The sequence below is a fragment of the Paenisporosarcina sp. HGH0030 genome (genome assembly GCF_000411295.1).
In the GTDB taxonomy this organism is placed as follows: Bacteria; Bacillota; Bacilli; order Bacillales_A; family Planococcaceae; genus Paenisporosarcina.
This window is the reverse complement of record NZ_KE150421.1, coordinates 1,654,864-1,712,534: the sequence shown is the minus strand read 5'-3', so window position 1 is coordinate 1,712,534 and position 57,671 is coordinate 1,654,864. Positions and strand designations below refer to the sequence as shown.

Annotated in this window: 49 protein-coding genes (2 of these 49 only partly in view); 31 read left to right on the top strand and 18 right to left on the bottom strand. The window is 39.3% G+C overall.

From position 1 onward, the window contains the following. Together HMPREF1210_RS08305 and HMPREF1210_RS17345 are read left to right on the top strand one after the other, a co-directional pair. Positions 1-134: the 3' end of a HAMP domain-containing sensor histidine kinase gene (locus tag HMPREF1210_RS08305; RefSeq protein ID WP_016428206.1), read on the top strand. It extends 1,114 nt beyond the left edge of the window; the window shows 134 of its 1,248 coding nt (coding positions 1,115-1,248); the start codon falls outside the window, past its left edge; it ends in the stop codon at positions 132-134. Between the two features lie 386 nt (positions 135-520). Further along, positions 521-2,104 carry an S-layer homology domain-containing protein gene (locus tag HMPREF1210_RS17345; protein WP_016428205.1) on the top strand — a complete coding sequence of 528 codons (1,584 nt, stop codon included), beginning with the start codon at positions 521-523 and terminating at the stop codon, positions 2,102-2,104. Between the two features lie 81 nt (positions 2,105-2,185). Here HMPREF1210_RS17345 and HMPREF1210_RS08295 read toward each other — a convergent pair whose 3' ends face one another. After that, entirely contained in the window at positions 2,186-2,866 is a 681-nt protein-coding gene (locus HMPREF1210_RS08295; protein ID WP_016428204.1) for a hypothetical protein, read from the bottom strand. 55 nt (positions 2,867-2,921) lie between these two features. Between HMPREF1210_RS08295 and HMPREF1210_RS17650 the strand changes: the two genes are divergently transcribed. Then, complete coding sequence (locus tag HMPREF1210_RS17650) at positions 2,922-3,608, top strand: competence protein ComK (RefSeq protein ID WP_081637798.1); 687 nt, start codon at positions 2,922-2,924, stop codon at positions 3,606-3,608. A gap of 225 nt (positions 3,609-3,833) precedes the next feature. On the opposite strand, the gene HMPREF1210_RS08285 is transcribed toward HMPREF1210_RS17650, so the two are convergent. Further along, complete coding sequence (locus HMPREF1210_RS08285; RefSeq protein WP_016428203.1) at positions 3,834-4,313, bottom strand: sigma-70 family RNA polymerase sigma factor; 480 nt, start codon at positions 4,311-4,313, stop codon at positions 3,834-3,836. Between the two features lie 439 nt (positions 4,314-4,752). Here HMPREF1210_RS08285 and HMPREF1210_RS17335 point away from each other — a divergent pair, with 439 nt between their 5' ends. Together HMPREF1210_RS17335 and HMPREF1210_RS08275 are read left to right on the top strand one after the other, a co-directional pair. Next, positions 4,753-5,727 carry a YecA family protein gene (locus HMPREF1210_RS17335; protein WP_016428202.1) on the top strand — a complete coding sequence of 325 codons (975 nt, stop codon included), beginning with the start codon at positions 4,753-4,755 and terminating at the stop codon, positions 5,725-5,727. A 901-nt stretch (positions 5,728-6,628) separates the two neighbouring features. Further along, the gene (locus HMPREF1210_RS08275; protein ID WP_147640340.1) at positions 6,629-13,435 is read left to right on the top strand and encodes a pullulanase; all 6,807 of its coding nucleotides are present in this window, start codon (positions 6,629-6,631) and stop codon (positions 13,433-13,435) included. A gap of 172 nt (positions 13,436-13,607) precedes the next feature. Here the strand turns inward: HMPREF1210_RS08275 and HMPREF1210_RS08270 are convergent, their stop codons facing one another. Then, positions 13,608-14,216, bottom strand: coding sequence for a hypothetical protein (locus HMPREF1210_RS08270; protein WP_016428200.1), 609 nt, complete (start codon positions 14,214-14,216; stop codon positions 13,608-13,610). Between the two features lie 299 nt (positions 14,217-14,515). On the opposite strand from HMPREF1210_RS08270, the gene HMPREF1210_RS08265 reads away from it, so the two are divergent. The 5 genes from HMPREF1210_RS08265 to HMPREF1210_RS18205 all read left to right on the top strand — a co-directional run bounded on the left by HMPREF1210_RS08265 (position 14,516) and on the right by HMPREF1210_RS18205 (position 19,951). After that, positions 14,516-15,184 (top strand): hypothetical protein, encoded by a 669-nt coding sequence (locus HMPREF1210_RS08265; RefSeq protein WP_016428199.1) that lies wholly within the window; start codon positions 14,516-14,518, stop codon positions 15,182-15,184. Between the two features lie 161 nt (positions 15,185-15,345). Next, on the top strand, positions 15,346-16,674 hold the full coding sequence (locus HMPREF1210_RS08260) for a triacylglycerol lipase (RefSeq protein WP_016428198.1): 1,329 nt from the start codon (positions 15,346-15,348) through the stop codon (positions 16,672-16,674). Between the two features lie 141 nt (positions 16,675-16,815). Further along, on the top strand, positions 16,816-17,460 hold the full coding sequence (locus HMPREF1210_RS08255) for a LytTR family transcriptional regulator DNA-binding domain-containing protein (protein ID WP_016428197.1): 645 nt from the start codon (positions 16,816-16,818) through the stop codon (positions 17,458-17,460). Positions 17,461-17,586: 126 nt separating this feature from the next. Next, a complete protein-coding gene (locus HMPREF1210_RS08250) occupies positions 17,587-19,104 on the top strand; it encodes an acetyl-CoA hydrolase/transferase family protein (protein ID WP_016428196.1) in 1,518 nt (505 codons plus the stop codon). Between the two features lie 208 nt (positions 19,105-19,312). Further along, positions 19,313-19,951 (top strand): hypothetical protein, encoded by a 639-nt coding sequence (locus HMPREF1210_RS18205; RefSeq protein WP_016428195.1) that lies wholly within the window; start codon positions 19,313-19,315, stop codon positions 19,949-19,951. A 218-nt stretch (positions 19,952-20,169) separates the two neighbouring features. Here the strand turns inward: HMPREF1210_RS18205 and HMPREF1210_RS08240 are convergent, their stop codons facing one another. From HMPREF1210_RS08240 to HMPREF1210_RS08230, 3 genes are all read right to left on the bottom strand, one after another. Next, positions 20,170-20,880: a hypothetical protein gene (locus HMPREF1210_RS08240; RefSeq protein WP_016428194.1), complete on the bottom strand. Its 711-nt coding sequence runs from the start codon at positions 20,878-20,880 to the stop codon at positions 20,170-20,172. Between the two features lie 69 nt (positions 20,881-20,949). Beyond that, complete coding sequence (locus HMPREF1210_RS08235) at positions 20,950-21,717, bottom strand: hypothetical protein (protein WP_147640295.1); 768 nt, start codon at positions 21,715-21,717, stop codon at positions 20,950-20,952. A gap of 66 nt (positions 21,718-21,783) precedes the next feature. Next, positions 21,784-22,218 (bottom strand): hypothetical protein, encoded by a 435-nt coding sequence (locus HMPREF1210_RS08230; protein ID WP_016428192.1) that lies wholly within the window; start codon positions 22,216-22,218, stop codon positions 21,784-21,786. A gap of 719 nt (positions 22,219-22,937) precedes the next feature. Between HMPREF1210_RS08230 and HMPREF1210_RS08225 the strand changes: the two genes are divergently transcribed. The 3 genes from HMPREF1210_RS08225 to HMPREF1210_RS08215 all read left to right on the top strand — a co-directional run bounded on the left by HMPREF1210_RS08225 (position 22,938) and on the right by HMPREF1210_RS08215 (position 25,071). Continuing rightward, positions 22,938-23,465 carry a GNAT family N-acetyltransferase gene (locus HMPREF1210_RS08225; RefSeq protein WP_016428191.1) on the top strand — a complete coding sequence of 176 codons (528 nt, stop codon included), beginning with the start codon at positions 22,938-22,940 and terminating at the stop codon, positions 23,463-23,465. 44 nt (positions 23,466-23,509) lie between these two features. Further along, complete coding sequence (locus HMPREF1210_RS08220) at positions 23,510-24,013, top strand: hypothetical protein (protein ID WP_016428190.1); 504 nt, start codon at positions 23,510-23,512, stop codon at positions 24,011-24,013. A 395-nt stretch (positions 24,014-24,408) separates the two neighbouring features. Then, positions 24,409-25,071 carry a reverse transcriptase-like protein gene (locus HMPREF1210_RS08215; protein ID WP_016428189.1) on the top strand — a complete coding sequence of 221 codons (663 nt, stop codon included), beginning with the start codon at positions 24,409-24,411 and terminating at the stop codon, positions 25,069-25,071. A 66-nt stretch (positions 25,072-25,137) separates the two neighbouring features. Here the strand turns inward: HMPREF1210_RS08215 and HMPREF1210_RS17325 are convergent, their stop codons facing one another. Next, a complete protein-coding gene (locus tag HMPREF1210_RS17325) occupies positions 25,138-26,496 on the bottom strand; it encodes a S1C family serine protease (protein ID WP_016428188.1) in 1,359 nt (452 codons plus the stop codon). 344 nt (positions 26,497-26,840) lie between these two features. On the opposite strand from HMPREF1210_RS17325, the gene HMPREF1210_RS17320 reads away from it, so the two are divergent. Further along, the gene (locus HMPREF1210_RS17320) at positions 26,841-28,760 is read left to right on the top strand and encodes a S8 family serine peptidase (RefSeq protein ID WP_051123198.1); all 1,920 of its coding nucleotides are present in this window, start codon (positions 26,841-26,843) and stop codon (positions 28,758-28,760) included. Between the two features lie 786 nt (positions 28,761-29,546). On the opposite strand, the gene HMPREF1210_RS18495 is transcribed toward HMPREF1210_RS17320, so the two are convergent. Continuing rightward, a complete protein-coding gene (locus HMPREF1210_RS18495; protein ID WP_016428185.1) occupies positions 29,547-29,672 on the bottom strand; it encodes a hypothetical protein in 126 nt (41 codons plus the stop codon). Between the two features lie 231 nt (positions 29,673-29,903). After that, on the bottom strand, positions 29,904-30,404 hold the full coding sequence (locus HMPREF1210_RS08195) for a hypothetical protein (protein WP_016428184.1): 501 nt from the start codon (positions 30,402-30,404) through the stop codon (positions 29,904-29,906). 274 nt (positions 30,405-30,678) lie between these two features. Between HMPREF1210_RS08195 and HMPREF1210_RS08190 the strand changes: the two genes are divergently transcribed. Both HMPREF1210_RS08190 and HMPREF1210_RS08185 read left to right on the top strand, forming a co-directional pair. Next, positions 30,679-32,241: a fatty acid--CoA ligase gene (locus tag HMPREF1210_RS08190; protein WP_016428183.1), complete on the top strand. Its 1,563-nt coding sequence runs from the start codon at positions 30,679-30,681 to the stop codon at positions 32,239-32,241. A 47-nt stretch (positions 32,242-32,288) separates the two neighbouring features. Further along, positions 32,289-32,933, top strand: coding sequence for a hypothetical protein (locus tag HMPREF1210_RS08185; protein ID WP_016428182.1), 645 nt, complete (start codon positions 32,289-32,291; stop codon positions 32,931-32,933). Between the two features lie 145 nt (positions 32,934-33,078). Here the strand turns inward: HMPREF1210_RS08185 and HMPREF1210_RS08180 are convergent, their stop codons facing one another. Continuing rightward, positions 33,079-33,297, bottom strand: a complete 219-nt coding sequence (locus HMPREF1210_RS08180; RefSeq protein ID WP_016428181.1) for a hypothetical protein — start codon at positions 33,295-33,297, stop codon at positions 33,079-33,081. Between the two features lie 182 nt (positions 33,298-33,479). Here HMPREF1210_RS08180 and HMPREF1210_RS08175 point away from each other — a divergent pair, with 182 nt between their 5' ends. The 3 genes from HMPREF1210_RS08175 (at position 33,480) to HMPREF1210_RS08165 (ending at position 36,117) form a co-directional block, all read left to right on the top strand. Then, positions 33,480-33,959: a metal-dependent hydrolase gene (locus HMPREF1210_RS08175; RefSeq protein WP_016428180.1), complete on the top strand. Its 480-nt coding sequence runs from the start codon at positions 33,480-33,482 to the stop codon at positions 33,957-33,959. Positions 33,960-34,290: 331 nt separating this feature from the next. Beyond that, positions 34,291-35,361, top strand: a complete 1,071-nt coding sequence (locus HMPREF1210_RS17315; RefSeq protein WP_016428179.1) for an S-layer homology domain-containing protein — start codon at positions 34,291-34,293, stop codon at positions 35,359-35,361. Positions 35,362-35,586: 225 nt separating this feature from the next. Further along, the gene (locus tag HMPREF1210_RS08165; RefSeq protein ID WP_016428178.1) at positions 35,587-36,117 is read left to right on the top strand and encodes a divergent PAP2 family protein; all 531 of its coding nucleotides are present in this window, start codon (positions 35,587-35,589) and stop codon (positions 36,115-36,117) included. A 67-nt stretch (positions 36,118-36,184) separates the two neighbouring features. Here HMPREF1210_RS08165 and HMPREF1210_RS08160 read toward each other — a convergent pair whose 3' ends face one another. Both HMPREF1210_RS08160 and HMPREF1210_RS08155 read right to left on the bottom strand, forming a co-directional pair. Beyond that, positions 36,185-37,420 (bottom strand): polysaccharide deacetylase family protein, encoded by a 1,236-nt coding sequence (locus HMPREF1210_RS08160; RefSeq protein WP_147640294.1) that lies wholly within the window; start codon positions 37,418-37,420, stop codon positions 36,185-36,187. Between the two features lie 572 nt (positions 37,421-37,992). Beyond that, positions 37,993-38,178: an H-type small acid-soluble spore protein gene (locus HMPREF1210_RS08155; RefSeq protein ID WP_016428176.1), complete on the bottom strand. Its 186-nt coding sequence runs from the start codon at positions 38,176-38,178 to the stop codon at positions 37,993-37,995. A 163-nt stretch (positions 38,179-38,341) separates the two neighbouring features. Here HMPREF1210_RS08155 and HMPREF1210_RS08150 point away from each other — a divergent pair, with 163 nt between their 5' ends. The 5 genes from HMPREF1210_RS08150 to HMPREF1210_RS08130 all read left to right on the top strand — a co-directional run bounded on the left by HMPREF1210_RS08150 (position 38,342) and on the right by HMPREF1210_RS08130 (position 44,763). Next, positions 38,342-39,289, top strand: a complete 948-nt coding sequence (locus HMPREF1210_RS08150) for a bile acid:sodium symporter family protein (protein WP_036659456.1) — start codon at positions 38,342-38,344, stop codon at positions 39,287-39,289. 754 nt (positions 39,290-40,043) lie between these two features. Next, positions 40,044-40,829 carry a metallophosphoesterase gene (locus tag HMPREF1210_RS08145; protein ID WP_016428174.1) on the top strand — a complete coding sequence of 262 codons (786 nt, stop codon included), beginning with the start codon at positions 40,044-40,046 and terminating at the stop codon, positions 40,827-40,829. Next, complete coding sequence (locus HMPREF1210_RS08140) at positions 40,793-42,637, top strand: bifunctional diguanylate cyclase/phosphodiesterase (RefSeq protein ID WP_016428173.1); 1,845 nt, start codon at positions 40,793-40,795, stop codon at positions 42,635-42,637. Before HMPREF1210_RS08145 ends, HMPREF1210_RS08140 begins: the two co-directional genes overlap by 37 nt. Positions 42,638-43,003: 366 nt before the next feature. After that, positions 43,004-43,804 (top strand): alpha/beta fold hydrolase, encoded by an 801-nt coding sequence (locus tag HMPREF1210_RS08135; protein WP_016428172.1) that lies wholly within the window; start codon positions 43,004-43,006, stop codon positions 43,802-43,804. A gap of 14 nt (positions 43,805-43,818) precedes the next feature. Continuing rightward, positions 43,819-44,763, top strand: coding sequence for a GGDEF domain-containing protein (locus HMPREF1210_RS08130; RefSeq protein WP_016428171.1), 945 nt, complete (start codon positions 43,819-43,821; stop codon positions 44,761-44,763). A gap of 74 nt (positions 44,764-44,837) precedes the next feature. On the opposite strand, the gene HMPREF1210_RS08125 is transcribed toward HMPREF1210_RS08130, so the two are convergent. Beyond that, the gene (locus HMPREF1210_RS08125; RefSeq protein ID WP_016428170.1) at positions 44,838-45,026 is read right to left on the bottom strand and encodes a hypothetical protein; all 189 of its coding nucleotides are present in this window, start codon (positions 45,024-45,026) and stop codon (positions 44,838-44,840) included. 329 nt (positions 45,027-45,355) lie between these two features. Then, entirely contained in the window at positions 45,356-46,042 is a 687-nt protein-coding gene (locus tag HMPREF1210_RS08120; protein ID WP_016428169.1) for a hypothetical protein, read from the bottom strand. Positions 46,043-46,333: 291 nt separating this feature from the next. Here HMPREF1210_RS08120 and HMPREF1210_RS08115 point away from each other — a divergent pair, with 291 nt between their 5' ends. From HMPREF1210_RS08115 to HMPREF1210_RS08090, 7 genes are all read left to right on the top strand, one after another. Next, positions 46,334-46,540: an alpha/beta-type small acid-soluble spore protein gene (locus HMPREF1210_RS08115; RefSeq protein ID WP_016428168.1), complete on the top strand. Its 207-nt coding sequence runs from the start codon at positions 46,334-46,336 to the stop codon at positions 46,538-46,540. 217 nt (positions 46,541-46,757) lie between these two features. Further along, the gene (locus HMPREF1210_RS08110) at positions 46,758-47,207 is read left to right on the top strand and encodes a VanZ family protein (protein WP_016428167.1); all 450 of its coding nucleotides are present in this window, start codon (positions 46,758-46,760) and stop codon (positions 47,205-47,207) included. A gap of 230 nt (positions 47,208-47,437) precedes the next feature. Continuing rightward, entirely contained in the window at positions 47,438-47,596 is a 159-nt protein-coding gene (locus HMPREF1210_RS17640) for an aspartyl-phosphate phosphatase Spo0E family protein (RefSeq protein ID WP_016428166.1), read from the top strand. A gap of 168 nt (positions 47,597-47,764) precedes the next feature. Beyond that, positions 47,765-49,456: an alpha-glucosidase gene (locus HMPREF1210_RS08105; RefSeq protein WP_016428165.1), complete on the top strand. Its 1,692-nt coding sequence runs from the start codon at positions 47,765-47,767 to the stop codon at positions 49,454-49,456. 103 nt (positions 49,457-49,559) lie between these two features. After that, positions 49,560-50,462, top strand: coding sequence for an ROK family protein (locus tag HMPREF1210_RS08100; protein ID WP_016428164.1), 903 nt, complete (start codon positions 49,560-49,562; stop codon positions 50,460-50,462). 18 nt (positions 50,463-50,480) lie between these two features. Then, the gene (locus HMPREF1210_RS08095) at positions 50,481-51,566 is read left to right on the top strand and encodes an ABC transporter ATP-binding protein (RefSeq protein ID WP_016428163.1); all 1,086 of its coding nucleotides are present in this window, start codon (positions 50,481-50,483) and stop codon (positions 51,564-51,566) included. Between the two features lie 615 nt (positions 51,567-52,181). After that, a complete protein-coding gene (locus tag HMPREF1210_RS08090) occupies positions 52,182-53,849 on the top strand; it encodes an alpha-glucosidase (RefSeq protein WP_016428162.1) in 1,668 nt (555 codons plus the stop codon). A gap of 246 nt (positions 53,850-54,095) precedes the next feature. On the opposite strand, the gene HMPREF1210_RS08085 is transcribed toward HMPREF1210_RS08090, so the two are convergent. From HMPREF1210_RS08085 to HMPREF1210_RS08070, 4 genes are all read right to left on the bottom strand, one after another. Then, positions 54,096-54,314: a hypothetical protein gene (locus HMPREF1210_RS08085; protein ID WP_016428161.1), complete on the bottom strand. Its 219-nt coding sequence runs from the start codon at positions 54,312-54,314 to the stop codon at positions 54,096-54,098. 396 nt (positions 54,315-54,710) lie between these two features. Further along, positions 54,711-55,373 (bottom strand): HAD family phosphatase, encoded by a 663-nt coding sequence (locus tag HMPREF1210_RS08080; RefSeq protein WP_016428160.1) that lies wholly within the window; start codon positions 55,371-55,373, stop codon positions 54,711-54,713. Positions 55,374-55,685: 312 nt separating this feature from the next. Further along, complete coding sequence (locus tag HMPREF1210_RS08075) at positions 55,686-57,311, bottom strand: thiamine pyrophosphate-binding protein (protein WP_016428159.1); 1,626 nt, start codon at positions 57,309-57,311, stop codon at positions 55,686-55,688. Beyond that, a protein-coding gene (locus HMPREF1210_RS08070) for an EAL domain-containing protein (protein WP_016428158.1) crosses the window boundary here: on the bottom strand, positions 57,308-57,671 show its final stretch. The gene runs 1,889 nt beyond the window's last position; 364 of the gene's 2,253 nt are visible here — the last part of the coding sequence; its start codon lies off the right edge, out of view; its stop codon occupies positions 57,308-57,310. The genes HMPREF1210_RS08075 and HMPREF1210_RS08070 overlap by 4 nt, the downstream gene beginning before the upstream one ends.

Genomic DNA, 57,671 nt, shown 5'->3' with positions numbered 1-57,671 from the left:
GCTTTAACATTGTTGAAAAATACAAAGGAACGATCCGGTTCCAGAGTGCAGTGAATCAAGGTACAACTGTGACTGTACGGTTTCCTATGTCTTTCTCAGGTGGATTAATTAAAAAGCAGGAAGCGTGGGTATAATCACCTAGTGCTTCCTGTTTTTGTTTTTAATTCAACCAAAGCAGATTCCTTCGTTAAATCAAATCCAGATTTTCTCGAATGGTCACAGTAAATGTTGCAGAGCAGATATCTTCGTCATTCAATCTCCTCCAAATTGTATAATCCAAATCAGTTTATAGGGGAAATTATGAAATTAAATAAAAAAAAGGGTGTGAATCATTAATGAAAGGTTCCTTGATGGCAGGACTCAAGTGGCTTTGAAGTATGGCACACGTGGTACTTTGGCATGACCTTATATATAGCAACTGTTGTGTCGGTTTATATTACCAAAATAGGCCAATGGAAACGAGTAAATGTCTTGTACTCCCTTTATAATGAATTGAGTTTAATAAGAGAGGGAGTTTTCATTGAAAAAGTTATTACTTGTCTTGATGGCAATGTCATTAAGTCTTTCGATATTTATTTATCCATCCAAATCAGCCAAAGCAGCAGGATTTCCGGATGTTTCTAGTTTCAAGAAAGAAATTGAATATCTGACTCAACTAAAAGTAATCAATGGTTACAAAGATGGCACATTCCGTCCATCCGTGAAACTTACACGAGCACAAGCGGTTGTGATGATCATGCGTTCAATTGGCATGCCGGAGAATGTATGGAACTTAAAAGATCCAGGATTCCATGATGTCATGCAATCTAGTTTCGGTTATAAAGAAATTGCTGTGGCGGTGAGTGCGGGGATTATTAATGGTAAAAGTACAAAATATTTTGATCCGAATGGTAATATTACGAGAGCCGAGATGGCTAAAGTGTTAGGCAATGCGTATGAGCTGGAAGGGGAGTTTCAGCCTGGATTCAAAGATGTCTCTGTTGATTCATGGGCACATCCATTCATAGGATCATTAGCAGCCAACAATATCACCGTTGGCTATGAAGATGGAACGTTCCGTCCATCACAACCGATTGACCGTGCACAATTTTCTGCTTTCCTGGCAAGAACGATGAAACCGAATTTCCGTCCGTCCACAGGAAAACCAGCACATTCCATCGTTGATTTGACCGTGGAATCAACAATCGTAGATATGGTGAAAAATCCGGACAAGCCGGTCGTTTATTATATCGACGCGAAGTCAAAATCACTTATAATGCTAAACTTGGAAACAGAAGTCAAAAAGGTTGTTGAACTGATACATCCTGCAGAAAAGCTCGTTATTAAAAATGGCAAAATTTTTGTTACGCAGCTAATCCAAGCAAGAAGTCCGTATAACTTCATCGAGACGCAAAAAGGACTCATCAATGTGTACGATGCTGATGATCTTTCATTGCTGAAAGAAGTAAACGTAAACATTGATCCTTTTGACATAGCTGTAGATGATGAGGAAACGCTGATTATTTCATCTGGCTCCGACCAAGGCATACGTTCAGAGATTCATACGTATAACTGGCAAACGTCAGAACATCTTTCATCTGCGAATATTTTCCCGCAACAATTGATTGAACTGTCACCGACCCAAAACAAAATCTATACGGTTGCTAGTTCGCATTATACCGGGAAAATGGAAACGTTTAGTTTAGTAGAAGGAAAAATCAAGAAGGAAACTATGGTGCCTCGATTCTTTGACACCATGAACTTAAGGGGCTTTGTCCAAATGACCCCTGACGGCAAGGTGATTTACAATGGTAATGGTACAGCTTACGCATCAAGCAGCGTGCCTTCCGAAGATCTGGCACCACTCGGCAAACTGGCCACACCTTTTACTACAATGACGTTTGATGAAGCAGGAAAGGACATGTATCTTGCGGATCGCTCGGCAGTGATTTCCATTTATAAATACGGTACATTCGACCCCACTTCTTCATTGCGCGCCTATGGCAAGGTTGATCGTCTAGTTTATGTAGAGGAAACAGAAGAACTATATGCATTCACTAAATTTAAGCTCGAAAACTCTAAAACAGAATCTATTTTATTGGAACGGTTTAAACTTGAAGAATAATCGATAAAAGGTGCCCTATCCCTCTGACTGAAGTCATGGGGAGAAGGGCACTTTTTCTAATAACAATACTATACATGTCACTTAATGGGTATAGGCAAGCCCGCAAGAACAACGATTTGTGCCAAACAATAGGTGATAAGAAGATGGGAACTCTTGGTTCACACGCTGAACTTCCATTGCAAATTCTTCGCTGTCCTTTGGTACTTGCGAAAGCATATTTGCTTTTTCTTGCGTATCAATATGCGCTCCAGGTGGTACGAATCGATTTGGTGGAATCCTTACACCATTGGTTACAATCGCATCGTAAGATAGGAAGGCTCCTTCTTCGACGATGGCATTATAAACCATGGCCCTGAATCCAACAAATACGTTATTTCCAATGAAACAAGGCCCGTGGACAAGTGATCCATGTGCAATTGTCACTTCATTACCAATGAAAATCGAATAGCTGCGATTTCCCACCAAATAATGTTTATTTAATAAACCATGTAAAATGACGCCGTCCTGAATATTGACATTAGACCCAATATGAAAAGGTGTTCCATCATCCGCACGGATACTAACATTTGGAGCAATATAGACGTTATCTTGAATGACAACATCACCGATCACACTGGAAAAAGGGCTAATAAATGCGGTTTCATCAATATGTGGGTAACGCGGAACCGGATGAAATGAAGTGATGGGACTGGCACTGATAAATGGTTTGAAGCAATTGGAAGACTCATTTGAAAAAGGTTGGAAACCGTTGTTCTTACTCAATTTATCACCGCTTTCACAGTTTGCTTTTTCGTTATTTTATGTGAAATAAAATGAAATAGAATTAATTTTCGCATGGGTAGTACTTTTCAGTGGGAAATGCAAAGGTACCTATCTAAGAAAAGGGAACCTCACAGAATATAAAATAATCCAATTAAAATTAATAATTCAGTTAATTTACACTATACAATTATCTGATAATTTAGTAGAATTTAACTATAGGAGACGCAAAGGAGAATTTATTCTGAGAAACTGTGATTCTAATTTAATCGACAATCAAGCCTTATTGCTTGAGCCTGTATTTACAGGGAAGTATAAATCAAAAATCGTGACAACCCACGGGACATATTATTCTAAAATGACTGTTCATGAATTACTGAATAATGCATGCATTCGATATGCTTCTACAATGGAAGGCCGGATGCAGGCGACGAGGATTTTTATGAAATATCCCAATAAAACGCCAATCCTCATCGAACCGACGGAAATCGGCGCATTTCCGACGATGTCCTATCAACGTCAAGATTGTGTCTGGCTGTTCAATCACCCCTTCGTCGTAGAAGAGTTTGAAAAGGGGAAATGTCTGGTGACGTTTCCAAATGGGATGCCCATTACCGTCCATGTTTCCAAACACATCCTTTTGAAACAACAGCAAAGACTCCACTTCACCTTAGATACTTATCGCTTTATCCACCGACAAAAGAAACCTTACATACGAAGAGATTCACCACCCACCGACGAATAATCACATAATTTACTCATAAATACATCCAACATGCATAGCGTGGTTTACCGATTGCCAATTTGCTGAAAAATAAAAGTTGTCTCCTATTCCTTTTATGATGAAGCAAACTTGTGCTAAAACCATTTGCATGTCCATTTAAAGATTGAGGCTCTACTCAAATCTCTTGCATCCACATTGTTGGATAACAGGTTTATAATAGAACCTCGTTGAATGTTGAAAGCAGGTTTATGTTGTCATCAGTTGTTTTAGTTTAGCCAAAGTACGCTCTCTTCTTTTTTTGACTCCAGCTTTCGTAATCCCCAAATGCTTGGCCACTTCGTCCTGTGAACTCCCGATCATGTATAACAAATGAATAAGCTGTTGCTCATGGGGCTGCAACCGAGACATGGCCTCACTCAATTGCTCCCAATTTTCCGATCCCAAAACGGGTTGGTTCAATAAAAGCTCCAGCGTTTGATCTTCTGCTGGCATAAGCAATTCTTCGGTCGTCGCTTTTTTCAATTCATCCAGTAAACTTCCATAAATACTTCGATAGGCAAAAGGTGCAAAGTCTCCTTTAGTCTTGTCATAGCGTTTCCACGCCTGCCAAAGCCCAATCCGCCCGGCTTGTATGAACGCATCATGATTTTTATAAATACGGAGCTTGCGTAAACATGCATGAATCATTGGTTCAAACTGATTTAACACTTTATTAAAATTGTCCATTTTTGAGCTGCCTTGCCAATGTGCACATTAGGGTTATTCCTAGGTAGCCTCATTGTAGGGCTTCCATAAAATCCGTTCCAATCAGTGTTTTGAACGTTTGTCTCATACAAATTTACTCTTTACACTAGAGTGAAAATCTTAATTGATGTAACAGAAGTGCAGGAAGAAACACATTGGTCGAAAATCACGAGTTATTTTTTTGATCCAGTAAATTGAAAGATTTCGGCTTTACGTGACAAAATACGAAAAGAGAAGATGTTACACCTCTCGAAGAATTAAACTCAGTCAATAGTATTGTTAAACGAAATAAGATGAGGAGTTTTTAATTAACGAGACAACAATAAAATTCTGTATTATCCATGCTTCTACCTCAATTGTATCTAAACAAACACATATGTTACCCTTACTAGTAGAATGAGTAAGAAAAGGGTGACCTAATATGGTAGGAAGAAATGATGCCTGTCCTTGTGGAAGCGGGCTAAAATATAAGAAATGTTGTGGCAAGACGAATATCGTCAATCTATCAGATGTGGTAGATGGTGAACTCGAACGCATTATGGAAGGTTTTGCGAACGAGGGGCTCGGTCCGCGTACTTATGGTGAGATGGACGTGCGTGTACGGAAATGGATGTCTGAGCTTCGTTCGATTTTTGAACCGGAATTAATCGAAGCCATCGCTATGGATAGTTACTATTATCTGGAGCATTCGGAATTATGGACGAGCTTTGTGGAGAAGCAAATCACGAAGCAGCGCAGACAACAAGTAATCGATGTGTTGACGGATTGGAAACATCCTTTCTTGCTCCTCGGCGAAGTGACGGGTGTACAAGGAGACCGATTGGTTGTGCGGGACTCGTTAAGTAAAGAGGACTTTACATTGCCAGGAGGAGGATTGAATTCCGTCATTGGTGAGTGGTTATTTGGCATTGTCTTGCTGGATCCACGAGAAGGTGAGCGTGGTCTAATCGGAACCAGTGGTATTGTGTTCATTCCGAAAAGCCGATCTTCTTTAGTTGAACAACTGGTAGGAAAAATGAAAGCGAAAGACGTAGACTATCTAGATTTATACACGTCATTCGATCACGTCGAATCTCTGTTTTCCTTCACGCCTTTCCAAAGTAGAATCATGCATATGGCTGCACAATATATGGATCAGCACAGTCACGACAAAGAAATGGTCGAAAAACTGCTGAGTGCCTTTTTGTTGGAACATGGCGTCAAAGCAAAGAAACCGGAAGCTGTGGCTGCTGGTGCTATTCAAGTGGCATATGACTTCGGGCTGGTGGGTCCTGTTTATTCAACGATGAAAGATCTCGCTACTTATTTTGATGTTTCATCCGCAACGGTCGCAAAATACAGAGACCAAATAGGCGATTTCCTTGTGGAGGCAGCTTCGACAAACAATAAGGATTGAACATCTCTCTAGTACATTCTACTTGACGAACCGTGGGGAGAAGAACTTTAAATTGTCCATGTAGGTTATTTAGTCATATCTCCTAATCCAAAGGACATAACTTTATATTGATAAAACGATTCTATTTAACCACATAATATTTCCTGAATTTATTCTATGATATTTACAATGTATACGGAATTAGGGGATGATGCGCGTGGTAATGTTTTGGCGCAGGTGTTGTTTGTTTTATCAGAAAGCGTTGTTAAATGGGGCTGTCTGTCCTAACCTTAGGAACGAGATTATCAATAAGATTGAAATGCACAGTAATAAGTTAAATAAAGCGAGAAAGCTATTGGATTGATGGCTAGTAGTAGGCTCAAACAGTGAGTTCCAGAACGTATTTCGTGGAAACTGAAGAAGTGTTTGCATTCACCAAATTTTAGCTCGATGAATCGATAATTGAAACTACTATTTCGGAACGATTTAAATTTAATGAATAAACGATAAAAAGGTGTCCTTTTTCTCAGTGACTGAAGTCAAGGAGGAGAAGGACATCTTTTTCTTAAATGGGGTATTGTCATTGCCAGCCACTTTATTTAGCTCTCTAATCTCAAGTCATTATTCTGAATCTTCTAACTTTAAGTTGCCGTTTACCTAGTTTTAAAGTAAAATTTTACATGTATTGCAAACGCTTGCATATATTGATCAATGCATAAATTCAGCTAGAATCTCCTTCTTTCAAATGTGATTTGTAAGTGCTTTTGATTTATTTGTGCAAACGATTTCGCAACAAGTGGTGGGTTCAAATCTAACCAAGAAAGGGAGGCGGACTGGCATTAATCTATCAATCTATTACACCGAAAGAATAAGGAGGAAATGCTGAGTGAGAATTGCAATAGATGTTAAACGCAAACTAAATATGTTTATCGTTTCAGTACTGGTTTTGAGCTTATGGCTACCATTTATACCAGCTCAACAGGCACATGCCACGAGTTCAACAGAGACAGGTGTAAATGAATTAACGGACTCTTCGAATCGTCATGTACGATTCACTTATATTCGCGAAGATCAAAACTATGGTACCTGGAATATTTGGGCATGGAATACAGGCATTAAAAATGATCAAATCAATTTCGAATCGTATGAAGGAGGGGTGGCATCAGTTAATATTGCGGTTGCTCCTGAAATGAAGCAATTTGGATTTGTTCTTCGTAGTACTGATAACTGGGATACTGCTCAAAAAGAGTTTGGGGATCGTTTTATTCAAGTGAATAAGAACGACTCACTGACAAAGGCTTATATTACTAGCGGTGTCGAGCAAATTCGCATCGTTCCGGATGGTTCGGCTCCAGTCATTGATAAAGGGGACGCAACTTTCTATTACCGGGACAAAGCCCTTTTCGCTAGTGACGACATGGACACGATTGAAAAAGTAGAGTTAAAGTTTAATGGCCAAACGAATGAAATGACATATGAACCTGAAAATGAGAGATTTGTATTCTCATACGACAACATTCCAAATGGTAAAACCTCATACTCATTCCTTGTAACAAAAGGTGGTATTACAACAGAAGTAACTGATCCTTACAATACAACAGACGGAGTTTCAACAATTGACTTCAAGAAAGCTGACTTGACGGTTTCAGGATCAGTAGAACCTGTAGCGATTGATTATAATCAAAATGCTGTCTTAACTGTTGATATTCAAGGTCTAACAGACGATGTGAAAATCAGCAAAATCTCCGCAGATGCTTCTTCTTTAGGTGGATCAGCTAACCTTGAGATTGATCCATCTTTAAAAGAGATTGCGATTGCAGTAGACGACGACACAACTGTTGGCATCAAAACGATTCCTTTAACAGTCGTTGATTCTTATGGAAACACGTATGAAGGAACAGCGGAAGTTGAAGTGAAAACGAGACAATCGACAGGAACGTCTGATTTTGATTGGGACGAGTCTGTGATTTACTTTATGTTAACAGATCGATTCTTTGATGGTGATGAATCGAACAATGACCCTTACGATTTGAACTATGATACTTCTAAACGTGGAACGTACCAAGGTGGGGATTTAAAAGGGATTACGTCTAAATTGGATTATCTTGATGATCTCGGTGTGAATACGATTTGGATTAGTCCAATTGTAGAAAACATCAAATATGATGTCCGTTCTGTCGAAACAAATGGGTCATCTGTTGATCCATATTACGGCTATCATGGCTACTGGGCAAGTGACTTTGGGAAATTGAATCCGCACTTTGGAACGATGGAAGACTTCCACGAACTGATTGATGCAGCGCATGCCCGTGATATGAAAATCATGGTGGATGTCGTAGTGAATCATACCGGCTATGGCTTGAAAGAAATTGATGGAGCTATGGCAAACAAGCCTGCAGGTTTCCCGACAGACGAAGAGCGTGCGAATTTTAGTGATATCGTCCGTCAAGGAGCTGACGTTGGAACGGATGAGGTTGTTGGTGAATTGGCTGGACTTCCTGACATTAAGACGGAAGACCCTGCAGTTCGTCAACAAATCATTGATTGGCAAACGAGTTGGATTGAGCAAGCAACTACAGCAAATGGAAACACAATTGACTACTTCCGTGTAGATACCGTCAAGCATGTGGAAGATGCTACTTGGATGAAGTTTAAAAATGCTTTAACGGACAAAAAGCCTGAGTTTAAGATGATTGGTGAAGCTTGGGGTGCAAACGTTAATAATAACCTCGGCTACCTGAACACAGGCACGATGGATTCATTACTTGATTTTGAGTTTAAAAATACAGCGCGAAACTTTGTAAATGGTCAATTGAAAGCAGCAAATGAATCGCTTGTTGATCGCAACGGAAAAATCGACAATGCCGCAACATTAGGCCAGTTTTTAAGTAGCCACGATGAAGACGGATTCCTTCATTCACTAGGTGGCGATGAAGGCAAGTTGAAAGTTGCGGCATCTTTGCAGGCAACAGCGAAAGGGCAGCCAGTCATTTATTACGGGGAAGAGCTTGGATTAAGTGGAGCCAACAACTACCCGCAATATGATAACCGCTATAACTTTGTGTGGGATCAAGTGGAAAACAATGATGTATTGGAACACTACACAAAGATTCTTAACTTCAGAAGTGAGCATTCAAAAGTGTTTGCGAAAGGCGAAAGAACATTTGTAGGCGGATCCGATAAAGATAAGTTTCTATTATTCTCTCGTGACTATCAAGATCAATCAGTATACGTGGGATTGAACGTCGCTGAAGAAGCGAAAGATGTGACGTTAACAGTTGATTCGGCGGATGCTGTAGTGACTGATTATTATTCAGGCGAAGTTTACGAAGCAAACGAAGCAGGAGAAATTAACTTATCACTTCCATCAAAAGCTGACGGCGGTACGGTTTTATTAACAGTTGAAGATGGAAATATTATAGGTGCGGTTGCTACGGGTGACGGTAACCCTGAAGTAGAACCAATTCCTGATAACACGATTCGAATTCATTACAACCGACAAGACAATGTGTACGAAAACTATGGTGCATGGCTGTGGAATGATGTCGCTTCACCTTCGGCTAACTGGCCAGTGGGTGCAACGATGTTTGAAAAAACGGATAGCTATGGTGCTTACATTGACGTACCACTGGCTAACGGTGCGAAAAATATCGGCTTCCTTGTAATGGATATAACAAAAGGCGACGCCGGCAAAGATGGCGGAGACAAAGGCTTTACGATTTCTCAACCTGAGATGAACGAAATATGGATTAAGCAAGGTTCAGATAAAGTGTACACGTACGAACCGGTTAATTTGCCTGCAAATACGGTCCGCATTCATTACACGCGTGAAAATGCTGACTACGAAAACCTTGGTATTTGGAACTGGGGCGATACAGCAGCTCCTTCTGACGGTTGGCCAACTGGTGCAGTTGATTTAGACGGGACAGATCGTTATGGTGCATATGCGGATATCGAGCTGAAAGAAGGCGCGAAGGATATAGGCTTCCTCATCGTCAATCAACAGACGCAAGAAAAAGATGCAGGAGATAAATCATTCAATTTATTGGATAAGTATAATCACTTATGGATTAAACAAGGTGATAATAACGTCTACATTTCCCCTTATGGAGAAGTGGCATCGGGCATTGTATCGGGTGAAGTGATCTCTGAAGATACGATTTTATTAGGATTCACGATGACAGACGGATTAACATCAGAAAAACTGAAAGATGATTTGGCCATTAAAGATGTTGATGGAGCAGATGTTTCGATTGAAAGCATTGAAATTACTGGAGCAACAACAGTTGAAGTAACAGCAACACTGAACTTAGATAAACTTCCATTGTCGATTACGTATTCAGGCAGAACCGTTTCAGCATCTACAGGCTGGAGAATGCTTGATAAGCTGTATGCTTATGATGGAAATGATCTAGGTGCAACGTACAAAAATGGAAGTGCCACATTGAAATTATGGGCGCCTAAAGCAAGTAAAGTAGTGGCGAACTTCTTCGATAAAGAAGATGCGACAGCTCCAATTGACACTGTAGAGTTAACGCTCGGCGAACAAGGTGTCTGGTCGAAAGACATCAACCCAAGTGATCTGGGTGTATCTGATCTTAATGGCTACTATTATCAATACGAAGTAACAAATGATGGCGTAATGAAAACAGTATTGGACCCTTATGCCAAATCCATGGCAGCCTTTACGGTGAATACAGAAGGTGATGCTGGACCAGACGGTGATACGGTCGGGAAAGCAGCGATTGTCGACTTAAGCGGCACGAACCCTAAAGGTTTCGGTCATGCTTCAATTGATGGGTATGAAAAACGCGAAGATGCCGTGATTTACGAAGTTCACGTACGTGACTTTACGTCAGATCCTTCGATTGAAAAGGATTTAAAATCAAGGTGGGGCTCGTATAAAGGATTTATCGACAAGCTTGATTACATTAAATCTCTAGGTGTTACACATGTTCAATTACTTCCTGTCATGGCTTGGTATTATGGTGATGAAACGAAGATGGGCGAACGCGAGCTTGACTACTCAGCGGGTGGCAATGAATACAACTGGGGTTATGACCCTCACAGTTACTTCTCACCAGATGGTGCCTATTCAGAGAATCCGAAAGACGCTGAACTGCGAGTGAAAGAGTTGAAAGAATTAATTGATGCCATTCATGATGCGGATATGGGTGTTGTATTTGACGTCGTATACACGCATATGGCAAAAGCCAGCATGTTAAATGACATTGTTCCAAATTACTATGCGTACCAGGATGCTAAAGGTAACTTCCTTGGTGGCTTTGGTAACAATTTGGCAACGAGTCACACAATGGCTGAAAAACTAATGGTTGATTCAGTGAAATATTGGTTTGACGAATACAAAATTGACGGTATGCGTTTTGATATGATGGGTGACGCAACGTATTCATCTATTCAAAAAGCGTATGACGTAGCAGCTTCTGTTAATCCTGATGCTTTATTTATTGGAGAAGGCTGGAGAACATTTGCTGGTCATTTGGCTGATCCAGCACTTGCAGGAATGGGTGCAGACCAGGATTGGATGGATAAAACAGATGACGTTGGTGTATTCTCTGACGAAATCCGCAATGAATTGAAATCTGGTTTCGGTTCAGAAGGTGAGCCTAGATTCATTACAGGTGGCGCAAGAAATATTGATACGATTTTCAACAATATTAAAGGACAGCCTTCCAATACGGCTGATGATGATCCGGGCGATATGGTACAGTACATCGAAGCGCACGACAACTTGCCTTTATATGATGTCATTGCCCAGTCCATTAAAAAGGATCCGGCAATTCCTGAAAATGACTTGGAGATTCATAAACGAATCCGTATCGGAAACTCCTTGATTTTAACATCACAAGGCACTGCTTTCCTTCATGCAGGGCAGGAATATGGCAGAACGAAACAATGGTTAGGTGAAGGGGTACCTGAACAGAAATATCATGAATTGAAAGATATGGATGGGAACACATTTGGCTATTTCGTCCATGATTCCTATGACTCTTCAGATGCCATCAATAAATTTGATTGGCAAAAAGCAACGAACAAGAAAGAATTTGCAGTCAATACAACAACAAATGCTTACACGAAAGGCTTAATTGATTTAAGAAAATCAACCAATGCTTTCCGTTTAGGTGAAAAAGCGCTAGTAGATACAAACGTATCGCTACTTGATTTCCCTGAGATGAAAGATTCCGATTTAGTTATTGCATACGAAAATATCTCAACTGATAAAACAGGCAACTACTACGTATTTGTAAATGCTGACAATAAAGCTCGTACGTTAACATTAGGAGATTATGATTTCACTGGTGGTGTAGTCCTAGTAGACAATGATGAAGCGGGAACACATCCCGTATCGAAAAAATCAGGATTTAGCTTATCGAACCAAACCATGACGATTGATCCATTAACAACAGTTGTAATCAAACTGGATCGAAAGGCTACAGAAGAACCGAAGAACAATGGGAACGATGGGTATCAACCACCTGCAAATGGAAAACCGAACACAATCGTGCTTCCACCTCAAGCAGCAGAAGTAGTGAAAGAGAAAAATCCTTCTGGAATGATTGAAGTCGTGACTAAAATTATTCCTGGAAAAGTAAGTGAGATTGTTAATGCAATCACACCTGAGAAATTTGTCGTAGCGCTTAAGTTAGAAAAACCGGCTACTGGAGAAACGGTGAAAGTACAGGTTCCTGGCAGTTTATTTAAAGAAGCGTTAAAGAAAAACAAACAGGCAATGATCGAGATTCAAACTGATGAAGCAACCTACAAGCTACCTGCATCAGAAATTAATGTCGCAGACTTAGCTAAAAAGCTAGGGGTTGCTGAAAGTGATGTCCAAATCACGGTATCTGTGAATGTAGTCAAATCTCCTTCGACTAAAGCGAAGATTGTATCCAATACAATTGAATTCCACGTCGAAGCAGTTGCTGGAGATAAGAAAGTGACAATCACAGCATATGGTTCATTTGTTGAACGAGAAATTGTCGGCGATAAAGAATTCAATCCGAAAACTATGGTCGCAGTGAAATTCAATCAAGATGGAACGTTCACTTCACTTCCAACTGTCTTTAATGGCAAAATCGCAACAGTGAAGTCACTGACAAACTCAACGTATGCGATTGTTGAAAACAACCAGATATTCCCGGATGTGAACAACATCAACTGGGCAGAAGACTCGATTGAAAAACTCGCGTCAAAATACATCATCAAAGGGAAAGCAGACGGAACTTACGCACCAGCAGAAGAAATTTCCCGCGCCGAATTCACCGTATTATTGGTTCGTGCACTAGGACTTCCGGCAAAAGCGTATGACAAACGCTTCTCAGATGTAAAAGGAACAGAATGGTTCAATGCCAATGGAGAACTAATGGCAGCCGTTCAATACGGAATCATTAACGGAAAACACGACGGAACATTCGCTCCATACGAAAAACTTACACGCACACAAGCAGCCGTCATGATTTCAAGAGCAATGGAGCTAAAATTCCTGAACTTCGATTTTGCAAAATTAGACCATGCTAAAAAACTAGCAGACTTCAAAGATGCCAACCAAATGACAGACTGGTCTAGAGTAGGAATCGAAAACGTTTACCAAGCTGGAATCATGGATGGTAAGAGTAACGGTACGTTTGATCCGAATGGCTTCACGAAGCGTGATCAAATGGCTAAGATTTTGGCGAGGTTTTTGGAGGTTAGTAATTTGATGAATTAGTAATCCCGAATGATATCTGAGGGAATATTATATCAAAGACCAAAAACACATCCAGTCCGTTGATTGGATGTGTTTTTTATAGAATCATATCCAAGGTTCATCACAAGAGGGAAGAAGATGTATGTACAGAGCCGCTTTGGGTATCGATACTTCATATATAGATATGCATAATTTAAATGTTAGTTACAGGTTTTTCTTTTGATAATTCTTTCATAATATCCATTTCACTCTTTTTTCCATCAATAACATTATAAAGGAAACTGATAACTTTCCTATAATCATGTTTTACACTAATAAAATCGTTCTTTAAGGTTTCACTTTCAATAAAATAGTTACCCTCAATTTTACCTATATAAATCTTAATATACTCTTCATAATCTTTATTTTGAATTGTTTCATCGAGTAAACTATGTAGTGTATGATACTCATCAAATTTCTTTTGTAAGGTTTTTTTCTCTGGTTTAATATTTTTTTGCTTTAAATAGATAGAAGATTGACTCAAAAAATCTTTTAAATCAACTCTGGTGTAATTTGAAGGAAAGGGAATAACTTTATCTTTAATTTTTTTATAAAATAATTTTTCATGATTTAAAGCTTCATAACCTTCATTTACTTTATCCTTTCCTAAAATAATGGTATTTTTCACCTTACTAGCACTACCTTTTGCAAAAGAGGGAATCCCTTTGACCACATCAGGAAAAACTTCTACCCCCACCTTCCATAAGGCTTTTTGCGCTTCTTCTTTTTTTAAAAAATTAATAATTCTAGGGTCTATTTTCATGAAAATTTCCTCCAATTCAAACAATTATTATTATATATGAGGTGGGAATTTATTACTAATAGATTTTTGATTAATTGCTACAATTCAATTATGTTAATTTTTATCAATAAATGAATTATGTAATAAATATGAGTTGGACAGTTATTTTTAATTTTCTACGAGCTTTTTTGTTGTCATATCGGCTGAGAAATTAATTTTGTTTTCTAGAAGAGCTTACTTTAATGATAATACTAGGTATAAAACAAGCACCTTGAATCGTAGACTGTAGATATTAATTGTAAAATGATGGAGGTTTTCCCATGAACTTTGCAAAAAAATATTCTCAGCAATTTATACGGTCATTTATAAGTGGAGTGAAAAACCTTAATTTAACTGAGCGATTTAATCAAACAGTGGAATATTACCGGAAAATGAAAACAAAGAAAATCTTTAATTCGAAGAAGCGAGATCGAGTACAGGAAATTGATAACATTGAACGTAACAGTTTCATTCGATCAATTTTCGAAGTTTTCGGATATACAGCAGTCATGTCAATTCCAGTCCTCTTTATTATGTTTGTACTGGTCTTGTCGTTTGTCCTGAATCCTTTTCTGGAGTCATTTCGCGGTTACGGATTACTATCGTTGGGCCTTTCTGTGCTGATGCTAGGGATTGGCTGGTATAAACCGTATAAGATTTGGAGCTTCATATTAGTTTTAGCCGGTGCATTCTTAGCCATGTTTACATTTGGTCCACAGGTGATTGAAGGATATACAGGAAAAACTTTAATCGAGGTAAATTGGAAGACGGGCTATTGGATAATGTTGAAAGCGACATTGGTTTTTCTTGGTTATTTAATTGGTACTGTTTCTTTAATTGCATGGGTGTATCTCGTTTCAAAGGGGCAACGCCAAAATCCATTAAAAAGAATCCGCACGATGAATATAAAACAAAGATTGGAACAGCTAAAAAAATTATATACGAATTGAAGATGATTGATCCGTTTCAATTCAGCAGCATTTAAATAAAAAAATTATGAGCGGCCGAATGATTTTTCGGTCGCTTGTTCTATGTTTAAAATGAAATGAATGAAGGTTTTCCATTACATATTGTCGAATGAAGTTCCAAAGGGTTTCAAGGAGGGGACAAGATGAATGAGGAATTTATCTATGTAAATGACCGTGAAATTATTATTAATACACTTTCGCCTCAAGTAAACAGTTTAGATGCAGACGATGCATTTTTAATTAATAATCAAGAACTTTCTATTGAACAAGTTGAAAAGAGAAGCAGCAACCTCCTGAATAGCATGCCTCATTCAACTACTAAGCAGTTATTTAAAGTTAATATTAAAAACTTTAACATAGAAAAATCCTTTCGATTAAAAGGCAAAAACGATGAATACTTTTTTGCGATACAAGATAATTTTCTTCAGTTACTGGACCTGGACAATATAGAGAATAATGTTGAGTTGTTTTCTCAAATTTCTCCGAGAATTGAAATACTCAGACACTCTGAAGGCAATAACGCTGTGGAAGCTAAAATTAATAAACGACAGATTAACTACTTGACCAATAATTCGATAGAAGACCTTGAAAGAATTTCAAGTCATGTAGACAGTATAAGTTCAAAGACGACTGGTTTATCCTCTGATAAAAGTTTTTACATTGTATTAAATAAGTTTCAAAGCGAACCAAGTGAACTCGGTCTTTTCAGATTAATAAAAGATGGAGACGATTCATTCCGAAAGGAAAAACTAGCTGATGAATCCATAGATCCAAACAAACCTATAGCAATCATCGTCCACGGATTGGTATCCAGTATAGGTGCTTCATTCTTCAATTTGTTTAATACACTAAGTCATGACTATGAAGTTTTTGGTTTTGAATACCTCACAGTAGATGAAAGAATAAGAGACAATGGGATTTTCTTGGCTAAAGAAGTAGAGAGTTTAAAGAAGAAGTATCCTCATAAGGAAATATTAATCGTAGCTCATAGCATGGGGGGACTGGTCAGCCGTTCTGCTTATATCGAACAAAAGGCACCGATAGATAAAATCATCATGGCTGGAACACCGAATAATGGCTCGATCTTGATTAGTGTCCCAATGTTAGCTCGAAAATGCTTAATCCTTTATGGCATACTTAGTAACATAATGGGCAAAAATTCAATAAAAAGTGAAGACTTTTGGCACTTGGTAAGGCCAGGGAATTTACAAGGTTTCCATGATCTCGCCAATAACTCAGGTTTTATCAGCCAATTAAATTCAAGTGATTTAATAAATGCCAATAAAAAGTACTTTGCATTCGCCGGGAAAAATCTGGGTCTGTTGAATGACGGGATCGTACATACGGACAATATGGTGACCATTAACGAAATCAAAATTCCTCACACTACAAATGGATGGAATCATTTTTCGTATTTTAACGAAACAGATATAGATATTTACCTGAAACGAGCGATCAATTATTTAAAATAAGGACAAACAGAAACGAAGGAAGTGACGTGGTCATATCCTTCGTTTTTTGTTCTTATATGAGCAGTCTTTGTCCATACATCCCCAATACCAGTTATTATTGAAGGAAGGAATGTTAGTTTACGAGAGAGGTGCTTTTGCAAGATGAAGGATTTTCAGGATTATGAAATGCTGGATGTGATTGGGGAGTTGTTTTCGGATGAAATCTCGATTGCTGTATCCGACGGGGAACACTATGTGTATTACCGTCCAAGCGTCCGAGTGGATTTGAAAATAAAGGCGGGGGACATGGTGAAACCAGGGTCGCTTGCTCATAAGGCGTTATCGTCTGGACAAAAGGTCTCGGACTTCATTAATCGTGATGTATTTGCTGTTCCATACCATGGCATGGCCGTACCTTTCCATCGTGATGGAAAAGTCGTTGGAAGCGTAACAGCCATTTATCCTTCTTTCACGGAAGGGAAGTCTGTCGTCATGCTGAAGACTCAGGACGGGTGGGTTCCAGTGCCATTTACAGATGTGAAGTTTCTGGAAGTGCGAGGGAAGAAAACGCATATAGAAGCAAATGGAGTTTCGGGTACTCACCGCAAATCGCTCCAGGCGTTTGAATTTATTTTGCCACGTGAGTTGTTCGTTCGATGCCATCGCTCGTTTATCGTCAATGTCCACCAGATTCGCGAAGTATTTCCGGATACGCATTCTACACTCGTGTTGCTGATGAATGACGGAACGAAAATTCCGGTGAGTCAATCGTATGCCAGCTATTTTCGGAAGTTACTTGATTTCTAATCTACTGTTTCAGAGAGGGATTTGCCTGTTTCAGCGGGTAAATCCCTGTTTCTTACCCTAAACCTCAAAATCTGTATTTTGTTTGTTAGAATTATTGAAAAAGTCATGAAATAGAGGGTTTTTAATATGGAAGAAAAATTAAAACGAATCAAACACCCGAATTTAAAAAATCGCGTAGTTACGCCTGAAGAAGCGGCAACGTGGATTAATGATGGGATGACGCTAGGCCTAAGTGGGTTCACACGTGCAGGAGATGCGAAAGCGGTTCCATTTGCGTTAATCAAGCGTGCCGAAACTGAAACATTCAAAGTGAATATATATACTGGTGCTTCTCTTGGCTCGGATATCGATAAGGCTTTTGCAGAAGCGGGTATTGTCGGAAAACGATTGCCATTCCAAGCAGATCCGACTATGCGTGGCAAAATAAATGATGGGGAAATGCTGTTTGTCGATCAACATCTGTCGCATACGGCAGAATTTATTCGTGCGGGAGTTATTGGTCCGATTGACTTTGCAATTTTGGAAGCGGTTTCAATTTCGGAAGATGGCTTGATTATCCCAACGACATCGGTTGGAAACTCATCGATTTTCGCGGAACATGCGAAGCACATCATTGTAGAAATCAATATGGCGCAGCCAGAAATGCTTGAAGGGCTGCATGATATTTATGACACTGGTCAACAAGGTGAACGTAAACCGATTCCGTTAATGAACCCAGATGACAGAATTGGGACCTCTGGTATTAAGATTGACCCAGCGAAGATTAAAGGAATCGTTTTCACGAATCAGATGGACTCACCTTCTACGATCGTCTCTCCAGATGCTGAAACTAAGCAAATGGCAGACCATTTACTCGAATTTCTACGTTCAGAAATTCGCGTTGGAAGACTGACGGATAAACTTGCACCACTTCAATCGGGAATCGGCTCTGTGGCGAATGCTGTGTTACACGGGATGGTCGATTCAGAATTCACGGATCTTGATGTCTATTCTGAAGTGTTACAGGATTCGGTTTTCGACTTAATTGATGCAGGAAAAGTGAAATCAGCTTCTTGTTGTTCAATTACGTTATCAGAGGACAAAATGAATAAAGTGTTCGGAAACTTTGAGAAGTACCGCGATAAACTCATCATGCGTCCTCAGGAAATCTCGAATCACCCGGAAATCATTCGTCGTCTCGGACTCATTTCAATCAATACGGCCTTGGAGTTCGACATTTACGGAAACGTCAACTCGACTCATGTATCAGGTACGAAAATGATGAACGGTATAGGAGGCTCCGGCGACTTTGCCCGAAATGCACGTCTTGCGATTTTCGTTACGAAATCCACCGCAAAAGGCGGCAATATTTCAAGCATCGTCCCGTTTGTGTCACATGTTGACCATACCGAACACGACGTGGACATCGTGGTCACCGAACAAGGCTACGCTGATTTACGAGGCTTAGCTCCACGAGAAAGAGTACTAGTAATTATTGAAAACTGTGCACATCCAACATATCGTGCACAATTATTGGAATATTACGCAGAAGCATTAACACGTGGTGGTCAGACCCCACACGTACTAGAAAAAGCTTTCTCGTGGCATACCAACCTTAAACAAAATGGGACTATGCTACATGAAGTTGGGCAGTTGGTTTATTAATAAGAAGATGAAAAGATGCCTGTTGCTTCATTTAGAAATGAGTAACAGGCATCTTTAAATATTGGTAATTTTTACTTCTCTCAATATTTATGTATTTCTATGATAATATTATCATGGTTTTATTGGACTAAAGGATGAACAATGATTTAAGTGGAATCGTAGTCTCCAAAAACTAATGGTTCAATACATAAATTTGGAGGGAACATTTTTGCTAGACCTGCTTAGCTTAATAGGGATATTCCTGTTATACGTTTTATTATTTATATACTTTATCATCGTGTGCATCTTTTCTGCTTGGTGGAATATTCTTCTCGTCTTATTGATTTTGCTAGTTGCTAAATGGTACAAGGTTAGAAAGAAAAAGGGCCAATCCATTTGGCAATGGAGACTCGTGATTATACTAGCTTTACTTTTATTGCTATGGTTTTTGATTCCTTGCATTATTGAACACTATAAAGAATGGTATGAACAACCTGTAAGTGAATCTGAATCGGACACTGACAATGAGTCTGATACAAGTTTAATTGCACCCGTAAAAGTGACTGATGACTTTGATAAAAAGAAAAAGCAACAGGAAGAAAAAGAACAGGCTGAACAGGCTGCTATAGAAAGAGCAGAACAAGCCGAGAAGGAAAAATCGGCGCAGGCTGCAAGAGAAAAGGCCGAACAAGCTGCTAAGGAAAAAGCAGAACGTTCCTGCTTGAAAATCAAAGGGAATATATCCAGCTCAGGGGAAAAGATTTTTCATGTGCCTTCAGGAGACTTCTACGATATAACAGAACCTGAAGATACTTTCTGTACAAAATCCGCAGCGCGGGCTGCTGGGTATCGGGAATCAAAAAGATGATTGTTCCGCAGCAAACAACTATTTTATAATTTAATTTAGAAATCCAGAAACCAATTGATTCTGGATTTTTTTATGTTTTTGAGTTGGTGACATATAACAATACTGTGAGATATAACCGATTTTCAAAACTTAGAGAAAGTTGCGTGCCGATTTCCTGAGAACCCCATTATGAAGCGAAAAAGAAAAGACTCTCCAAAGAGAGTCTCAGTTATATAGCGTTAGTCATTTTCAACAGCGTTTTCTAATTCGTCTGCAGTACTTGGATTGCGATTAGCTTGAACGTTATCAACACCATTAGCAGATGTGGAATCTGATTCCGGGTTTGGCAAAGGGTCAGAAATAGGAGCGGGTTCAGGAACCGGTGTTGAAGGTGCAGGAACTTGAACAGGTTCGGTTGCTGGTTCCTGTTCATTTTCATTTGGTTTCGATGAATTTTCTCCTTCTGAGACAGGAGGGACTTCAGGAATCGTTTCAGGAACAATAATAACCGCTTGGTCCATTTGAGCGATTGCTTCGTTCATGATTGAATTGATTTGTGCAGTAATTTTATCTTGTTGTTCAGTTGTATCAACATTCAAATTCTCAATTAACTCATTTGCATACTGACGGAGTGAAGCAATACGATCAGACTTCTGTTTTTCCGTAAATGCATCTAGTTCTTGTTTAGCAGAATCCATTTCGTTTTTCAATTCTACTTTCAATTGAGCTAGAAGTATTGTTTTTTCATCCGTAATCGCTTTATCAATTTCATTAAGGGATTCGGATTCTTTATTTTTAAACCAATTAATCAATAGCGTGCTTACATCTGCATCTGCGAACGTAGTTTTCACTCCACTGCCAATCCCGAGAGTTAGCACTACTGCGGCTACCAACAAAATTATCTTTTTTCTCTTTTGAATCTTTTTATATTTCTCAAGTCTGCTCAGCATTTCGTTACCTCCAGTTACAACAATAAGGACCCCAAACTACGAGGTCCTTATTGAGTATTAAATTACTAATTAAATGCCGTTAACAACAGCTTGTAATGCATCTTTTGCAGCATTTTCCATTTCAAGTGCTTTTGCGTCAATAAGTAATTTTTGAGCAGCAACTAATGCATCGCGTTTAGCAGTGATGGTGCCACGAAGTTCAACAATCTTAGCATCAATTGCAGCTATAATCGCTTCTGTAGTTGCTGCTTCTTTTGTATCTAATTGAGTTTGAAGTTCTCCTTTTGCGTCAGCAATTGCTTTTTCTAATTCAGCAACAGCTGAAGCCGTATCAGCTTCTAATGCTGTAGTCAAGTTAGCACGTGCAGTAACACCTTTATCTCCAGTGAAAGAAGTTAAATCTGAATTTGCATATGCTAAAGCTCCTCTTCCAGCTTCATTGATTAATCCATTTGCCGCAAATTTAAGTGTTGCAAACTGACCATCCATATATCTTTCAATTTGTGCTTGTTTTGCATCAATAGAAGCGATGTGTTCTTGAGTTTTCGCATCGATATTATCACTTGCTGTATTAGTTGCACTAGTTCCATCAGCTACAATACTTGTTCCAGCTGCTGTTTTTAAGCCTTCATATTCACTAGCCCAACCATTAACTTTTCCACTCACATTATCTTCCACATCATTTAAAATGTTTGAAGTAGCTAAACCAAATTGACCAGCATACCAATTTTGCAATTTTGCTCCAGCATCCGAATTAGCAAATGCTGCTCCAGCGCTTGATAATAATACTACTGATACTGTTCCTGCGATTACTTTACCTTTGATTGTTTTTAACATTTGAATGTCCCCTTTGTGGTTGGTTTTTTGAATGAATTCAAGCATTTTGCAAGATCCATTTGAATGCTACTCACTTAATACTTCTTCTAAAATTTCTTCTACGCTTTGTTCGATGTCTTCTTCGATATCCTCATTAATATTCGCTTGTTTTGAATACACTTTGAGGTTTTCATCTTTTAATTCTGAAACTGTTTGTTCCAAGCGATTTTCTGTATCGATTTCGTATTGTTCAATTTCAGTTGTTGCTTCACTAACACGTTTTGCCGTGAAGCTTGCAAGCGAGGTATCAAAAGATTGTTTGACTTCGCTTACAAAGATTTTAACGTTCGAAAACGTTCTCCAGAGTCCAGCACCTGTTTCCACCCCTAATTTCATGCTTTCATTTTGAAATGAATGCTCATACCAATTAGAAAGGTTGGCTGCAGAATCGGTTTTTGCATACATGGTTCCTGCACCAAGTAGCACAGAGGATGCAATAATAATTCCAAAAATCTTTTTCAATAATTCCTCTCCCTTCCAATTGCTTGTACGATTCTTTCAAAACGGTCAGCAACAATTGGAGCAAATAGATGATGCAAATGTTGTTACGAATAAGCTGAATTGAAAAGTTGATTCATTCTACCTCTCCCTTGGGGCCAATAGACCAGAATAATTTATAGTAAAAGTGAAGTTTCACTTTATACCCAAAATGAAAACTCTTACATTTATTACTAATAAATTAGATATAAATATCTATTCTATTTACAAAAAATAAAACGATTCATTTTTCATTGATTCGTTTTTCCTACAACCTTAATTTAAGTCATAAAAAGTTATTAGTACATAAGAGGTTTTGTAATCTTCTGTCGATAACCTATTTTTCTTTGTATTTAAAAGTCGAAACAGTAAAAAGGAGATTAATAATAGTCATTAAAGTTTTAGTGAAAAATCATTTTCACATAAAAAAAGCTTGTTCTTAATTCCTATTAACTACCATATGAAAGTTTTTTGTTTATGTATTTTTCCGATATAAGTGGTGAGAGCGTTAGAGAAACTTGAATGACATAAAAGCATCAAGCTAAAAAGTAGCATTTACTCAAATGGCCCATTTTGGAAGAGATTTTAATCACAATTGAGGGTTGGAATATAGAAGTGATGTTTACATATCATTGTATTGAAATCTGTTATAGAATATAAAAAGTTTAATAATTGGTAATTATTATTAAGAAAGGAATGGGAAAATGAACTTAACTTATGAAATTTCACCTGACGAAAAGATTGAATGCCTTCGAGATACTTGCAATGAACTTATGACCTTTCAAAAGTCAAAAGCATTCATAACTCCAGAACTCTTTGACAACATGAATTTTGACACACGGTTGATACCTTCTGTTAAAAAAGCATTACATAATTACACGGTTATCGTTAAAGATGGTGAGCAGATTGTTGGGTATGTCTATTCGAATATCTCTCCTAAAGAAACGTATTCAAATGAATTTGCCACTTTTTTTGACCTATCTAGTGTTAATAGAATGAATGTAGGTTGTTTATCGCAATTTTATATTAAAGAAGAATATAGACAATACGGAGTTGGGTCGACGCTTTTTAAGTTGTCGATGGAGTGGTTGAAACAATTTGAAGATGTGGAGGATTATTTTATCTTTGTCTCAAATGGCAACGCCGCCGCATTAGAATTCTATAAACGTAAAGGCTTTACTTTTAGTCATGAAATCTTGGATGGGTTTATCTCGGTTTTACGAAACAAGTAAGAGAGGGTACGTAAATTCAAATTCAACATAAAGGGATCTGGAATATGGAGAAAAAACTAGCTCATCATTTAAGCATATATCTGGAACAATACAAAGAGCCTACTTATGAAGTGAGTAAATTGCCTACACTTAATAACACCTTGAGTCAATTCCATCAATGGGCGAATGGCAAGCCGGTGATTGCTGCCTATGATGTAGCTAAACCCGGGGAAGAAAGCTATTATTTCTTACTCATCGATTGGCATCGAAATAACAACTATTACTTGGTGATATATGCGCATGATAAATCCACTACAATTGCCGAGCTGAACAAAATAATCGAAGAAAATGGTGTCAACTTTCTATCGTGGAAATACAACCCTTTAAAAAGGGATGGCAAAAATGACATTCGGAAGTCGTATTATAAGCATACCTTTGGAACGACGACGATGAATATTCCACTTCCAACATTAACTGTGGAAATCGAGGGTTTTTTGACTCAGTTGTTCAAGCTTTGTCATAACCGAGTTAGAGCGGACAAAATTGTAGACATATATGATTTTCAATAGAAAGAAGTGATTTACCTCAAGTAAAGTCGCTTTTTTGTGGGGAAAATTGGGTGAAACCGATTAAAAAAGGTTTGATGCCGATTAAAGGGAGCTTGATGCCGTTTAAAATCCTGTTCATGCAGATCAGTGATGCCGATAAAATTTCCTATCCATAAAAGATAGTGATGATACGGAACCGGGAGTGTTGGTTTAATTTTCATTCATAATCAAAAGCATAGGAGCGGCCGAAATTGCATCTTCGGCCGCTTCCTTTTTGTAAATAAGCTTTCAATTCTTTCGTTTGCCCAACGGAACTTGCATATACATAAACAGCCTTGGGAAAACTCATATTGTTTAGAAGGGGCAAAAAGGGAATAATATACATACATAGTTTTGTTGAAAAGGGAGGACTGGCCATGAAAATCAGAATCGAATGGAATTACCGAACACCGAAAGGAACCGAAACCTTCTTCCAATCCGAAGAATTGCCGATTGCGCATGCTTTGCTGATTGCGGAAGATTTAGAGCGGACGAAGCGTACAAAAAAGGTAACGTTCACGGATGAGCACGATAGCACGTGGACGGTGAAAGAAATGAAACAATACTTGAAAGGGCTTGAAACCGAACCACATAACATCACGGTTCATTTCGATGGTGGGTTTGATGTCGCGACAAACAGTTCTGGATTAGGCTGCGTCATCTATTATGAACAGAGCGGGAAGTCATACAGATTGCGACGGAACGCGCCTTCTGCCGAACTGATTTCAAATAATGAGGCGGAATATGCGGCACTTTACTTATGCCTGCAGGAACTCGAGCTCTTGAACGTCCATCATCTCCCGGTCAAAATCGTTGGGGATTCCCAAGTGGTCATCAATCAGTTGAATGGGGAATGGCCAGCGCTCGAATCTAATCTCTCCCAGTGGGCAGACCGGATTGACGAAAAGCTAAATGAACTTGGTCTCCAGCCCGAATACCAATTGGTTCCACGTAAATCGAATGGAGAAGCGGACCGATTGGCGACGCAGGCATTGAATGGGATTGAGATACTGGCGACTAGTGAGTTGAAGGCAGAGTAGGAAATAATAAAGCAAATAAAAGAAGCAGCCTTGGAAATCTATATCGATTTTTGGGGCTGCTTTTCATTATTGTTCTAAAATGGTGAACTGAACGCCACCAAACGTTTCGTCATTCAAGAATACTTGAACCAATAGAAAAGCGTCATGTTTATTTTTTGCCCAGTAAGCAGCTAAACGATAACCATCATCCACCTCTACCCAATCCGATTCAAGTTCGTCAGCTTCCCCGTATGTTAAACGAAGCTGATCGTACATGTAGTCGAAATAGTTCTCAATTGTTTCTAAGTCAGGCGCATTATCTGCCACATAGTGATAAACCGATATGGAGACGAGTTTGTTGTTTTCGAATTCGTAATCCACGTCCGCCATTAATCCGTAAACCGTTACATCCGTGTAGGTCAAATACTCATTTTCTTGACTGTAGAAAACACCACCTGAGAGGCTCTTGACTTGTTCCATCGTCATCCCAAGTGAAATCTTATCAAGGGTGGGAGTTTGTACTTGTATTGGGAACGAAGCGTTAATGCTCGCATGGGTTTTACTGCTATATTTCTTCACTAAAGGCATAAACACTTCTGTGGAAATCGCGAAATTCAGGTTAGCACTCAAACTATCAAAACCACTGCTTGTCATCCCGATTAGTTGCCCACTCGTATCAAATAATCCACCACCAGAACTGCCGTGGTCAATATCTGCATTAGTTTGAATCAATGATACGCCATCAATTGTACGGAACGAACTAATAATGCCTTCCGAAACTGTATTTTGCAAGCCGATGGGGCTTCCGATTGCAACTACTTTTTCACCTTTAGCGAGCCCTTTGCTGGAAGGACGAATTGCAACAGTTGCTGTTTTGAACGTTTTCGTTGTTTTGATTAAGGCAATATCTTTTTTGGCATCGGATTCCACAATGCCTTTTACATCCAACTTTTGACCGTTAGTGAAAGTGACAGTCGCATTCGTCACACCATCCATGACATGGTGGTTTGTTAAAATCAAGCCATTTCCAACGACGATTCCACTGCCTTGTCCTTGATCAGTATCAATAAGCACAATCTTGGCATCGTTTAAGCTTACAATTTCTTTTGTTGTATAGACTTTTTTGGTTGCTTTTGGAACTGGTATATACTTAATGGAAGAAGACTTCTTAACAACATTACTCCCAGTCAGCTTATAGACACCACCAAAGCTTTTTGACTCTCCAAAAATCCCATGCTCATTTCCTTTTTTCAACTTCTTCACAAATTTCAACTTACCATTACTAACCGAATATAAATCAGTATCCTTCAAAATCTGGATTTTACCGACCATCCCAGTTTGAATCTCAATCTTGCCCCACATGTTTTTCGACGCTGCAGAAACGGGCGTACTTGAGACTGTAAAAAATAAAAAAGCAGATAACATCAAAATAATTAACTTTTTCAATGATAACAATTCCTCTCGTTGCAATATTTTAACAATACAATTAATACCATATGTGCGTAATAAAAGCACTATGAAAATATAAATATTGGAAATTATATAAACAAATAGAGTAGCGAATGGGGTCCAAGCTTTAATAAACGTTCGTTTTTTTGTTCATAGTGAAAGCTTTTAACCGATAATAAAAATAGTAGTGGGAAGTTACTAAAAAGATTTTGTTGTCGGTTTCGTTATAGGTAATTAAAATGATAAGAGATGTCGAGAATAATAGCGCTATTCATACATATAGAATGTTTTTCTTGAATTTGTTTTTACAATGCCAAGTTTACTTGAAAGGGGAAGTCACATTGAAAAGTTTCGTTATGGGTTTATCTGTGACTTGGCTACTATGCTCTTATGGAAATGCCACTGTTTCTGCCGAAGAGTACGAAGAGAAACGAATGCTCGTTTTATTTGATGAAGAACTTAATGAGCAGGAAATGAAAGAGACGGTGTTGGAAGCTGGCGGTGAAATGACAGAAGCCTATACAGAGGTGGATATAGCGTCTGTCGATTTGACTTCAGCAGAAGCTGCCGATCTTCGAGAAGACCCTTCTGTGCACCTTGTCGAGGAAGATATCGTCCTCAAGCTCAATAACCAATTGGAAGATTGGGGGATTGCTTCTACTAGAGTTCCATCAGCTTGGGATTCTGGATTTACAGGTAAAGGCATCAAAGTTGCAGTCATAGATTCAGGAATTTCTCCGCATAGTGACCTTGACATTGCTGGAGGTATTTCGACGGTTGGTTACACCTCTTCCTACAAAGATGATCAAGGACATGGAACGCATGTGGCTGGAATCATAGGTGCACGCAATAATAGTTTTGGGGTGAGAGGAGTCGCCTATGAGACGGAAATTTATGCAGTAAAGGCATTTGACCGTAACGGCGAGGCTTACTTATCGGATTTAATCGAGGGAATCGATTGGTCGATTGCAAACGGTATGGACATCATCAATTTGAGTTCAGGAACACAAACAAGTACTCGTTCATTCCTTAATGTCGTTAACAAGGCCTATGACAGTGGGTTATTGATTGTGGCGGCCGCTGGGAATGATGGAGCCCCGAATGGTCTGGGTGACACGGTCGATTTTCCAGCGCGTTATGCTTCGGTAATCGGTGTCGGTGCTGTTAACAGTTTTTTTGAACGGGCACCCTTTTCCTCCACGGGTCCAGAAGTCGAAGTGGCAGCTCCAGGTGTGGAAATATTGAGTACCTATTTAGACAATCAATATGCTTATATGAGCGGAACGTCAATGGCGACGCCATATGTGACAGGTCAACTTGCGTTGTTAAAGCAAGCATATCCTGAATTGACAAATGAGCAGCTACGACTCGTTCTGATTGAACATACTAAGGATCTAGGCGCGGCAGGGAGAGATCCGTATTTTGGTTACGGTTTTATCCAGGCAGCTTCTTTCCTGGATCCGGTTGATTTCCAAAAAGCAAATCCTTTAACAGGAATGATTTTGAGTGTCAATTCATTAACTGGCAAGCCTGGGGAAATCATAGCAGTCACTGTATCGGCAACGTATAAAAATGGCAAAGTTCAAGATGTAACGGATGCAGCGAATTGGACCTCTGCCAACACTGCAGTAGCGACGGTTACGGGTGGTAAGGTAGAGTTGAAGGGCTATGGGAGCACAACCATTACAGCGACCTATGAGGGGCAGTCGACAATGATTGTCGTTAACAGTCAGAATCCCCAGCCTCAAGCTGTTCCGAAGTTCCAGGATGTCACATCTTTCTATTCACCAGCAGTTACGTATTTGGTCCAAAATCAAATTACACGTGGCATATCTACGACTGAATTTGGCGTATCGAAAAATATCAAACGCGCGGATGCAGCCATCTGGTTGGCCAAAGAACTTGGCTTGAATAAGGAAACTGCAAAAGCATCTGGATTTACGGACGTACCAGACCGCGCGATTGGGGCAGTCAATGCACTTAAAGAAGCAGGAATCGTTGGTGGTAAAACGACCACGAGATTCGGAGCTTACGATACATTGACTCGTGGAGAAGTGGCCATTATCCTTCAACGTGCGTACAAGCTTTCTTCTGACGGAAGTAAATACCCTTTTTCTGATGTATCTCCGAAATACATCGATGCAGTCGGCGCTTTGGTGGCAAACGATATTACAGATGGTATCTCTCCTACAAAATATGGCGTTTCTAATCCGATAACCCGTGGTCAATTGGCAGTGTTTATGTATCGGTTGTCAAATTAATAGAATACGATTTGAATCCAGCTTAGTTATAAATAGGCTGGATTTTTTTATGAATAACGATAGAGTTAGATGTTCTATTAAACACATTAAATAAAGTAAATTCTCACTAATGCAACGAAATTTTTGATGCAAAAAACAAGGTACGGAGTGAATGTTCACTCCGTACCTTGTTTTCATTTTTTACCTTATGAGAATCAACCAATTATATGAATGATAACTATTTCAAATGGTTGGCCACGTTCTTTTACGTTTAGAAGCATTGATAGGAACGAATCTTGTGCGTATTCAAAATGTGATATGTCCATCCCCGCCTTCTTCTCCAGCGAGAGCAACGATTATTTGTCTGCCTACGAAGGTAGGGAAGAACCAAAAGCTTCTGCTGTTTCTTAGCCAAATATAGGTGTTGCGGTATAGACAATTCCTGATTCCACTGGGTCCGACCTGCCATGCAGGGATCGGTGGAGAGAAGCCAGGGGGTGGTACCATTGGTGGGAGGGTAGCACCGGGTGGGGGTCCAAATGGGGGGGGCTCAAAATAATCATTTGAGAGCTCTTGTTGGAACCCTTGTGGAAAGCGTGATGAATCAATTTCATCTCCATTCCGATAAAAAGGATTATTTGTCAAAACTTCTACCTCATTCCTCGTAATCTACCCTTCAGCATATGTCACACTGCTTGCTTGGAGTGGGGAGACACACAGACGAGGTTTATATTCAACCGAAATAAACAAAGCAACAAGCACCTCATCTTTATCGACGGGTGCTTGTTTTATGAAACTTTAATTCTCTTATTTCGGATCGATTTTCGTTGCATCACGAGTTTTTAATCCATGGGAAAGGAAATAAAAAAACGCACCCCCGAGCATGGCCAAACACAATATAAACCCAATTGTAAGCGCTAAATAGTACGACATATGTACCGCCTCCTTTGTGGAGTATATGCAGGGACATGCCAGTATTTGATAGGGCTGGTGAAATATATTTGAATGTTAGTTGTTACATCATATTTGGTGGGGGAAACTGGATGAAACAGATTAACACAGGTTTGATGCCGATTAAATCCTAGTTGATGCTGGCGGGGGATGCAACAATTTACATAGCAAGGGGGATGAAAACGGCCGAAGATCACATCTTCGGCTGCTTTTCTATTTAAACAGGTATTCTTTTTGGGTTTCGTAGTACTCCATAAATTCAATAAAGTCGGCTTCGTAATCGTCGACGGTTTTGTGTTCGACGTTGTCGAGTGCGGATTTTTGGAATCTATTGATTAGTTGATGCAATGTTTTAAGGCGATCTATATCTTCTTCTGTGGCTTGGTTGCCTCTTGCTTTGCGGTGGACTTCGCTGAGAACAACGTTAGTGTCATAATCGAAGTCAAAGCTATGATAAGCTACGGTTTGTCCTGCTGGATTAATGTTAACGACAAATCCAGACAACCAGTGGAGCCGTTCTCCCAGCTCTTTTTGACTTCCGCCATGTTCGTAACTTTCAATCGTATCCTTTAGAGCGTATTCAAGCTGGGCGTGCTCGAGTACATATGCTTTGAGTTGTGTTTTTTCAAAGTTGTCGCGCTGTTGAACGCTCCACATAAGTGATATGCCGAGCAGGATAGCAAGTATGATGGTGGCGAGTTTCCAGTTATTCATGGTTATTTCCCCCTATATTTCCATTTTACTGAAAATTTAATAGAAGAGGATAGGTACAAAAGCCATTTTTTGTATCTAGAGTTAACTTAGTTGGAAAAATGGGAGAAGTGGAGCATATATCTAAGGCAAGGGGGCGGCTGAAATTGCATCTTCAGCCGCCTTCTTTTGTGAAATGGTGTGACGCTTCTTTAGTAAACTGAAAAGTTATCGAAATCTTCATTCTTTTCTGACAAAATGAAATGAATGAAGATTCAGACTGATGGGGGTTGGGATGATGTATGCGACTTTAGGGAGTATTTTCGATCAGACGGTGAGTAATTTTCCGAATCGAGAGGCGCTTGTGGATTTGAAGCGGGGGCAGCGTTGGACGTATGGGGAGTGGCGGGACGAAGTACACCGTTTGGCGAATGCGCTGAGTTCGGCTGGGGTTGGAAGAGGAGATCGGGTGTCGACGTTTTTGTTCAACACGAGTGAGCTTGCGACGACTTTATTTGCGTGTGCCAAAATTGGGGCTATTTTTAATCCGATAAATTTCCGGTTGAAGTCGGAGGAAGTGGCATATATTTTAAATGATGCAAAACCAAAAGTTGTGATGTTTGAAGATATTTTGAAGGATCAGGTGGCAGTGATTCAGCCACAGTTTCCAGAGATTCAGTTTTGGTTTATTAATGAGAATACACCAGATTTCGCAATCAGCTATCACTCGGAGGTTGGCAGTGCGCAATCGACTGCTCCAGCAGTGGAAGTAGACGAGTCGGATACGTATGCCATCATGTATACGAGTGGAACGACGGGGCGTCCGAAAGGCGTGATTCACCGTCACCGTGATATGGCGGAGCAAAGTCTTATTTGCACGGCGGTGTTGAAGTATACGAAAAATGATGTTGGGCTTGTAACGGCACCGATGTTTCATTGTGCTGAACTGCATTGCTGTGTGATTCCGAGGATTCAGGCAGGTGCGAAGAGCGTTATTATGCATCAATTCCATCCGCAAGTTGCGCTTGATACGATCGAGCAAGAAAAAGTGTCGGTGATGTTCGCGGTTCCAACGATGTGGAGCATGATGGCGGACCTTGAAGGGGCAGCGTCGAAAGTCGGGACGTTGCAACGAGGGTTGTATGGTGCTGCGCCAATGGCTCCCATTCTTGTTAAGAAAGTAAAAGAAGTTCTGGGTATCGATTTGATTCAGGCATATGGCCAGACGGAAATGGGGCCGGCGATTACGTTTCTAGCGGAAGACGAGCAGCTAACTAAAGTGGGTTCAGCTGGGAAACCTGCATACAATCATGAAATCCGCATTGTCCAGCCGAATGAGAATGGGCCTTCCGAGCCAGATGCTATTTTGAAACCGGGCCAAGTGGGCGAAATCATCGTAAAAGGTCCTTGCATGATGGCCGGTTATTTCAATCGCGAGGACGCGACTGAAAAGGCGCTGTATAAAGGTTGGTACCATTCAAGTGATTTGGGGTACATGGATGAAGACGGCTATTTGTATGTGGCAGACCGTGTGGATGACATGATCATCAGTGGTGGCGAAAATATTTATCCGCGTGAAGTGGAAGATGTGCTGCATGAACACGAATCGGTGCAGGATGTAGCGGTGCTTGGGATTCCTGATGAGAAGTGGGGGGAGTCGGTGCTGGCGTTTATCGTGACGCAGAATCCTGAACTTACGGCGGAAGAGCTTGAAAAATTCTGTAAAGGAAACGACAAACTGGCTGGTTATAAACGTCCGAGGCATTATCAGTTTGTTAATGAATTGCCGCGAAATGCTAGTGGGAAAATTCAAAAGTTCTTGTTGCGGGAACAGCGAGTGGAAAGCGGCAGTATTTTGTAATGTTTAGTTTGGCGTGATAATGAAGGTTTTACAGTTAGGGGAATCCTGTGAAAAGTAAAGCAGTGACGATAATTGTAGGTATGATGATGAGTATGGGGATGTTGTTTGTTGGTTTTTTTGCGTTGGATCGAGTGGCTAAGAAAGAAGAGACTGTAAAAGTACAGGGGAACGTACCTAAGGAAGACGATGAATTGCCTGTAGTTGAACAGCCTGAAAAAGTCGAGCAGTTGGAAACCTTGCCGAACGCGGAAAACGAGGTTGCAAAATGGAATGCGACAGCATCTGAGTTCATAGAGAGGTATCCTGAGTTCGGGTTTGATGCGTCTCGGATAGTGAAAGATGAAACGAATTCCAATGATGAAGTTACGACGTTTTCGCATGAGTTCAACACTGCGGTGAAAATCAGCTTGGTCTACACGGTAAATAACGAAACCGAAGAAATCACTGAAATGAGGCTTATCTGTCATGATACTGGTCCGGATAGTGCCGCCATTTTTCATACAATGAGCATGTTCATCAGTTATGTCGATGACGAGATCCCGACAGACCGTGCGGGTGAATTTTTAGGGGATAACACCTTTACTATTAGGGAATCGGGTATTTATGAACTTGAATTGAACGGGAAAAAATATGAATATTTATCGGATATGGATCAATTTATTCTTACACTGGTTTATCGAGTTGAGAGCTAAAAGGTCCCTTTTCAAACACATGATAGAAATGAAAATCCAGTAGCTTTTCATGCTACTGGATTTTTGTCTTTAAGTTGCTTTTTCATAACAAAACCCACCACCACATGTAATTTGTTACGTGTGGTGGGTAATCTGAGAAGAGTTGTTACTGTTCGATTTTATCGATGATGATGCTCGGGATTGTGATTTCTCCACCCATTGTCGATTCGTAAGTTAACAAACCATCTGATGTACCCATCAAAGTAATCAAGTCGTCTTCTAAAATACGAGAATCTACTATATATGAATCGTAACTTGCATAAATAATCTTATCGTAATCGTCATTGACGGCAATTCGAACTTGGGTTTCACCATCGCCTTCCATCACTTGAATAACCTTACCGTAAAATTTAACTTTTTCGCCATAGAACTTGAAAATGCATCTTCAGCCGCTTGTTTCGAATAATTGACTTGTTGTAGAGTTATTGATGGAAAAGTTTGGACAGGGCATCGACTGGATGAAATAGTTTGGTTCTGTATAGAAACCAATGAAAAAGGAGCAAAAGCATGACAGGAAAGACACACATCATAGGCGGTTTGACAGCAAGTCTTGCATACGCACAATTTACAACATCTGATCCCGTACTATTGGTAGGGGCGGGGGTTATCGGAGCGTTGATTCCGGATATTTGTCATGGCGGCAGTAAAATTGGACGAACATTCCCGTTCATTTCGAAAATGATTAATGTGATTTTCGGACATCGTTCTTTCACTCACAGCTTGTTATTTTTATTCATCATTTCGATTCTAATGAAATCATTTGTAACAAATGAAGCAGTGATAGAAGGAATTTTGGTCGGGATGGTCAGTCATTATGTGCTGGACATGATGACACGTAATGGCATTAAGTTGCTATTTCCATTCAAAATACGTGTACGATTCCCATTGACGACTAAAACAGGTGGCACAGTGGAATCACTCGTGCTCGCTGCACTGTCGGTTCTTTCGGTGTATTTCGGGTATGAAGCGTTTAGGGTTTATTTATAAGAAGTGAGGATGAGAGAAGCGACCATGTCGTTTCTCTCATTTTTGATGATAAGGTATTGTGCAAACTGGAGACCCGTTCTGTCAACTTAGAAGTAGGATAATTAAGTGAAACATTACGCCAACAGTAAAGATTAGAAAGCGAAGCGTGCAATCCCAATTAAATGGGGGAATCAAAGAAATGTGTAGGTATAAGGGATGGTTTTGGAAGGGCACTGCCATTTATAGTGAAATTTCCTATATACTTCAAATGGAAGGTTTAGGAATTAGGGGATTTTAATTACATTCTTGGTGATTTCTCTTCCAACATAAACGAATAATGGAGGTTTTAACGTTGAAGAAGTGGAAATGGAAAATCGCTTTATCGGCATTGTCTTTGTCGCTTGTCTTGCCACTGTCTGCAGGGGCAGCCGGAAAGTTTTCGGACGTCGGACCACGTTTTGAGAAAGAAATAACGTATTTGGCGATGCGCAATGTGGCAAAAGGATATACTAATGGTACGTTTGGAGTCAATGCAACTGTCTCTAGAGGCGAAGCCGTAGTGATGATTGTCCGTGAACTTGGAATACGATGGGATGGTGCTAAGGATCCAGGCTTTACAGATTTTAAAAAAGGTGACGGTTTTTATACAGAAGTAGCTGAAGCTGTTGAACATGGTGTGATTCAAGGGAAAGTGGCCAAGGATGGTACACGCTATTTTGATCCGAGTGGTTCCTTGACTCGTGCGGAAATGGCCATCATATTGGCACGTGCGTATGATATTCCGCTAGATCGTAGGGACATTCCTTTTAAAGATGTTTCTTCAACTACAACTGGGAAGAAGGAAATCGATGCGTTATTCAATGGCGGAATATCATTTGGCTATGAAAATTTGTACTTTAAGCCCTATGCAAAAATTACCCGACAAGAGTTTGCAGGATTCCTTGGACGAACAGTAAACAAAGAATTTAACCCAATGTATATGGAATATGTTCATTACGACCCGGACACTCTGCAGCGGGTGAAAACGACATGGCTGACAGAACAACAATTGAATGCAATGGAAACTGAAATGATTGCGTTGATTAACAATGCCCGTATAAAAAAGGGGTATGAACCAATCGTTTTAAATGAGCGTTTACAGGATATGGCTGGTTTGAAAATTAGAGCGATGGCTAAATATCCATCTGACGAGAGAGTCATGGACATATATAAATTTTATGAAGATAAATATGGAGAGAAACTAAACGGAGATTATAGTGAGCGTTATGCAAATGGCTCAGTGGAATCTGCATTACAACGAATATTATCTCAGGCAATCAATGAACCTTATTTGTATGACGCAAGTCGCAAAGAAATGGGCGTAGGAGTTGCACAGGAAATGGACGGTTCATTCACGTGGGTCATCTCTTTATTATCTAGATAACATATTTGAAAAGGACTTCTATATGTGTTGAAAAAATCTACTTTGCAGTTGAATGAAAGTAAGGTGTTAAAACTAATATAGAGTTAGTAGAAATCCAGCAGATTTTTTTGCTGGATTTTTTCTTTCCAAAAAATATTAGAATAAAAATGAGCAAGTGGGGTAATAAAAGGAAGAAGAAAATATTTAAAAGCATTTTCAACAATAAAAGAGCTGAGGGTGATGAGAATGAAAAAGATGAATCGTGGAATCATTACGGCACTATCTGCCATTGGCGTTGCGCAAGGGTTAAAGGTTTTTACACATAAGAAAAATACAGGTGTATGGGATTGGCGACCATTGTTTCAGACGGGTGGCATGCCTAGTTCACATTCAGCTGGAGTAGCGGCACTTGCTTCTTACGTTGCAGCGAATAAAGGGACTCGTCACACTGAAACGGCTCTTGCCGTCGTTTTTGGCTTTATCGTTATGTATGATGCGCAAGGAATTCGACGTCATACGGGTGAGATTGCACAGCTCGTGAATGATTTGGAAGATGAATTGGTCGCATTTTCTGGTGATTATCCAAGTTTCCAGTACACGGAGCGTGAAGGCGAGCTTAAAGAACTACTTGGCCATCAACCAATTGAAGTACTGGGTGGCGCATTATTTGGAATCGCTTATGGTCTTATTGCAGCGAAGCTTGAGAATGATGAGCGACGGAAAAAACGTAAATATGGACATCGCTTGGAAGGATCAGACCGCGTTTCCTGGGATTGATTTGAATAAGATAAATTGCAAAGGCAGCCGAATTACCGGCCGCCTTTTTTGTGTTTATCATAAAATTTTAATAGGTGCCTTCTAGTTTACGAATGAAGTCTTCCATCGAATGATAGGGAGCAATGCCTTGTCTTTTCAATTCGTATGGAGAGTCACTTAATTTTACATTTCCCGTCATGGTCGTAAACGCCAATCGTATGCCGGCATCTTGAGTAGCTTGTATGGTCGTTTGATTGTAATGACCAAATGGATAGGCAAGATATTTTGTTCTGAGAAGGTCATTTGAAAATGCTTTTCCCAATTGGGCAGTTCCCTTTTGAATATCTTTTAAGATTGCGTCATAAGATTCCGTTGTGTACATGCCCGATCTAGCACCAGGTTTGTATAGGTGCATGTCATTGGAATGATGTTGGTAGTCATATACATCGGAAGTTTCTCTAATTTCTTTTAACCCTACATATTGCAAATCACTCGCAATCCAGTAATCTGAAGATTGCCGAATTTTTCCTGTAATAACGAATGACGTAGCATGAAAGTCCAAATCTTTTAACAGAGGATACGCTAAGTCCACAGTTGAGGTTATTCCATCATCAAACGTAATGGCAACGACTTTTTCAGGAAGGTTAGTTTGATAAGTCAGCCAATCATCTAGTTGCTGCATGGATATTGTTTTCCACTTATTCTCTTTCAAGTAGCGCATTTGATCCTCAAATTGCTTGTATTCAATCGTCATATTATTAAAAGCTTGATTAGATTGAGCTTTGTTATGCATCATGTGATGATACATCAACACAGGAATGCCATTATCTGTGCGTGTTTGCAACTTTTTGATATATCCTTTTGAACCACCGAAATTAATTTCATAAAACTCTTTGTCCTCTTTAATGATAGGTATGCGAACATTAGAATTCACATATCCCAGTGAAGGTGAGCTTTTAGGTTGTGAAAAAACCACAAGTCTATTCTTTGCGATGACAGAAGATGTACCTTTTTCTAAAACTTGTTTATTTGGGAACTCTACTTTTTCAGCATGATTTTTATCTACATTAACAAATCCATTACCAAATGAAACGTGATAAAATTTTTCATCCTCTGACTCTATGTAGTATGTTTGTCCTTTCATAAACGTCGCAAAACCCATTTTTTCATTGCCCATATGTACATATCCACCGATATTGAATAACGGTTTGATACCCTGTGAAAGTGATTCTTGTGCTTTTGATTCAAAAGGATTACAAAATAGTGTAATAATTAATAGAAAAACCATAGTGAAGTGCCTAATATTTAATTTAATGATGTCCAAACTCCTAATTATGTGTTTTTGTTTTAGTATAATAGTAATAATGATAATAAGATATAATTTATGGAAAAAAAGTCATCAATATTACAAATTTAATAAAAAAATAATAGATTAGGAGAGATGAATTGGGGATATAGCGTGCTTAATTTACGTGAAATCAATAAAGAAAATTGGATTCACTCTCGAAAGTTAAATAAATGAAATGAACGGTCGAAATTTTTATTTCGGTCGTTTTTTTGTGGTTTAGACTCGATGTTTATGGCAGTAATCGATTGTAAGATTAACAGTAAAGCGGTCGTAATTTCATATTCGACTGCCTTTTTTTATGGATTTCATTATGCTCTTTGATGTTTTGTTTGAGGGAGAGGGGGCTAAAGGATAAAGAAAGTGATGATGGAATCCAGCAACTTTAAGCTGTTGGGTTCTTTTTATGGAGAAAGTGAGGAGGCGGCTGAAATTGCATCTTCAGCCGCCTGTTTTATGGAAATATGGAGATAATTCTTTCGTTTACAGCAGGGGGGTAAAGCTTAGTTGGAAAAAACTCCGTGTTAGTTGGAAAAATAGACATCGGCGTATTAGTGTACCACTTCGTTTAGTTCGGAGATGTCGACTTCAGAACGCTCTTCGAGTGAGCGACGAAGATGGACTGTTGCGAGTTTGCCGTTTTCGTGAACTTGGTCGATCCAGACGGAAACTCCGTTGTACGTGACTTCGATATCATTTGGCGAGTTGACGATTTGTTTGATGCGGTTCAGTTCCATGTGAATTCCTCCTTAATCAAGTTGCCTATTCAGTTTGAATTAGTTTGAGTTTGAATCAGCATTATCATGTGAAGTTTTGAAAAAAATATTTTCTTAGGGTCACGAAAGACTAAATGGGATTATAATGTGTAAAGACTTCGTATTTTTTAGGGGATTTGGTTGCATGTTAATTAGAATAAATAAAAAGTTGGAAAAAATAATGTCGTTGTTCATCCCAATCAGTTTGGTAATTGGGGTTATTTTTTCGACGACGCTTCACGATTTTTCGGGACTGATTCCATGGATATTTGCGTTCATGACGTTTGCGGGCAGTTTGAATTCGAATTTTGCATCGATGAAACAAGCGATGCTTTCTCCTTTGCCTTTGGTGCTAATAATCTTCGTGTTGCATGTATTTATGCCACTATGGGCGCTTGGGATAGGTAATGTGGTGTTTAGTGGTGATATGTTTACCATAACTGGTTTGGTGTTGTCGATGGCCATTCCAACTGGAATTTCAAGTGTTGTGTGGGTCGCTATTTATAAAGGCAATATAGCGCTGTCGCTATCAGTTATTTTGATTGATACATTGCTGTCACCGTTGATTGTACCCTTTACGATGTCGTTGTTGGTGGGTGGAAACATCGAAATGGATGTTATCAGTATGACCCAAGGATTGATTTTGATGATTGTGATTCCTTCGATTGTGGGGATGATGCTGAATCAACTGACGACTGGTGATAAGGTGAAGAGATTAAGTGATAGCCTTTCACCTTTTTCAAAAATTGGGATGGGTTTTGTTGTGATGTTGAATGGAGCGGTAGTTGCGCCGTATTTGCTTGACGTAAGCGGGAAGCTGATTGCCATAGCGGTCGTTGTATTTTTCATAGCGTGTAGCGGATATTTGATTTCCTTTTTCGCTGGAAAATTGTTTAAGCAGGATAAAGAGACTGTGATTGCGCTAATGTTTAATGGCGGCATGCGAAATATCAGTGCGGGTGCGGTACTCGCGATTTCATACTTCCCGGCAGCAGTTGCTGTGCCAGTTATCATGGGCATGCTTTTTCAACAGACATTGGCTTCGGTGTTTGGTTTAGTGACGGATCGTTACTTTAAGAGGATTGTTACGTAATAGAAGAGACAAGTTTTTACAAATGGCGCTGGGGCTTCTGTGTAAGAAATGGGCATTAGTTGGAAAAATCTCAGGTTTAGTTGGAGTAATTAAAAGTTTAGTTGGAAAAAATGTAGGTTTAGTTGGAAATGTGACAAAATACCCCCTTTGAATTGAAAAATGGATGCGAAGCATCAATAGGTTAAATATGCAATTTAAGATGTTAAAAGATGTAAAAAATACATGAAATGATAATGATATATAATTCTAAGCATATGGTTGAGTGTTAGGTAGTTTTATAGCTTTAAGAGGATGGCAGTTTCGAACGGCCACTTTTTTGTGTTTAATTTCGCACTCTACCATATGAAGATATTTACAAAATTGCTAGAAAACATAGACTTTTGTCAGATTGATGAATTATGATAATAGAGAAAAAGGAACTTGAACAACAGGTATTGAACAGGTTGCCAGTACCAAAAACAGCCCAAGAAATTAGAGCCAAAAAATAGATTTCTTCCGTTCGGAAGTGTTATGAAATTGAAGGAAAAGCGATTGAAGAATGGAACCAGCTGCCGATTGAGCAAAAGATGAAAAAAGTCGGGTTTTTCCGTAAGGAAGAAGATTTGCTGAAGAGAGACAGCTTTATAAGAGAATATGTTAAAAAATACTTTGAGAGTGTGGACAAGTAACTTGGCTATCTTAAATTAAAGCACAAGTTGATTACGGAATTAATAAAGCAATTATAGTTCCTATCTTATGTAACAGGGAAATTACGATGAAAATGAGGTTGATTACCATTAGCAAAAGAATACTTGCCATTAGCGATATACACGGTTGTTTAGATGAATTTAAAGAATTACTAACATTGGTGAATTATGATTCTGCTAAAGATGACTTAATTTTACTAGGTGACTATATGGATAGAGGGAGATATAGTAAGGACGTCATCTATTTCGTCAAAGAATTGGTAGAGCGTCAAAAAGCGATTGCATTAAAAGGGAATCATGACCAGCTATTTTATGATTGGTTAAAAGATCCAATCGGTAAACAACATACTTATTTTAGGAGTGGTGGATTGGAAACCATTATTTCTTTTCTCGGTAAAATTAATATAGATAACCCTGTTGATTCGACTTATGAGAAGTGGGCAAAGGAGATTTTAGAATCAAACGAAGAGATTGTTAACTTTATCGAAGACCTACCATATTATTTTGAAACAGAGGAATTTATCTTTGTTCACGCAGGGATTAATCCAGAGTACGAAGATTGGAAGACGACAAGTGAGTATGATCTAGTTTGGATAAGGGAACCGTTTTTGACCGTCAATCACAAGTTTGACAAAACGATTATTCATGGTCATACTCCAGCGATTTATTTACATGAAAAGGCTGATATATATTATGGAAATAAGAAAATCGGCATAGATGGGGCTTGTGTATATGGGCATCAGTTAAATTGCCTTGAAATCAACGGAGGCGAATTTAATCAATTCTTTGTTGTTAAGGAAAAACATGATAGGGGTGAGTGGGTATATCAAAACGATTTAAATGGCGAATATTAATTACATCTATTGCACTACTCCTAAATTTAATCGTCTTGGTCATTCAAGAAAACTTTTCGTGGTGGCGTCTGGCTAAATTACCGGTTAATTTGTTTTTAGGGTGGGTAGTTGGGCTACAGATTGATAAGTATTTGCATTCGAAGAGAGAACTTGATTCGACGAAAAGTGTGTTGGTTGATTATACGTATGCATTGGATTCGTCGGTTGATGCGATTGGGATAACGAATGAAGAAGGAAACCATGAATTTGTCAATGAAGAATTGGCGAGATTGTATGGTTATCAAAAGGACGAGCTTTTAACAATACATTGGGAAAAACTTTTTACACAAGAATCCATCGATTACTTTCATGAAAATTTCTTTTCTGAAGTTAAAAAAAATGGGTATGACAGAAGTGAAGCAACCGGACTTAAAAGTGATGGGTCCACGTTTCCTTTGGAAATCACGATGTCACTATTAAATGAAACTCAAAAAACACTCGTGATTATTCGAGATATAACAAAGAAAAAACAATACGAAGCCATGGTGAAGTATAAAGCTGAACATAATGAATTGACTCATCTTCCAAATCGCCGCAAGTTGAATCAAGATCTAGAAATATTCAAAGAACAATCTTTAGAATCATCGTTGTTGTTTATTGATTTGGACCGATTTAAAATAACCAACGATACAATGGGCCGCGAAGTGGGAGATAAATTACTGATTGAGGTAGCGGAACGATTGAATTTCTTCAGTAATCGTATGATTAAGACGTATCACTTAGGTGGCGACGAGTTTGTTGTCCTGATTCTTAAAGAGAACATGGATTTCGTTAAAAATATCGCAATGGACATTGGAGAATACATAAAAGAGCCTTTCTATCTTAAAGGCAATGAAATCTTTGTGACGGCCAGTATAGGCATTAGCGGCAGTCCAGAACATACGGACGATATGAATGAATTAATTACAATGGCAGACACTGCGATGTATTATGCAAAATTGGATGGAAAAAACACCTATAAATTCTTCAATAATGAGTTAAAAGAGCAGCGTGAAAGAAGAACGCTCATAGAAATAGAATTGAGAAGAGCAATTCGCAATGAGGAGCTTTATGTGGTGTATCAACCGAAGTTTGATTTGCACAATTCCAAACTGGCAGGCATTGAAGCCTTAATACGATGGGACAATCCGGTTCTTGGCATGGTTTCGCCGATGGAATTTATTCCGGTAGCTGAAGATACAGGGTTGATCAATGAGATTGGTAACTGGATCATCAATGATGTTCTGTACCAGATGCGAAGATGGCAGGACAAAGGGTATTCGCCTGTTAAAGTTTCAGTGAACGTATCCCAGCGCCAATTCCGTGATAATAATTTCGTTCCTTTTATCGAGTCGTGTCTTTATTCTTATAGTATTGAAGCAAAATATTTGGAATTTGAAGTAACGGAAAGTGTAATCGAAAATATTGATTTGGTTATGCCCAAAATTAATTCGCTGAAAGCTCTTGGAGTAGGTATTTCGATTGATGATTTCGGTACAGGGTATTCGTCGCTGAGTATGCTGAAGAACTTGCCATTTGATACGTTGAAAATCGATCAATCGTTTATTCGTGATTTGATTGGCAATAGCCAGGACCTATCTCTGGTTAAGACCATCATTTCAATCGGACAAACCTTCAATCTCAATGTTGTTGCTGAAGGGATTGAGAAAGAGGAGCATCTTCATCTTCTTGCGGAATTGGACTGTCCGATGGGCCAAGGATATTTTTTCAGTAAACCGATTCGTCCTGAACAGCTCGAGGTAGAATTTTTTAAGTTGATAGGCGATTGATAGACGCTTCCGGTGCATGTAACTGGAAGTGTTTTTGTGTTGTAACATTCGTCATAGAATAAAATGCAAGATATTGCGATATAGGCTTTACTATCTTCTGCAATTCCTTCCATCTTGTTAAACTCGGAAGTCGCATCTAACATCGCTCCATACCTGCGAGACTCTAGGAAAGATACAGCTTTCTCCATGCCAGGTTTTATTCGCTGGGTTCTGTTGTTTTGTTAATTCTATTTTTTTATGTTAAGCAAGCAGTAAATAGATGTATATTTGAAGTTGTTAAAATAGATGGTAAGTTACCATATTGTGGAGTTTATTATGGTATAATTAACCTATAATGGAATACATCACGAAGGAGAAATTAGGTAAATGTACAATGATATAGTTGAACGGAATAATGTGAAAGTGTTTGGGGAAGGTCAAAAGACTATATTGTTTGCTCATGGTTTTGGCTGTGATCAGTCCGTTTGGCGTGATGTAGCACCAGCATTTTCAACGGATTATCGTGTAGTCCTGTTTGATTATGTCGGTTCTGGCAACAGTGATAAGTCTAGGTATTCGACAGAACGATACGATTCTTTGAATGGGTATGCCCAAGATGTAATTGATGTGTGTGACGCACTTGAGTTGGAAAATATCGTATTCGTTGGGCATTCTGTCAGTAGTATGATCGGTGCATTGGCTAGTATTGAGAGACCCGGGCTAATAGAAAAATTAATAATGATTGGTCCTTCACCGCATTATTTGAATGAACCAGGATATGTTGGCGGCTTTGATAAATCGGATGTTGATGCGTTGCTAGATATGATGGAAATTAATTATCGGGAATGGGCGAAATATTTAGCGCCAGTTGTAATGGGTGAAGATTCGGATTCAACAATAACAAAGAATTTTGAGAACACGTTGTGCTCGAATGATCCTGTCATTTCACGGAAGTTTGCTGAAGTGACGTTTACTTCCGATTCGCGTGATATACTTGGTGAAATTACGTCACCAACCTTAATTTTACAGACACAATTCGATGCTATTGCCCCGGTGGCAGTAGGCGAATACCTACATACGAAAATTACTACAAGTGAGTTTGTGCTGATGGAAGCTACAGGACACAATCCGCATCTTAGTTATCCTGAAGAGACTGTGACGTGCATAAAAGCGTATTTGACGAAGTGAAGGGAGGAAATTAAATGGAAGAGCAATTGGATTTGGCGCCTTGTGGTTATTTGGTGATGAATCAAAGCTTTCACGTGGTGGAAATGAATCGTACCTTGCGTGATATGCTCGGTGTAGAAGATACACCTATTCACTTACATGACATTTTGACGGTGCCTTCCCGCATTTATTTTCAAACTTACTTCGCTCCATCTATTATGTTGCACGGAAAAGTCAATGAGATGTATTTGATGTTAAAAGGTAAAGAACATCATCTTCCGGTTTTGATGAATGCGATTAAACACAATGACCAATTTGCTTGTGTACTGGTTCAGATGGCAGTGCGCGATGAGTATGAGAATGAGCTGTTGCTTGCTCGACGAAATGCTGAGCGGATTCTTCATGATACAGATGAAGCCAACAGAAAATTGCAAGAGTTACTGAAAGAAGTCGAAGGGAAACAACAGGAATTGTTGGATTTAAATGTGGAATTGCAGGAACTTGCAATGACGGATGCACTGACGGGATTGAAGAATCGTCGTTTCTTGGAGAAAAAACTAATGGATCTCGTTCAGTTAGCGGAGAGTTCAGAGAATGAGACTTTTTCCTTGTTGCTGATTGACGTCGACCATTTCAAACAGATCAATGATACGTTTGGCCATCCAATGGGCGATGCCGTGCTTCGCGAGCTGTCATGGAAGCTTTTAAGAGAGACTAGAGAGCACGACGTTGTTGCCCGCATGGGTGGAGAAGAGTTCATAATCTTGCTTCCGAATACGAATGAAGAAAGCGCACGGGAGATGGCGGAACGGATTCGACTGAATCTCGATCATGGCTCCTGGACTCAAAAACGTGTGACTGTCAGCATTGGTGTGACAACGTATGAAAAAGGCAACGATTCCAGTATATTATTTTCTAAAGCGGATGCAGCTCTTTATTTATCAAAAGGAGCAGGTCGCAATCGCGTATCTGTGAAATGAATATAGGAGTTTACGCACGAAACCCACTAGAGCTGGTTCTAGTGGGTTTTTGTATCAAAAAATTTACATATCATTTATTTTTTATATGAGATATCCTCCAGAAAACAGGCGATGCGCCTTAATTTTTCTTCCATTCCGTTGAAACTTTTATCGTGGATGGGAGGATGGTGTGCTAACGTATGTAACGAATCACTGATGTGATGTAGCTCAATTTGAATGTCTTGCAGGATAGCAACTAAATTAGTGATATTTTGTTCATTCATATGTACCTCCTTGTGTAAATGTGTCGTTTCATTATTTTATTATTCTCGGTTAACCTTAAGAACTCTCTTACCTTGTCAGAAGAACGATGTAAGCATTATTTCCTTATAATCAAAGCAAAAACCTTCTGGCTTGAGTTCCAAAAAGTTTTTTTGTGTTGAAAAATAGGTCTTTTATAGATTATCTGAAATTCACAAGTGGATATCTGAAATTCATTCGTACATATCAATATTTCGTATGGTAATATCTCTAAATCAACATGGTTTATCTGGAAATCAATCAAACATATCTAAAAATCAATCGAATTGCCTAATTAAATTCGTGTGGAATATCATTTTTTCTGTGAGGAAATAATGTTGAGTTTGATTTCCAAAAGCAAGGATAAAATATCCCGAAGTTTCGTTTGACTCGAGAAGTCAAAGATTGTATGTGCCATAACATTAATAATTGCGAGGAGAAGGAAAAACCAGACAATTCCCAGGAACACCATGTCCAAATATTGAATCGTAATCGATTGGGAAAAGAGAATCCCGCCTAAAAAGCTTAGTAAAGGAATTAAATAAATTTGAATGGAACTACTCATACGGGTTCCAAACGATTTTTTGGTCATGGTATTTTCAATTTCATTTCGAACAATGACCTCTAGCATTTGGAGATTGTTCAGATCCATAAGCGAAAAGTGAAGTTTCTGTTCCAGTAAGTTAATCCACGTCGATACTTCTTCTTCATAGTCCTGTTTGAAATGATAAATAGAGTTGTTAATGGAAATATCATGTTTTAAATAACATTCAAATATGGCATATACTAAATATCCCATGAAAATAGTTAGTGTGGATAGGACAAAATAATTATTGAAATACAGAAATAGACAGACAAGTAACGAAGTTGGCATGGTAGCAAGAATCAAACGGTTTTTCCAATTGGTTATTTTAATGTATCTAAAAATAGACGTCACTATTTCAAGTGGGTTGAAAACTTCTTTATAACATTCATATACGGTATACATCACTTTGTTCATCGGAATCCTCCTTCTGTTTCTATATATATGAAAGGAGTTATTAATAATATAGGCACATATAGATTTCACTATAGGTATAATTCCAACGATTGCTGCAATTTTTCCAACTAAAATCTCCTTATTTCCAATTAAGCCACACTTTTTTTCAACTAAACCCTCAATTGTTCCAACAAAACAATGGTCAGCCTAAATTGCTTCATAAAAAACATCCATTCTTGAACAAAATATATAACCTTCTTGTATGATTTTTTAAAAATGAGACATTCTATATGCAACAAGGAGGTGAGTAACATGGCAAACAACAATTCAAGCAACAAATTGTCAGTACCAGGTGCAAAACAAGCTTTGGATCAAATGAAGTATGAAATTGCACAAGAATTTGGAGTACAATTAGGCGAAAACGCTACATCGCGTGCTAACGGTTCCGTTGGCGGAGAAATCACTAAGCGATTAGTAGCACAAGCCCAACAACAATTAAGAGGTAACCAAAATTCATAAAACACGGGCCGACAGTTCATTCTGTCGGCTTTTATTTATTTTGTGCGAATAACTGATAGAAATTGTGGTCAACCTTTTCAATAGCCACAGATAGTCTTTCCTCATATCCGCTTTACATGACATTCGATGAAAGGATGTGCGGTTTTGTTTTATTTATTAATAAAGCTTAAAAATTTTATTAAGAGTATATTTCTACCTGGGCTGGAGTTGAACTAACATGGCGCTTTCCACATGTTTAAAACCACTCCTCCTGTTATTCTGGATAGTCACGATATTAGTCGCAGGCTGTACCGCGGATGCTCACGCTTTTTTATATGAGCAAGCAATCAGTTTTCATCTGGATGTCAAACCGAATTTTCGTGACTTGTTTATTACACATGATATTCACCTCGAGAAAGAGTTCTATGTGATACAAAAAATCGGTCACATTTCTGCTTTTGGACTTCTGTTTTTCTTCCTTTTTACAACGATCAAAAGGTTTGGCCATGCGTTTATGTTATGCAGTATGTTTGCGTTTTTTACAGAAATCCTACAGCTATATTTTCAACGCAATGGGAGACTTTTTGATGTAGGCGTTGATATGATTGGTATCCTATTAGCATTTTTACTGTGTAAATCTCTTGCCGGAAATTCAAATACAAATAAAATTCATGAAGCACCTGGATGAACAAAATATTATTTCGTATTACTAAAATTGCGAATCAGAAAAAACATGTTTTTTCAATATTAAACATCAAATAATTTAGTGAATGTGACAAATTAGTGAATTTTTAAAAACTCACCACAATGCGACATTTTTTTACAAAGCCAATTAGTTAAGATGTTCTTTGAGTGTACAACGTCTCTAATTCGTATACAAAAAATACCAAAAATTATTAAATGGAGGAAAGGGTAATCATGACAAATATTCACCTTAAAATGTTTTTACTTGGACAAATCAATATTAAAAGGAGAGTAATGTATTACAAAGCAAAGCATTTTGGTTTTACGCATTCCAGCGTAGTCGCATGCAGCCAGGAGCTTGATTCATTACTGAATAGATACCAAGGAATATAATTGAGCTTTAATTTTGTGTCATACAATTAAAATATCGTTAAAGAGAATCTTCAAGCGTCTAAACATTGTAGGTTCTTTTTTTATGCCTCAAGATAAGAGAAAAATGAAAATTTTCGGTCTAGTGAAAATTATGGTACGCTAGTTTCAAAAATTAACGGGGGAAATGACATGAATATTGAAACTAACTGGTGGAAAAAAAGTGTTGTGTATCAAGTGTATCCACGCAGTTTTTATGATTCTAATGGTGATGGAATCGGCGATTTACAAGGAATCATTTCAAAATTGGATTATTTGGTGGAGCTTGGTGTGGATGTGATTTGGCTGAGTCCGATATACGATTCTCCAAATGATGACAACGGCTATGATATCCGGGATTATCAATCCATCATGGATGAATTCGGAAGCATGGCGGATTTTGATGAGTTATTGGAAGCGGCAAAGGAACGGAATCTCCAAATTATTATGGATCTGGTCGTCAATCATACATCGGATGAACATGCGTGGTTTGTTGAGTCGAAGTCGAGTGTAGATAATCCTAAACGAGATTTTTACATATGGGCACAGGGTAAAAACGGACAGCCGCCTAACAATTGGGGATCGGTTTTTGGTGGGTCCGCTTGGCAATTGAACGACGCAACACAAGATTATTACCTTCATTTGTTCTCTAAAAAACAGCCTGATTTAAACTGGGAAAATGATGAATTGCGACAATCGGTGTATGACATGATGCGTTTTTGGCTGGATAAAGGGATTGGCGGATTCCGTATGGATGTAATCAATTTCATTTCTAAGGAGCCAGGTTTGCCTAATGGTGCCCAAAATGAAGGACAAGCTTACGGGGATGGCAGTCCCTATTTCATTAACGGTCCGAAGATACATGACTTTTTACAAGAGATGAATCAAGAAGTGCTTTCGCATTATGACGTTTTGACAGTTGGCGAAATGCCAGGAGCTTCACCAAAGGAAGCAATCGATTACACGAACCCTGAAAATAAAGAAGTGAATATGATTTTCACATTTGAACATATGGATTTAGATAGTGGTTCTAATGGTAAATGGGATCTAAAACCTTTGAATTTAATCGATCTGAAGGACAATCTTGAAAAGTGGCAAATCTCGCTTCAAGACAAAGGGTGGAATAGTCTTTATTGGAATAACCATGATCAACCACGGATTGTGTCGCGTTTCGGTAACGATGGGGAGTATCGTGTGGAGTCAGCAAAAATGCTCGCAACTTGCTTACATATGATGCAAGGGACACCTTATATTTACCAAGGCGAAGAAATTGGCATGACGAATGTGGCATTCGAAACAATTGACCAATACAAAGATTTGGAAACATTAAATATGTATCATGAAAAAATGGAGCAGGGTGCCAATCACGATACCGTTATGCAATCCATTTATGCAAAAGGTCGCGATAATGCACGCACACCGATGCAGTGGTCATCTGAAAAAAATGGTGGTTTTACAACGGGGACTCCGTGGATCGAAGTTAATCCGAGATATTCAGAAATTAATGTGGCGAATGATTTACAGAGTGAACAGTCGGTGTTTGCACATTATCAGCAGCTGATCAAGTTGAGAAAACAGCTGGACGTTATCACAATCGGTGACTTCAAAATATTATTCAAGGATCATGCACAGCTATTTGCTTATGAACGCAGAGCTGAGAAAGAAAGCCTGTTGGTGTTATGTAATTTCAGTAAGGATGAAATTTTACTAAAAGAGGATGTCGTGAAAAACTATATTTGTAATAGTAAACTGATCAGCCATAATTATCCTTCTGTTGATCTGCTTGATAAAATTGAGTTGCGACCATATGAGGCATTGGTTTTTTATTCATCTGCGTCGGAATGAATTTTGTGAAAAATCAAATATAGACGAATCGGTAAAATCATGTATGATAAAAAAGATAACTTCATCGTTTAATAGATTTCAATATAATGGAGGTCAAGAGTAGATGGTAGTCCTTGGTGTGGATATTGGAGGGACGAAGATTCGATTCGGCGTTGTCGATTCGACGGGACAAGTGATTGAAGATCATGTTGTTCCAACTCAGATCCCTTTGTATCCTTATTTAGAAGAAAAGGTAGTCGAATTTTTACAGAATCATCCTCACATCGAGGCGATTGGGATTGGCACGAGAGGCATGGTGGACGCGGAAAAAGGCGTGATCACTTTCGAAACCGAGACATTGCCCGGCTGGCAAGGCACAGAAGTGAAAGCGCTTTTACAGAAAGCGACAGGGCTTCGAGTCGAGGTCAATAATGATGCGAACTGTGCCGGTCTTGCTGAACATCGACTTGGCGCAGCAAAAGGTTTCCGACGCACGGTTTGTTTAACGGTTGGTACTGGACTGGGTGGCGGTTTTGTCATCGATGGTCACGTTATGAATGGAGCCCACGGCGGTGCGGGGGAAGTCGGTCATATGATTTTATATCCGAATGGTCACATCTGTGCATGTGGTCGACCGGGTTGCAGTGAACAATATGTTTCAGGGACGGCGCTGCGACGCTTTATTGCTGAACGTAATATTGTGGATAATCAAAATCAGTTAGTGTCACCGAACCGAATGTTTGAACTTGCTGGTGAAGGCCATACGGAAGCATTAGCTATCACGAAAAAATTCACGGGTGATTTGGCTATTGTTATCAGTTCGTTACAGGCAGTCCTTGATATGGATTGTGTTGTAATCGGCGGCGGTGTTTCCGAATCGGCAGATGGATGGTGGTCTCACTTACTGGAGGCACTCGAACCGTTGTTGCTGAAGCCGGTGGAAGTAAGAAGAGCGACGTTTGGCAATGAAGCTGGTATGCTTGGTGCTGCTTTACTGGTATGGTCAGGCGAAGAAGAGAAAAAATAAGTAAAGGACGTGTATGGATTGGCAAAATTAGTGTTGGAAAACATATCAAAAGTTTACGATAACAACGTTACTGCCGTTTCAAATTTTGACTTGCATGTAGAAGAACAAGAATTTATTGTTTTCGTTGGTCCTTCAGGGTGTGGGAAGTCGACCACATTGCGTATGATTGCAGGTCTTGAAGATATTTCGCATGGTAATTTTTATATCGATGGCAAACGCATGAACGATGTTCCGCCAAAAGAGCGTGATATTGCAATGGTTTTCCAAAACTACGCACTTTACCCTCACATGACGGTATTTGAAAATATGGCGTTCGGATTGAAATTGCGTAAGTTCCCGAAAGATGAAATTGCAGAACGTGTAAAAAATGCTGCTGAAATTCTTGGTTTGGAACCTTATTTGGATCGCAAACCAAAAGCACTATCAGGCGGTCAACGTCAGCGCGTGGCACTAGGTCGTGCGATTGTCCGTGATGCCAATCTATTCTTGATGGATGAGCCATTATCGAACCTTGATTCAAAGTTGCGTGTTCAAATGCGTGCTGAAATTGCCAAATTACATTTACGACTGAAGACAACAACTATTTATGTAACACATGATCAAACAGAGGCAATGACAATGGCTTCACGTATTGTCATTATGAAAGACGGGCTCGTTCAGCAAATCGGCACGCCAAAAGAAGTATATGATAAGCCGGATAATGTATTCGTTGGTGGTTTCATCGGTTCACCTTCTATGAATTTCTTCAATGGAAAAGTCGTGAAAGGACATTTTGTGATTGGGGAAACTTCTCTTGAAATTCCAGCTTCACATGCAACTTACTTAAAAGAGCAAGGCTACGAAGGTAAGGAAGTAATCTTAGGAATTCGTCCTGAACATATTTCAAATGAAGCACCTGTTGGATCACCAACTTTGCCTGTAAAAGTGGAAGTATCAGAACTTACTGGGGCGGAATTGATGGTTTACTCGAACATCGACAATCAAGAATTCATCTCACGAATAGATGCAAGCAGCAATGTTCAGCCTGGCGATATAATCAATCTTGCACTCAACTTGGAAAAAGGACACTTCTTTGATAAAGAAAGTGAATTACGCATTAAGTAATATAAAGTAATTGAATAATATAAAAAGTGTTATTGAATGAAGAAACGTCATGTGATACGATAAGTTTACCTATTTGTGAAAACGTTTGCACAGATTCCTGAAAAGTTTATGCAAGCGTTTTCATATTTTAAGAAATGTTCTATTTGCTGGGACAATGAACTTTATATGTTTCGTTGTTTTCATATGGATGATGACAATGATATTTTAGAGCGTTTGGATTTCGTTCCAATATTTTTTTCAATACCCTCATGATTATGACCCCGAGCGTAATCATTCTTATCATCATTATCTCTTCGATGGCAGCATACATACTTTCTCATAAGAAAAGTAACGTTTTTTATGCAAGTTGCGTCTATGGTATCCGTTCCAATGAGTCATGATTCCATTGTTCTTCGTATTTTGGAAATTCAATATCAACATCGATGGGGCAAAGTTGAGACCCCTTACAGAATGATTAATACATATGAAATTGTTATAAATAGTCTTCATAAGTTTTCGACCGAGAGGGATCTTAGGAGAAGCGGCTGGTGATGTGAAGTAAAACAGGTAAGTTGAAAAAAGTTAAATGAAAAATGAAATGTGCAGTTATCTTGAAAGACTGAAGGAGGTAAAGATTTGACTAGAAACTGGTGGAAAGAAGCAATTGTTTATCAAGTGTATCCTCGTAGTTTTATGGATTCAAATGGAGATGGCATTGGCGATCTTCAAGGAATCATTTCAAAATTGGATTATCTGAAAGATTTAGGCATTGATGTTATCTGGATCTGTCCGATGTACAAATCACCAAATGATGACAATGGCTATGACATAAGCGATTATCAGGACATCATGGATGAGTTTGGCACGATGGCCGATTTCACTCAATTGTTGTCAGAAGTTCACGCACGTGGGATGAAGCTGATTATTGATTTGGTTATTAATCATACGAGTGATGAGCATCAATGGTTTATCGAGTCCAAATCGTCAAAAGACAATCCGAAACGTGATTGGTACGTATGGCGTGACGGCAAAGATGGCAAAGAGCCGAACAACTGGGAAAGTATTTTCAACGGTTCAACATGGGAATTGGATGAAGAAAGTGGGCAATATTATTTACACATCTTCTCGACAAAACAACCTGACCTGAACTGGGAAAATGGTGACGTGCGAACAGCCCTTTATGACATGATTAATTGGTGGCTGGATCAAGGCATTGATGGTTTCCGAGTGGATGCAATCAGCCATATTAAAAAAGACCAAACGTTTTCAGATATGGAAAACGTTACGGATCAACCATATATTCACGCATGGGAAAAATATATGAACGTCGAGGGAATCCAACCATTCCTTGAAGAACTCAAGCAAGAGACGTTTTCAAAATATGATATCATGACTGTTGGCGAAGCAAACGGTGTCAGTGTCGACGAAATCGATCAATGGGTTGGAGAAGAGAACGGTAAGTTCAATATGGTGTTCCAATTCGATCACTTGGGATTATGGGATGCTGAAGGTAAGAAAACACTGGATATCCAAGGTCTTAAAGAAGTGTTGACGCGTTGGCAGAAGGGGCTTGAGAACAATGGCTGGAACGCATTGTTCATCGAAAATCATGACAAAGCCCGCATCGTCTCCACATGGGGGAACGACAAAGAGTACTGGTACGAAAGTGCAACATCTATCGCAGCTATGTATTTCTTCATGCAAGGAACGCCATTCATTTATCAAGGTCAGGAAATCGGCATGACCAATGTACAGTTCGCATCGATTGAAGATTATAATGATGTGGCCATCAAAGGGATGTACGCTTCTAAGATAAGTGAAGGCAAGACGCATGAAGAAATCATGGACATCATTTGGTCATCAAGCCGTGATAATTCACGTACCCCGATGCAATGGTCGTCTGAACAAAACGCTGGCTTCTCTACAGCATCTCCTTGGATTGGCATCAATCCAAACTATGTTGACATCAACGTTGAAAACCAGTTGAAAGATGAACAGTCCATCTATCATTTTTACAAAAAAATGATTCAACTGAAAAAATCACACGATGTTTTTACGTATGGCACGTACGATTTATTGCTGCCTGATTATGAATACGTATATGCTTATTCGCGTACTTTGGGTGACGAACAAGTAGTTGTCATTTCCAATTTGGGAGCAAATACCGTGTCCATTGAAAAAATGGCGGAGTCCGCATTTAATTTCGATAACTTATTATTGGCGAACAAAGACGTGCAACCTCACGAAGAAATGAATAGTTTCGAGATGGCACCATTTGAAACACGTATATATCAAATGAAATAATTATGAACCTTCCCGATTAGGGAAGGTTTTTTTGTTTTGAGGTGAGAGGTGTCTCAACAAGTGAAGTTGGTGTTGAGATGTGCTTGAGCGATAAATTTTGAGGTAAAAGGTGTCTATGAGATTTTTAAGAAGTCTCGAAAGGAAAGAGAAAGCACCGTCAAAATGAACTGCACCTCCAATTGTTAGACACAACTAACAATTGGAGGTAGTATTTGTTGTCCATATTTATAGTGCACGTAAATATATTTAGCGTTTTTTATTGGTAGGTTCTGCAGGTTTTGGGTCGACTTTATGAACATCTTTTCTCAGCATAAAGTAGGAGATAATGCCTGACACGACGGAACCGCCTGCTGCAATCAAAATACGTGTTGCAAGAGGAACCTCTGAATAATCTGTGCTTAAGTGCCATAACGAAAGAACCGCGACGACTACCATAATCGGAATGATAAATTTAAAACGTTTCATTTATGAATACTTCCTTTTTTCTTTTAAGTGTATCATACGTACCAGTGCACGGGGGTGGCTATTCATTGAACTTTACTAGTGCGAAATCTCAGTTTGAGGAAAAGATGGTGACATCGGAAAAATCATCACTCGCGTCTGAAACACTCTTGAGTAGGCTTCGGGAAAAGAAAAAGCGACTGAAATTATATCTTCAGTCGCTTTTACATTAATTGTGCGGTCCAGCTACAAGTGCCAGCCCGCACCTAAGCTTGGTTCAATCGGATGTTGATCATGAAGGCGTTCCGACACGATGTCGGGCTCTTAGCCTTCCTTCCTAACAACATTTGAAAACAGGTTTTTCGATTCGGCCATTCCAGCGTTGGAGTCGAGCTATAGTGGGCTTCTCCACTTTTCTGTCTACCAAATAATCTCCCATTTGCGTTCTTCAGCTACTGCTTTCAGTCGGGATTCGGGACGGACCGCCACCGGATTTCCAACAAGTTCCAAAACGGTGATGTCTGAAATACTGTCGCCATAAGCTGAACTGTTTTCCCAGTCAATCTCCATGCCTTCAAGTGCTTTCTCTATCATTTCGTTTTTTCGTTCTCCTTGGATATGGTAAATGCCAGTATCTGTATCGATTTTGCCGTTTCGCATTGGAATTTCTGTACCAATGACATCGTGAATAGCAAAGTCACGGGTAACTTCGTTTAGCATGGGAGTGAAAGCACCTGACACGAGAAGGACATGGTCACCTTCGATTAAATGCTTTTGCAAACGATCGACAACATTCCAGTTAAGGTCTTTGTGCATATCACGGGACATATCCTCAAAGTATTTTTCGATTTCACGTTGATACATACCTTTGAATGCGTCTAGATAGAGTTGCATTGATTTGGCTTTCATTTTATTTTCAGGGTATATTTTCATTTTATAGGCAAGGTATGGCTTCATAAGCGCTCGGTAAAATGATTGATATTTTGATGAGTGGACAGGGTGTTTCTTCATATAGTTCATCATTAATGTAAATGTTTCTTGCGGGTACAGTGTACCGTCAAAGTCGAAAATGGCTACGCGCATTGTGATCACTCCTGTTCTGATAATTCTAGTTTATCATGAAATTCTTTGTATTTATGGAATCTTTTATAATTCTAATATAAAGAAAAATACCAGACACCCATTATAGACTTCCGAACATAACCACTGCTAATTAGTCGGAAAATTCTGATTGTTAGTTAGGGAATCTGAAATGTTAGTTGGAAAAAACGCAACTTTTGTTTGAAACGGCATTTTCCAACAAACAACAGCAACCTTTTATCAAAATTAACGTGACACTTCTTTAGTTAACAAAACAAAGCCCCACCAACTCGAAAAAAGTTGGTGGGGTATCTATTAACCGCGTTTCAGAGTAGGTGGGATTTCTTCAGGGTCCACCATTATTTCGATGACGGTTGGCCCTTTGTTAACATTTGCGAAGGTCAGGGCTTCTTCAACTTGTTGAGCAGTGAAGCAACGGAAAGATGCTGCACCCAGTGATTCGCCGAATAGGCTTAAGTTTGCTGGGTATTCGTAAACCGTTCCGACTGATCGCCCTAAATTATAGCGCATGCCTTTGTCGACCATGTCTAAGCGACCGTTGTTCAGGATGATAAATGGAATTTGCAGGTCATGGCATGCAGCGGCTGATATTTCTGTGCCGTGCATCATCATGCAGCCGTCGCCAGTCAGACAGGCGATGGCTTGGTTGGGATCTGCAAATTTAGCACCGATGGCGTAGCCGATTGCATGTCCCATTGTCCCGAAGACATCATCCATAAAGAATGTACCTTCTTGTTCAATCGTGAAATTCTCGATTGCGTAGAAAGTATGACTTCCATCGTCCCCATACAGTATGGTCTCTGAGGGCAGATGTTTGCGCATCAATTGGACAGCAGTAACTGCTGACAATCTTTCGGTAGTTGAAGGAAGAATGTCAACTTCAATTGCTTCTTTCTCAGCGAAAGTTGTTGCCGCAATTTCACGAAATGCCGGGTCAAGAATGGCATGTAGATTCGTTTTTGCATCCCCAATGACAGGCAGGGTAGGAACAGGTAGTGACCGGCCGATAAATGTCGCTTCAATATCAAATTGAATGATTTGTTCAGGCGCCATGTCCAGAGTGAAACCGGCTAACGTCATATCCGTCAGTTTCGTTCCGATGACAATTAACAAGTCAACGCCTTCATTTAAATAATCAGTCGCAGCTTGCGTTCCCCCCAATCCGAAAGGACCGAGGTAACCCGGATGGTCAGTGCGAATTGTTCCTTTTCCGCCCGGTGTAGTGATGACGGGCACATTGTATTGAAGTGAAAGTTGGCTAACTTCGTCATAAGCCTGTGAAATATGCACACCTTTCCCTAGGAACAGGAGAGGTCTTTTCGCTTGCTCCAGCAAGGATTTCACTTCTCCCATGTATGGCGAGACCGCCGGTTCCAAGGCCGGAAGCGATAATGTAAAGGGCTCGATTTCTTCCATCAACACGTCAGCAGGGATGGAAAGATGAACAGGACCTTTTGTTCCAGTCAGTGCTTTTTGAAGTGCATGCTGGAAGTATACTTGGAACTGATCAGCTCGTTCGACTCTTGCGCTGAAAAGAGTAACTGGTTCAAACATTTTTACAAGATCTGTCCCGAAAATACTGGAATCCTGACCCATGGCACGTCCTGAATCTTTGACTGAAGGATGTCCAGTAATGAAAAGTACCGGCAGGTGGAAGGCTTTTGCTTGTCCAGCAGCAGTCAGCAAGTTCGTGCCACCTGGTCCTGAAGTTCCGACCGCGACCCCAAGCGTATTGTTCTGGCGTGCATAACCTGCAGCCATGAAGCCAGCGCCAGATTCGTGTCTGCTTAATACGAATTCAAGTTCGTTCTTTTCCATTGCAAGGAGAAGAGGAACAACCGCTTTACCGGGAATACCGAATGCGTGAGTTACTTGAAATGATTTTAAGTGTTCGACCAATAATGATGCAATTGATTTCATGGATGAATGACACCTCTAGATGAATTAAATTCATATTTTTTTTCGAGATCGGTAGCTGATAACGGTTTGCTGTAATAGTAGCCTTGTATTTCGTCACATTGTAATTTTTCAAGGAAATGAAGCTGTTCTTTTGTTTCTACGCCTTCTGCAATGACTTTTAGATTCAGCGCATGTGCGATGGAAATGATGGTGCTAACGATTTGGCCATCTTTCGGTCCATTCAGCATGTCACGAATGAAACTTCGATCAATTTTCAGACGATGAATATGGAAGTTCTTCAAGTAGTTAAGTGAACTGTAGCCTGTACCAAAGTCATCCATGGCTATCTGGATACCAAGCTCATGCAATTCTTCCAAGATT

What these genes read in the sequence shown, in the direction of transcription:
- HMPREF1210_RS08285 (WP_016428203.1), bottom strand. Translation starts at nt 4,313, where the DNA reads ATGGACAATTTTAATAAAGTGTTAAATCAGTTTGAACCAATGATTCAT.
- HMPREF1210_RS17335 (WP_016428202.1), top strand. Translation starts at nt 4,753, where the DNA reads ATGGTAGGAAGAAATGATGCCTGTCCTTGTGGAAGCGGGCTAAAATAT.
- HMPREF1210_RS08275 (WP_147640340.1), top strand. Translation starts at nt 6,629, where the DNA reads ATGTTTATCGTTTCAGTACTGGTTTTGAGCTTATGGCTACCATTTATA.
- HMPREF1210_RS08270 (WP_016428200.1), bottom strand. Translation starts at nt 14,216, where the DNA reads ATGAAAATAGACCCTAGAATTATTAATTTTTTAAAAAAAGAAGAAGCG.
- HMPREF1210_RS08265 (WP_016428199.1), top strand. Translation starts at nt 14,516, where the DNA reads ATGAACTTTGCAAAAAAATATTCTCAGCAATTTATACGGTCATTTATA.
- HMPREF1210_RS08260 (WP_016428198.1), top strand. Translation starts at nt 15,346, where the DNA reads ATGAATGAGGAATTTATCTATGTAAATGACCGTGAAATTATTATTAAT.
- HMPREF1210_RS08255 (WP_016428197.1), top strand. Translation starts at nt 16,816, where the DNA reads ATGAAGGATTTTCAGGATTATGAAATGCTGGATGTGATTGGGGAGTTG.
- HMPREF1210_RS08250 (WP_016428196.1), top strand. Translation starts at nt 17,587, where the DNA reads ATGGAAGAAAAATTAAAACGAATCAAACACCCGAATTTAAAAAATCGC.
- HMPREF1210_RS08240 (WP_016428194.1), bottom strand. Translation starts at nt 20,880, where the DNA reads ATGCTGAGCAGACTTGAGAAATATAAAAAGATTCAAAAGAGAAAAAAG.
- HMPREF1210_RS08235 (WP_147640295.1), bottom strand. Translation starts at nt 21,717, where the DNA reads ATGTTAAAAACAATCAAAGGTAAAGTAATCGCAGGAACAGTATCAGTA.
- HMPREF1210_RS08225 (WP_016428191.1), top strand. Translation starts at nt 22,938, where the DNA reads ATGAACTTAACTTATGAAATTTCACCTGACGAAAAGATTGAATGCCTT.
- HMPREF1210_RS08220 (WP_016428190.1), top strand. Translation starts at nt 23,510, where the DNA reads ATGGAGAAAAAACTAGCTCATCATTTAAGCATATATCTGGAACAATAC.
- HMPREF1210_RS08215 (WP_016428189.1), top strand. Translation starts at nt 24,409, where the DNA reads ATGAAAATCAGAATCGAATGGAATTACCGAACACCGAAAGGAACCGAA.
- HMPREF1210_RS18495 (WP_016428185.1), bottom strand. Translation starts at nt 29,672, where the DNA reads ATGTCGTACTATTTAGCGCTTACAATTGGGTTTATATTGTGTTTGGCC.
- HMPREF1210_RS08195 (WP_016428184.1), bottom strand. Translation starts at nt 30,404, where the DNA reads ATGAATAACTGGAAACTCGCCACCATCATACTTGCTATCCTGCTCGGC.
- HMPREF1210_RS08190 (WP_016428183.1), top strand. Translation starts at nt 30,679, where the DNA reads ATGTATGCGACTTTAGGGAGTATTTTCGATCAGACGGTGAGTAATTTT.
- HMPREF1210_RS08180 (WP_016428181.1), bottom strand. Translation starts at nt 33,297, where the DNA reads ATGGAAGGCGATGGTGAAACCCAAGTTCGAATTGCCGTCAATGACGAT.
- HMPREF1210_RS08175 (WP_016428180.1), top strand. Translation starts at nt 33,480, where the DNA reads ATGACAGGAAAGACACACATCATAGGCGGTTTGACAGCAAGTCTTGCA.
- HMPREF1210_RS08165 (WP_016428178.1), top strand. Translation starts at nt 35,587, where the DNA reads ATGAAAAAGATGAATCGTGGAATCATTACGGCACTATCTGCCATTGGC.
- HMPREF1210_RS08155 (WP_016428176.1), bottom strand. Translation starts at nt 38,178, where the DNA reads ATGGAACTGAACCGCATCAAACAAATCGTCAACTCGCCAAATGATATC.
- HMPREF1210_RS08150 (WP_036659456.1), top strand. Translation starts at nt 38,342, where the DNA reads ATGTTAATTAGAATAAATAAAAAGTTGGAAAAAATAATGTCGTTGTTC.
- HMPREF1210_RS08145 (WP_016428174.1), top strand. Translation starts at nt 40,044, where the DNA reads ATGAAAATGAGGTTGATTACCATTAGCAAAAGAATACTTGCCATTAGC.
- HMPREF1210_RS08135 (WP_016428172.1), top strand. Translation starts at nt 43,004, where the DNA reads ATGTACAATGATATAGTTGAACGGAATAATGTGAAAGTGTTTGGGGAA.
- HMPREF1210_RS08130 (WP_016428171.1), top strand. Translation starts at nt 43,819, where the DNA reads ATGGAAGAGCAATTGGATTTGGCGCCTTGTGGTTATTTGGTGATGAAT.
- HMPREF1210_RS08125 (WP_016428170.1), bottom strand. Translation starts at nt 45,026, where the DNA reads ATGAATGAACAAAATATCACTAATTTAGTTGCTATCCTGCAAGACATT.
- HMPREF1210_RS08120 (WP_016428169.1), bottom strand. Translation starts at nt 46,042, where the DNA reads ATGAACAAAGTGATGTATACCGTATATGAATGTTATAAAGAAGTTTTC.
- HMPREF1210_RS08115 (WP_016428168.1), top strand. Translation starts at nt 46,334, where the DNA reads ATGGCAAACAACAATTCAAGCAACAAATTGTCAGTACCAGGTGCAAAA.
- HMPREF1210_RS08110 (WP_016428167.1), top strand. Translation starts at nt 46,758, where the DNA reads ATGGCGCTTTCCACATGTTTAAAACCACTCCTCCTGTTATTCTGGATA.
- HMPREF1210_RS17640 (WP_016428166.1), top strand. Translation starts at nt 47,438, where the DNA reads ATGACAAATATTCACCTTAAAATGTTTTTACTTGGACAAATCAATATT.
- HMPREF1210_RS08105 (WP_016428165.1), top strand. Translation starts at nt 47,765, where the DNA reads ATGAATATTGAAACTAACTGGTGGAAAAAAAGTGTTGTGTATCAAGTG.
- HMPREF1210_RS08100 (WP_016428164.1), top strand. Translation starts at nt 49,560, where the DNA reads ATGGTAGTCCTTGGTGTGGATATTGGAGGGACGAAGATTCGATTCGGC.
- HMPREF1210_RS08085 (WP_016428161.1), bottom strand. Translation starts at nt 54,314, where the DNA reads ATGAAACGTTTTAAATTTATCATTCCGATTATGGTAGTCGTCGCGGTT.
- HMPREF1210_RS08080 (WP_016428160.1), bottom strand. Translation starts at nt 55,373, where the DNA reads ATGCGCGTAGCCATTTTCGACTTTGACGGTACACTGTACCCGCAAGAA.
- HMPREF1210_RS08075 (WP_016428159.1), bottom strand. Translation starts at nt 57,311, where the DNA reads ATGAAATCAATTGCATCATTATTGGTCGAACACTTAAAATCATTTCAA.